This window comes from Paenibacillus terricola (assembly GCF_014779765.1).
Taxonomy (GTDB): Bacteria; Bacillota; Bacilli; order Paenibacillales; family Paenibacillaceae; genus Paenibacillus_T; species Paenibacillus_T terricola.
Window position 1 is genome coordinate 57,672 of record NZ_JACXZA010000004.1, and the last position, 57,671, is coordinate 115,342.

A 57,671-nucleotide genomic window follows, 5' to 3' on the forward strand; every position below is an offset into this window, starting at 1 on the left:
GGTCGTGTGGTTGGCATCAACAGTATGAAGATTGCGGATATCGGTGTTGAAGGGGTTGGCTTTGCCATTCCGATCGATAACGCGAAGCCGATTATCGACAGCCTGATCAAGTATGGCGTTGTGAAGCGTCCTTACCTGGGCGTATACACGTTGGATCTGGATCAATATCTGGCGCAGCAAGCGTTGACGAAACCGAAGGATAACATGGATGTTCCGAATACGGGCGTTGATGGCAGCAGCGTTGAGCCTAATGCGGGCGTTGACGGGGACACAGATAGCAGCTCGCTGAGTGATGCTGTGGACGATACAGGCATCATTATTCCGGACGAGGTGAAGGATGGCGTCATTGTGCTGGAGGCGGTTGGTCCATCGCAGGAAGCGGGTCTGAAGTTCAATGACCTGATCACGAAGCTTGATAAGACGCCGATTGGCAGCACGATGGAGCTTCGCAAATATTTGTACGAACATAAGAAGATCGGTGACACGATCGAAATTACGTATTATCGCGATGGCGAGAAGCAGACGGTGAAGCTGCAGCTGTCGGAGAAGAGTAAGGACGACGATTAGGATTAAATAGAGAGCGGGCGCCGAGATGGCGTCCGTTTTTATGCGTAGAAAAAAGCCGAGGGGGACCTGTGAGAATGGGGTCCCCTTCGGCTTTGTGCGCTGTATAGCAAGTTGAGTGGATACCGGCAGGTTATTATTGCAGCTTGAAGCGGGAAAGTGTTTCCCGCAGATCGTCGGCCGTGCGGGCGAGTGCCTCGGAGCTGGACGAGATCTCCTCCATCGTTGCAAGCTGCTCCTCAGTGGAAGCAGAGTTGTGCTGGCAAGCTGCGGCCACTTCGTGACTGGCATTCGATACGGCTTCGGTAATCTGAACGAGCTGGCGGCTTGCTGCGGCAAGCTCCATCGTAATCGTTGCTGCCATCTGTGCTTGTTGATCGACGTCGGCAACGTTGTGCTCGATGGCGAGAAACAGCTTGTTCATTTGCTCCGTCTTCTCGAGTCCTTGCTCTGTCTGCTCGGCTACGGTGAGCATGGAATCAACGGCATTGCCGGTATGATTGACGACCTCATGAATGAGCTCGCCGATCTGATTCGCGGATTGGCCTGATTGCTCGGCGAGCTTGCGGATTTCCTGTGCGACGACAGCGAACCCGCGGCCCTGTTCGCCTGCACGCGCTGCCTCGATGGAAGCGTTGAGGGCGAGCAGATTCGTTCTTGTGGCCAGATCGGTAATGATGTCAGTGATGCTGTTAATCTGCTGCGAGCGGCTGCCAAGCGATTGCACGACAGAGGACGTATGCTGAACGTTCGCGCGCATCTCAGCCATTGCCTGCACCATATCTTGTACGGCTGCTGAGCCCGAGGTGGATGCTTCGAGCGCGGATTGTGCGCTTGCACGCATACGGTCGCTGCTGCCTGAAACTTCGCTAATGCCGTCCGCGATTTCATTGATCGCTTGCGTTGCTTCGGTCATCTGCTGCTGCTCGGTCTCGGCGCTCGCCGCGATCTCTTGAGTCGATGCGACAATCAGCTCCGTTGCACGTGTCGTCTGTTCGGCGCTTGCGCTCAATTGATTCGAAGACGAAGCAACATGGAGCGCCGTATCCATCGCTTGCGATAGAATCGAGCGAAGCTTGGCTGTCATTCGATTGAACGAGCCTGCCAACTCTCCGATCTCATCGCGCGAGCGGACTTCGAGGTTCTGACTGAGATCCCCGTTGCCATCGGCGATTTCCGCCAGTTGTCGGTTGATTATGCGGATAGGACGAGTGATGAAGACGTTCAATAGAATCATGATCAATACCACGACGATCATGGCGCTAAGCGGAAGCGCGCCCGTAATGATCGTTTGTTGATTGGCTGCTTGGGTACGATTTCTTTTGTCAGCCGCGATCTCAAGCTCGAGCTTATTTACAGCCGCTACAACGACTTCGTCCAGCTTCTTGCGGGACGTACGCTCTTCGTTGAAATGAAGGGAATAGGCACCATCATGATCACCGCTGTCGAGGTGGGCGAACACCTTGTCGCTCGATTCGGTGTAAATAGTGAAGTAGGATTTGATTTGCTTCAGCTTCGCATGATCGTCGGCATCGAGAGTCGGATTCGCATCGATTCGTTGCAGGACCGTTAGAACCTCTTGGCCCTTCTCAGCGATCTCTTCGCGGTATTGCTTGTCACCCTGAAGCAGGTAGGCGCGCTCATCATTAGACATGCCAGCCAGCCTGTACTGCAGCAGGTGCAGATCTGTATCGTAATCAGCGTCTTGCAGCATTTCGTCATAAGCGCGTTCGGAACGCTGCGTATGCAGATAGCTTGTTGCTGCCATCGTAATCATTAAGGCGATGACGATTGCGAAAGCGGTGATGAGTTTGTACGAAATTTTCATGCAGGGAAAGCCTCCAGTTGACTTGAAATTCTAGTGGGTTAGCGGCGGTGATTGTCCATAAGACGTTGGTAGTAACGTTTATATATGTCGGCAGGAGAAGGCGAGAAGATTAGCGCAGTGGCGCGGTTTTTGAGACTTTTTTCAGATGAAGATTGCATAATAGAAGCATGAAGTGGAATTGGTGTGGAAGATAGAGGATGGGCAGTAAATGTGAGGATGCGGTGTCGTGGAATTGGAGCTTCATACGGTGTTTCTGTGGACGAGCAAGGGCTGCCCTCTAGGATGAGGTGCAGCCCTTCTTCACATTAATTATTTGCTCGATTGCTCAAGCTCAGCGATCTGAATTTGGTATTGCGCCATAAGCTCGCTTAACGCGTTTTTGATTTTATCAGTGTCTTTGGTCTCGGCAGCCTTGGCGAGTGCAATCTCTGCCTTCACGAATGTTAGATCGGAGTCATTGCTCTGAATCGTTACGGTGCCAGCTTCATGAGCAATGAACGTCGCAGCAGCTGCTGGCTTTGCTTCAACGGCTTCGATGCGGTTTAACGCAACAGTGGCATCTGCCTCGTCCAAGACTGCAATGCTGACAGGCTGGAGGGTTGGCACAGGGGCCGGCTCGGTTGCTCTAACTACTCCTACTTCAGATATCTGGGCTGGCTTAGCAACATCGGTAATAGGAGTTCCCTTCTCCGAACTGGTTACTTCTACAGCTTCTACAAGTGTGGGCGCGACAGGCACAGGGACGGTGGAGACGGGTGAATACGTATAGGTCGCGACAGTGGAATGCTTTTGTACCAGCGTATCGTACTTTTCCAGAGCAGTCTTCCAGTCCTCAACCGTATCAGATGCGTATCTCTCGGCCAGCTCGACTGGTGAAGTGAAACTCATGATGACAGGAGCGGGAGCGGCTTGCGTGGTCGAACGAGTTGATGCTGTTATTTCGACCGCGCTTACGGGTGCTGCTGACACGGCGTTAAGCTCGTTCACTGCTACTGGTGCTGGCTGGATTTCGGATACGGCGATGAGCTTAGGTGCTTCGGCCGCAGCGCTGCTGCTTGTGTTTGCACCGTCTGCGTTCGTTACAGAAGGGAAGGCAACAGCGGACAGCAGGAAGGTGGAGAGGGCGAAGCGGCTGATTAGAACTTTGCTTTTCATAAGGGAATGCACTCCATTCATGTTTGGGTGATTGTCTTGTCTTGCGCTATAGTTTCACTTTATCGAACAAGGATGGCAGCCCGTTGGTGACTTTGTGGAAAAACGATGGCAGAAGCTACTTCGTGCCCGCCTGCTTGTTATACTTGAAGAAGCGTAAGAAGTAAGGTCGGTTAGAGGGCTGGAGGGACTGCGTATTATGATCGCTAGCGAATATTGCATTGCCGTCGTCGATGATGACGTGAATATAAGGGAATTGGTTGAGATTTACCTGCAGCGTGAAGGATTCCGCACGATTGGACTCGGCAGCGGAGAGGAAGCGTGGGAGCTGTGGAAGACAAGTCCGCCGGATCTATGGGTGCTCGATATTATGCTGCCAGGCATTGATGGCTATGAGCTGTGCCGCCGCATACGGACTGAAGCAGAAGTGCCGATTATGATGATTTCCGCGCGGGATACAGAAGTGGACAAAATCCTTGGCATCGAGCTTGGCGGAGACGATTACTTAGTGAAGCCGTTCAGTCCACGTGAGCTGGTGGCGCGAATCAAACGGCAGCTTCAGCGTTGGTATGGCAGCACTCGTCGTTCAGATGGACAGGTATCGGAGCGGGAAGAAGAGCAGGCTGCCGGGCAGACGAGCCGTATTGAGCTTAATGAGCTGGAGCTGATATCGGAGGAGCGGCGCGTGTTCTGGTCAGGCGAGGAGATCGACATGACGTATAAGGAGTTCGAGATGCTGAAAGTGCTGGCTGAGCACCCGAATCGGGCGTTCACGCGAGGGGAGCTGCTGACTCTCGTATGGGGCGACGACTATTACGGGAGCGATCGTGCGGTGGATCATCTGATCAAGCGCATCCGGAAGAAGATCGAGCATCTGCCTGTTGAGGCCGTATGGGGTCATGGCTATCGGATGAGAAGCGAAGGGAGCGCGGTCTAACTATGAAGCTCGTCCATCAAATCAATCTGGCGTTCGGCGCAGCGCTCATCGCGGTATTGGCGGTGACCGGCGTGCTCATCCACTATGTGCTGCTCGATCATTTCATCGGGACGCAGAAGGCGGATATGAAATCATATGGCAGCGTGCTTGCTGCAACGATGAGCAGTAAGGAGACCACGACTGTGGGCGGAACGAATACGGGGACGGCAGTTACGGGGAGTAAACAGGATTCGTCGACAGGGAAGGATACGTCTGCTGCGGTTGAGGGACAAGCCGCGGAGAAACCAGGGGCTTCATTGGATACGAGTGAGGCGCAGGAGGTTACGAGGGATCGGGTAACAGTGACTGCCGATGCGGTGCCGTCGAGTGCGCCTGAGCTTGTTGCTAGTACGCAAGTAACCGTCCCTTCACCAGCTGCTGCAATTGAGGTCATCCTTACGGACAAAGATGGAAACGTGCTGCGAAATGATACAACGCAAGAAGCGAAGGTATTTGAAGCAGATACGGTCAACAAGGGGACTGCAACACTGACGACTGCGGCTTCGGAGCTGGCTAGCGCGGAGCAGATGCAGAAACTGTGGACCGGCAACAATTCCAACTACCTATATGAGGTCAATGCACTGCCGCAAGGGACATTAACCTTAGTAACGCCGATGAGCAAAATCAAAGAGATCGAGATGGCGCTGCTGAGACGGCTGCTTATTATTTTCATCATTTGCGGCTTGTTCATTCTCTTGTTGAGTCATCTGATCACGCGGAAGCTGATTACGCCGCTGATGCGGCTGAAGGATGAGCTGAGTAAAATCAAAGCGCGTCAATTCTCCTCGGTGAACCTCGTGCAGACAGGCGGAGAGATCGGGGCAGTGGCGCAGACGGTATATGAAATGGCAGGCGAGTTGGATCGATCGAGCCGGGTCCAGAAGCAATTTTTTCAGAATGCGTCCCATGAATTGAAGTCGCCCTTAATGTCGATCGTCGGCTATTCCGAGGGGATACGGGATGGTGTGTTCGAGGGAGAGGCGATGCGCAGAGGGTTGGACATAATCATCGGGGAGAGCGGTCGTCTGAAGAAAATCGTCACCGAGATGACGCTGCTGGCGAAACTTGACGGAGAAGAAGACATCTATCACCCTGCGCCAGTGGAGCTGATGGAGCTCTTGACGGAGACAGTGGAGCGCGTGAATCCGACGGCTGTGAAGCGCGGGGTTACGGTGCATGTTGAAGAGGGCGGAATTAGTGAACTGATCGTTCATGCGGACCGAGATAAATTGCTGCAGGCGCTGCTTAATGTGGCTACGAATGCGGTGAGGCATGCGGATACAGAAGTGCGGATTCAGGTGCTTATGCGAGATGGACAGGTTAAAGTGGAAGTGCTGGATGACGGGCAGGGAATTGAGGAAGGGCTGCTGCCTTATCTATTCCATCGATTCGTGAAGGGTAAGGATGGAGAGACGGGACTTGGCCTTGCGATTGCGAGGGCAATTGTGGAGCGGTGCGGCGGATTTATTACGGCTGGCAATCGGAGCGAAGGCGGTGCAGTTGTTGCGATTGGGCTGCCTCGCGCGCCGGTCGTTTGAAAATACGTCAATAGGATGGTTGTTGGGGCTGTGCTTACGGTATAATAGGAGATGGACTTTACAGAAGAGATCGGAGCAATGAACCTATGTACTGTGTTTGCAAAGAGCATGTAGAACTCGCACTCGATAAATTTGTTGATGAATATGAAGATGCACCCGATATGGTGAACCTGAAGGACACGGAGTTCTCGGACTGGGACCCGCCGCGCCAATGCGATATGTGTGAGAACCCCGCCGAATTCCTGGTGGTGTAGCCGATGTTGATACAGTTAGCGACGATTGGGAAGCTGAAGGAGAAGTATCTCGTCCAAGGCATTGCCGAGTACGCGAAGCGTCTCGGGCCGTATGTGAAGCTGCAGCTAACGGAGGTGCCGGACGAGAAAGCGCCGGAAACGATGAGCGCGGCCGAAGAAGCGCAGGTGCGCGATCGCGAAGGCGAGCGCCTGCTCGCGCAGATTAAGCCAGATGCGCATGTGATCGCACTCGCGCTAGACGGCGAGCTGTGGTCCAGCGAGGACCTCGCTGTGCAGCTCGACAAGTTAGCCACGTACGGCAAGAGCCACGTGGCTTTTGTTATTGGCGGCAGCACCGGCCTCTCCCCGGCCGTGCTGCGCCGCGCCCAGCAGAAGCTGAGCTTCGGGCGCATGACGCTGCCGCACCAGTTGATGCGGCTGGTGCTGATCGAGCAGGTGTACCGGGCGGTGAAGATTAATCGGGGGGAACCGTATCATAAGTAGGGCGGGATTTTTATTGCGAAGAGCCAGTTTTCTGCCTTCCTAATATCCAATAACTATTTGAGCTATTGCAGTTCGAAATAGGGTAAAATGGTACAGACTATAGGGAATGAGGACTGAAACCATGGATAAAGATGAAGTGATATTGACGCAAGAGGGCTTGGAGCAGATTGAGGAAGAGCTCCGCGAGCTCAAGACGGTCAAGCGTAAGGAGTTAGCGGAGCGGTTGAAAGTGGCGATCAGTTATGGCGATCTTAAAGAAAACAGTGAGTACCATTCTGCCAAGGACGATCAGGCGCACATGGAAACCCGAATTTTGGCCCTGGAGCGGACATTAAAGCGGGCACGAGTCGTGAATGCGGACAGTGTGGACTTGAATGAAGTCAGCGTAGGTTCTTATGTGGTATTGAATGATATTGAATTCGCCGAGAGGATCGAATACCGTATTGTCGGTCCGGCTGAAGCCAATGTAGCGGAGAACAAAATTTCTTACGAAAGCCCACTCGGAAAGGGTCTTTTGGGTAAAAAGGTAGGGGATACAATTAACGTAGAAGCGCCAATGGGCACCCTTCAATATGAACTGCTCGAAATTAAAATTTGAAAAGCGTCTCATTTCATGATGGTACTTTTTTCAATGTGTGATTTTTTTATTAACGTAAATGTTCGTGTTGGAATATCTATCTGGATCCCAGATTTTAAAAGCTGATAGGGCTTCGTACTTAGAGATTAGTTTAGTTTCATGTGAAGGCACCCGGTTGGGTGCCTTTTAACGAGGTCAGCCATCGTGCCGAATGGTACGCACGGATTCTTCGTTATCAGTCATCATCATCGTTCCGAGGCTGATGGCCGATACTTCAAGTCCTTCGTTTCCTAGTTTTTTTTGCAACATAGGATTCCCTCATTTCTGGCCTTAGGATCGTACGAACATGAGCCCATTCTAATTGATCCCCATTGAGGCAACCACACAACGCTTATACTAGTAAAAATATTAACAGTCAGCATCCTGATCCTTTGTAACCGGCAGACTTACGCAAGGATTTCGAAGTCTTTGGTCGAACCGCGAAACTCTTGAACATCCCGCATCGGTGGCCGGCCATACATACGGGCATATTCACGGCTAAATTGGGATGGGCTTTCGTAGCCGACGCGGAACGCCGCATCAGAGGCTAGGAGGGATTCCGTCAACATTAACCGCCGGGCTTCTTGCAAACGCACCGTTTTCTGGTATTGCAATGGGCTCATCGCCGTGACGCGCTTGAAATGCTTATGAAGCGCCGATGTGCTCATGTTCACGGATTTTGCGAGTTGGCTGATCACAAGCGGGCGGTCATATTGCTGATTGATGAATCGGATTGCTTGAGCGATGTTATAGGAATGGCTGCCGTTGGTTGCAAATTGATAAAGGAGCGCACCTTGTTCGCCCTGAAGCATTCGATACAGAACTTCGCGGATGATAAGCGGCGCTAGAACTGGAATGTCCTCAGGTGCGTCGAGCAGTTGCATGAGCCGCATGATGGCTTCGAGCAATACAGGAGAAGTTTGGTTTATGGTAATACCTCGGCCGGTTTCTGTTTCCACGGAAGCCGGCCGTTTCATTTGTTCTACGACCTCCAGGATGAAGGCGGCGTCGAAGCTCAGTTTCAAACTTAAATAGGGAATCTCGGGTGAGGCTTCTACTATTCTGCCCATGATCGGTAATTCAACAGAGGTGACTAAGTATGTCGAAGGATCGTACCGATAGGTTTCACCAGCCAGCGTGGCCGTCTTAGCACCCTGCGCCACAACGCAAATGGATGGTTGGTAGACGGATTCCAGCGGTTCCGACAAATGAGTGGCATGCATCAGGGATAAATTAGGAACGGCCGTCCGATACGTTCCGCCATTGGGGGCATGGCGACGTATTAGAAGTGCCAATTGCTGCAAGGCGTGTTCCATACGCTGCGATTCGTCCATTGTCTGTATAGGCCATCCTTTCTAGAAAGGTTGATCTTTTACTTTAATTATAGGGAGACGGAAGAGAATTAGGCAAGGATCGAACAGGAATGGTCTAACGGCATGATACAATTTCTTACTATAATGAATCTGCAAGGTCTGGCGAATGATCGATAGATCCAAAACATGATAAAGGAGAGGAAAGAAATGAGCTTGAATGGAAAAGTCGCGATCGTCACCGGGGCGTCGCGAGGCATAGGTCGGCAAGTGGCCATCCAATTAGCGCGATCCGGAGCGAAGGTGACTGTCAATTATTCCTCGAGCCGGGGCAAAGCGGACGAGGTTGTAAAGACGATTGAGCAATTTGGAGGCCAAGCGGTGGCGATCCAAGCCGACGTGAGCAAGGTGAGTGAAGTTGAAGTGTTGTTCTCGGAAACGCTAGAGCGTTTCGGGCGTGTGGACATACTGGTCAACAATGCTGGTATCATGGAAAACCATGCGATTGCGGACGTGTCGGAAGAGATTTTCGATCGGCATTTCGCGCTCAACGTGAAAGGGACTTATTTTGCTTGCCAACAAGCGATGAAACATATGGCGCAAGGCGGAACCATCATCAACTTCTCGACGTCCGTCTCGGGTGCCATGCTCCCAACGTATAGCGTATATGCCGCAACGAAAGGGGCGGTCGAGCAGTTGACACGACAATTGGCCAAGGAATTTGGTCCCAAGGACATTGTCATCAATTGCATCGCACCTGGGCAAGTGGCAACCGATTTGTTCCTGAATGGCAAATCGCCGGAGTTGGTCGATTCGTTCCGTCGGATGAACGCGTTCGGACGGCTCGGCGAACCGGAGGACATCGTAAATGCGCTCGAGTTGCTCGTTAGCGACAAAGCCCGTTGGATAACGGGACAGACGATTCGCGTAAATGGCGGGTTTAATTAAATATTGCGGAAGCTGGATCTGAGAAAGGAGGGATGAACGGATTGGCGGTTTGTCTCTCTTTTGTCGTGCTATCAGAGCAAGAAAAGGATGACCGAAAACTTGCCGTAAAGACAGCGCGGAGAACCGTACCACAAGTAACGATAAGTTTCTGTTGTACCGTATTACGTTTCAAGGGGGCAGTCAATGAACAAAACAGATCGTTTGTTGGCCATCGTGCTGGAGCTGCAGGGCAGGAAAGTGGTACGTGCCGAAGATTTGGCAGCACTATTTGAAACCAGCGTGAGGACCATCTATCGCGACATTCAGGCGCTAAGCGAAGCAGGCGTTCCGATTACAGGCACTACAGGCACAGGGTATTCCTTAATGGAGGGATATTTTCTGCCTCCAATCCGTTTTACAATAGAGGAAGCTGTGACCTTGCTTATAGGAACGGAATTTATCGAGCAACGATTTGATGATGATTATCGTGATAGAGCCAATGTTGCTAGGAGGAAAATCGAAGCCACTCTATCAGACAGTGTTCGCAGCGAGACCTCCCGTATTCGCAAGTCGCTGCGATTGCTCGCTCCTGGCAAACAGGTTGCTCCGTCAAACGAAAGGGAAAATCTCGATAAGATCCGCCGAGCTCTGTTAGATGGGCGAAAGATCAGATTTCATTATTCAAAAAGAATTACGGATCCCACGGGGGGCCGCCATAGCGAACGTACCGCCGCTCCTTATGGCCTTGTACTCGTTGAAGGGTCGTGGATGCTTGTTGCCCAGTGTGATCTACGCCAAGACATCCGCCATTTCCGTTTGTCCCGAATGGCTGAACTTATCGAACTAGACGAACGATTCGAACTTCCGGCGCATTTTGACTTAAGGGAGTATACCCCTTTAGACGATCGCCACTTGCGAGTCTGCCTTCGATTTGACCATGACATTGCAGATAAGGTGAAGGAATCGAACTATCATTACATAGAGGATATGAAAGGCCATCAAGATGGATTGGATGTGGTCTTACGTGTCCGGCTGCTGGATGAAGTGCTGCAATGGGTGCTTGGCTGGGGAGCGGGGGTAATCGTGTTGGAACCCGAATCATTCCGAAATCGGATTCGTGAGGAAGCCCAAAAAATTCTAAAACGCTACTGACATAACGTTGTCAGTAGCGTTTTTTATAATGGGACATGTAAATGTAAAGGCGATAGGGAAGTAACAAGTATGTTTTGCAACGGCTGTGGGACACAGCCAAATCTATGATTACAGGAAGGATGATATCTTGTGAATTTCGCTTCTGTACGCATCATTACTGACGACGTGGATCGTCTCGTCGAGTTCTATGAGAAAGTCATGGGCGTTTCGGCGGAACGACCCGCGCCCGTATTTGCCGAACTCGTTGTGCCATCATTCACCCTTGCAATCGGCCACTCCCAGACGACGCAGCTATTCGGTGCCGATTCCGCAGTGGCGGCCAATAATCGCACTGTCATTATTGAGTTTCGCGTGGACGATGTCGAGGCCGAATATGTGCGCTTGAAGCCGTTGGTCGATAATTGGGTACAGGAGCCGACCACGATGCCGTGGGGGAACCGTTCCATGCTGTTCCGCGATCCCGATGGCAACCTTCTTAACTTCTTCGAGCCGGTGACCGAGGATGCGATTAAACGGTTTAGAGGTAGACATTGAAGGGCAGTAAAGGATGGCCTTGAAACCTGCCGCTACGGGTACGTTAGGGGAGTGTTGGATGTTGTTCAAAAGCGAAATGCAGTTGCTGCGTGAGTTCCGAGCCCTTCGGCGGCTTGCTCGGCAGGCCCTAGTGCATTAGTGCACGGAACGAGGAACTTATAAACCACGCAAAGCGGGCAGTCCTTGATAGGACTGCCTGCTTTGCGACGCAATGCGAACGCAGCGCATGTACAGCCGGCATATGCGGAAGATTAGGTTCGGATGCACTCGGATAGATCAGTTTATTTCAGCCGCAAGCCGCCGTCCACTTCGAGAACCGTTCCCGTTACAAAGGTATTGTCGACCAGATAGGCGATGGCCTTGGCAATATCATCGGGTGCACCAACCCGACCGACCGGCGTATTGTCGGCATAGCCGCTAAACGCTGCCTCGCGCTGCTCAGCCGGCAGCCAATTCCACCAGGCTGTATTGACGACACCTGGTGAAACGGCATTGACGCGCAGCGGCGCAAGCTCGAGCGCAAGATTGGGCACCATCGCTTCCAGCGCTGCGTTGATGGCGGCTAGGCCGGAAGTCCCCGGCGAAACGCTACGGGCGGAGATGGCAGTAATGAACGTAATGGAGCCGTTCGCGCTGATCGTGTTCAAGCTCAGCTGGGCTGCCGTGAGCTGCGGCCAGAACTTGGCCTCGAAGCCGCCGCGCAGATCATCCAGTGCGAGCTCGCGGAAATTCCCAGCTCCCTTGGCGCCGGAGACGGATATAATGAGATGATCGAATGCGCCTTGGCGTTCGTAGAATGTTGTGACCGCTTCAGGAGAGCTCGCATCGAGACACTCGCCCGAAGCGTTGCCTTCGAGCTGCCGAAGCGCTTCTTCAAGCTTGGCGCTGTCACGCCCCGTAATGACGACCTCGGCTCCTCCTGCTGAAAGCATCTGTGCTGATGCAAGCCCCATACCGGATGTGCCGCCCATAATAATGATGCGTTGCCCTTGAATCCCTTTTCCCATGTCCATTTCCTCCTATATGAACCGATTGATTTGTTTGCTTGTTTGAATTATAATACGTAACGTAACGTAATGTAAATAGGAATTTTGAAATATTTTCCTGGGGGTATTATTTATGGATAGACATCAAGTCAAACCGGCACCCGGCCGTCCAAGAAGTCAGCAAGCGATGGAGGCGGTGTTAACGGCAGTGCACCGGCTGCTGCAGACGACGGCCTACAAGGAGCTTACAATGGAAGGCATCGCCAAGGCGGCGGGCGTTGGCAAACCCACGTTATACCGATGGTGGCCAAACATCGCCTCCATCGTCATGGATGTGATGAAGCAGCAAGCCCATCATGACATTGGGGCTCCGGATACAGGCTCGCTTGAATCGGACTTGCTCCTCTACATCGGCGATACTTGCCGCTCGCTGACACAGGGCGCCGGTGCGATCATGCGCAGCTTGATGGCGGAAGCCCAGTTCGACGACGGCTTCGCGCAGATATTCCGCGAGTCATTCATCTCCTCTCGCAGGGCAACGCTCATCGCTCTTCTGCAGCGCGGCGCCGCAAGAGGCGAGCTGCAGAAGGACGCCGATCTGGAGCTGCTCGCTGACCTCTGTTACGGGCCGATCTGGTACCGACTGCTGAACGGGCATGCGTCACTCGACGAGGCGTTCGTGCAGGCCATTACGGCTCATATTATTATGCGAGGCTGATGCTGTTGGAGCAGGAATGAGGATTACTATGATACGTTCATTACCGTTGCCCCGGATGCCCCTCAGAGACGGGAACGAGGCCTTCGGACAAGAAAAACGGAATAACAAAGCCGGGCATCGAGTTTGAGTTAATCGAGACGCAAATTTTATAGGCCAGATACTTTTTCTATTGGTCCAGATCAATACTTATATTTCATCGTGAACCAATTACATCGGCAGTCAAGATTTCATTATGGCAATGACCTGCGGCAGAGGCCCTATAGTTTACTACGTATGAAAATAGTCGAACCGCCTGCTCCTACCTTTTAGTGAATATTTTGCAATACAAAGTTGACTCCATTTGCATAGAAATTTGAATATTGCGGAATGAAGGTGGTTCTGGGGAAGGAGGGATGAACCGATTGGCGGGTTGTCTCTCCTTTTTCGTGCTATCAAAGTAACAGAACGTAAAGAAAGGCCATCTCACTACAAGATGGCCCGGAATTTACCGTCACAAAATAGCTTATGTTTAACGTCAAAATTCCGAATCCTTATCTTTTAACCACAGGCACCCAAAATTCGCCGTAGAAAGTACCGTCACCGTTATCTTTACGATAAGTCGCATTGGGACCGCCGATGTATGCATAATCCGTGATTTGGGACAAAACCTCGCCAAAGGCAAGGTAAGTCAGCTGGTCAAACAAAACGTCCCTCTCCCCGTTTCCTGCGACCACGATGTACTCGCTCTCTGGAAACTCGATGATGCGCGTTGCGTCAACCACTGATTTCCCAGCCTCTACCGCGAAATAATTCCACGGTTTGCCTTGATAAACCTCGTTGACCGACCATTCGCGATCGTCTTTTGCAGCATCTTTGAGCTTGTCAAAACGTCCATCGGCCTTGAGTCCGCCCCAAAACTCGGCTTTTTCCTTTTGCAAAGCGGGCATGTCTTGAAAGTTGGATCGGATCGAGAACCCATAAGCGGTCAATGTGAATGATTTTTTGTGTTCAATCGTGTAATCTGTCATGCGAGTCCTCCTTTTATCCGAGAGATTAGTCCTCGACTTTTTTTGCTCGAAGCCACATTTCGCCGTAAAATCCGCCATTCTCAGCTGCTTTAACGAATGTTGCGTTACCCGGACCGACGTATTTGTAGTCTGTGATTTGCTGCAGCAAACCGCCGAAAACTTTGCCTGTGATTTCGTCAGCGAGACTGTCTTTGTCAGCGCCTGTGCCAGGCACGACGATGTAGTCGCCAGCGAGGAAATTAAGGACGACCGCGCCTTCCACGTCGAACTCGCCCATTACGCCGAAGCCACGCCAAGCCTTGCCGCTGAGGTTGTAGTTGATTTGATATTCTTGCCCGTCGGCGAGCGCGAGAAGTTCAGCAAGTTTGCCGTTTTCAGTGATTTCAGCTTTTTTCGCTGCAGTTTTTGCCGCATTGCCTGCCCAATCGTTGTAGTCTTCAAGCGTAACACCAAAAGCAGTCATTTTGTAGTTTTCCGAGATGGTTTGAATGGAGTAGTTAGTCATTTTATTCGCTCCTTTGAGGGTTTATCTTACAAATTTGATTCTATTGGCCAAATGTATCAAAAAATGATACTATTTATGGACCATGACAAAAACAGAACGAATTAACCTAATTATGCGCTATATCAATAACCGCGCGCATTTTACGATTGCCGAGATTCAGCGGGAGTTCAAGATTTCCCGCGCGACGGCGATTCGCGACATTAACGAGATTCAGGCGATGGGTTTTCCGCTGACGACTGAGCTTGGGCGCGGCGGCGGCTACTATGTCTTGCAAAATCAATATCTGCCCGCTGTCCGCTTCACGCCGGAAGAGCTGAAAGCGATTTTTATAAGCTTTATCGCCTCGAAAAATTCACAGCTGCCTTATCTTCAAAACCGCCGCTCTATCACTGAAAAACTTATTGGCATCGCGTCGCAAACCCAGCAAGACGAGCTGATCGAGCTGAATCATATCGTGCTTTTTGAGAATACGAACCCTGCCAATCCGAATCTTCTGGAGCTCGATGATGCGGCTCCTCCGGAGCTTAACCAACTGATTTCGCTTGCTGTGCGGGATAAGCACCTGCGCTTGACTTATGAGTTGAGTCCTGGCTGGCCGCAGTTGATGGACGTTTTTTTGCTGCATATTTTCAACTCGAACGCTCAGTGGCTGGCGGAGGTTTATGATTTTGATACGGATGAATTTCGTTATTTGCCTGTTGAGATGCTGCGGGACTCGGCGATTTCCGAGAAGAAGATGAAATGGTCTGAGCAAGAGATTCTGAATAAAAAGCGGCTTCGCGCACGGGAGTCCAATCTTGTCGTGAAGCTGGATGCGACCGGGATTCTGCGCTTTAAGCGTATGCACCCGCCGGGGATTATTTTGTCTCTTACCGGGATGTTCCAGTCGAGCGGGACTTTTCATGTTCAACTGGATGTATTCGATGTTGAGGCGCTGGCTTATTATGCGGATTGGCTTTTATTTCTGGGAAAAGGGGCCGAGTATGTGCGGATTCCTGATGAACTGCGCATGATTTTGGAAGAGCGTTTAGCAGAATTAAAATTTCCTTGAATTCGGAGTAAGTCTGCCGTCCGTTCTCGTTTAGACCTCAGGCGTAGTGGGTTAACCGCTTTAAGTCGGAATGAGAACTCACCCCGGAGACCGTTACGGCTTCCCATCCCCTTCCAGTAAAGTGAGAGTATCAGCTCACCGGAAGGGAAGGGATACTATGCAAGGTTATAACGACCATGGGATTGCGCGTAAGCTGCGATTGTTTGAAAAGGAGAAAAGTCTTGTTCTGACGGGTCTTCTCGGATTTGTTCTGGCGGCATTGTGCGGCGTATGGACTCTGATCAACGGAGGAGAAGTTACTCCGGACGGCGACGTCTCGAAGGCGTTTTCCTTCAACGCGGCCCTGGGCATGTTTATTCTGTCGACAGCGGCGATCATGCCGTTCTCTGCGCTGGGGGAGAGAAGCCGATCTTGGTTCCGAAGGGTCTATATCGGTCTCGCCATGTATTCCTATGGAGCGGAGACGATTCAGAACTTCCGCGGCGTTAATCCGAGATTCGTGGAGAGCGACTCCGCTTTCGACCAGACGGTCGGCAATATCTTTACGTTCGTCGCGTTGTTTCTCGTACTGTTTTATCTGTTCCTGGGAATTCAGTTCTTTCGAGCGAAGGCTTATCGTCTCCGGCCTGAGTTGACGTTAGGCATTCGTTACGCGATGATCGCCGTCGTCATCTCGTTCGCGGCCGGCGTCTGGATCTCAGCCAATCAAGGCCGGTACACCGGCGTGGATGGAAACATTATATGGCTGCACGGACTCGGCTTCCATGCACTCCAGGCGGTGCCGCTAGTCGCTCTACTCGCGGAGCGCATCAACGCGAAGGCTTCTGCGCGGCACGCATTGATTCATACAGCCGGAATCGCGTTTCTGCTAGGTCTCATCGCAATCGGTTGGCAGACGAATAACGGTCACTCGATCATGGAGTGGTCGCTGCTTCCTCTCGCCGCCGGTCTATGCTTTCTGATCTCGCTGGCTGCCGGAGCGGTGGCGCTTCGCAAAGCCGTTCTCGTGCATCGATCGACGACGTTTCGATACTGAAGCGCACCCCTTATAGTGGGCATTGAAAAAGACATCCTGTCGGAGAAGATGGTACATGTGTATTGGAGGCAGCGGCGGCGGCTTTCTCATCAACAAGGTTGATTGCGATAGATATTCTTGACCCAATGGATAATGAAACAGACTAGCGTATTCACACGCTAGTCTGTTTTGGCTTGTTCATTATTTTCTAACTTGAGCTGCCTTCGCTCGACATGGGCTTTTCCCCATTGATGTAAAGTCTCCAGAATCGGGGACAGGCTCTTGCCGTATTCCGTAATGGAGTATTCCACTTTCGGCGGGATCTGCGGGTAAATGACTCGGCTAACGAGTTCTTCCTCTTCCAATTCGCGCAGATGGAGCGTAAGCATTCTTTGCGTAATATCGGGTATCAGTCTTCTTAGCTCATTGAACCGCAGAGGTTCGCCTTGAAGCAAATGATAAAGAATAATCGGCTTCCACTTGCCGACGATCGAATCGAGCGCCGCAACGAATTGACATTGGGCGGGTTTTTCCTGCATACGTAGGCCTCCGTTACAGTACCTTTTTTCATACTATACCACATTATTGTGCCTACTTTAAATAAGTAAGTCCATATTATATGATCAGTACAGGAAGCGTAACTAATCCAATTACAGAAAGGGAGTTTTGATTTATGACAACTGTACTGTACATCACCGCCCATCCCCTTGATCCTCAGGAATCTATTAGCCTTGCGGTAGGCAAAGAATTTATTGAAGCGTACCGTGAAGCGAATCCGACAGATGAAGTTGTTCATTTGGATCTGTATAAAGAGAATATTCCGCAATTCGATGCAGATGTCTTGCGTGGTTGGGAGAAGCTTAGATCGGGTTCGTCATTCGATCAACTGTCCGAAGCCGAGCAATCCAAAGTAACTCGCCTTGACGCGATTGTCGATCAATACGTGGCTGCCGATAAGTACGTGTATGTTTCCCCCATGTGGAATTTCTCGATCCCGCCGGTTTTGAAAGCATACACGGATACGACTTCAATTCCGGGCAAGACGTTCAAATACACCAAGGATGGTCCTGTAGGTCTGTTGTCCGGCAAGAAAGCCTTGCACATTCAAGCTAGCGGTTCCGTTTACTCGGAAGGTCCTCTTGCTGAAATTGAAATGGGATACAGCTATTTGAAAAAAATTCTGGGTTTCTACGGCATTCAATCTACGGAGGCTATCTTCGCTGAGGGAACGGCATCATCAGAGCGAGCTCCAGCCATTAAAGAAGAGGCAATCGCACATGCTAAGGAAGTAGCCAAACGTTTCTAATAAGGGGTAATTATAAAAAGCATGTTGAAGTTTTTCAATAGGCCGAGGGCGCTCAAAAGAGCGCCCTGTTCTGTTTAAAAAGAAGATGATAAAGCCTAATACATTATTGGACTTGGATGACGATTTTGCCGCGCGCACGGCGGCTTTCGCTTCTTATATGGGCCTTGGCTGTTTCCTCCAAGGGAAATACGGAATCGATTGCGATTTTTATCTTACCGTTGTTAACCAGTTGGGCCAATTCCGCTAAATTAGAGGTTGTAACTGGCGCAAACTGAACCTCCTGAACCGTAATCGACGCTTTGGTTGCTTTTTCAGATGCGTATCGTCCCCATGCGGTCGGTATGAGACATCCCCCCGGCTTGAGCGTGTCTAGCAGCCAGTCTCCCTTATCGCCGCCAACCGTATCGAGCACAATATCTACGCTCCGTCCGATGCCGGCCGGCAAGTCGGTTGTGTAGTCTACGAACGCGTCGACCCCTAATTCGTGCAGGAACGACTCCTTGTGGGGGGAAGCTGTTCCGATTACGCTAGCCCCTTTCCATCGAGCCAATTGCACAGCTATGTGACCGATACCTCCGGCCGCGCCGTTAATCAATAGGGTCTGGCCCGCCTCTAGTTTGCCTTGTTCGAAGAGCGAATGCCAAGCAGCGACTCCGGACTGTGGTAAAGCCGACGCCTCTATGAAATCAATCGATCGGGGCTTCAGTGCTAACTGATCGAACGGAACGGTCACATATTCCGCGCAACCTCCGCTGTTGGCAGTCATTCCAAAGACTTTGTCGCCAGGACGCAAATTGATCACGCTGTCGCCCACACTTTCGACGACTCCCGATACATCCCAACCCGGGATATAAGGAAGTTCGAACCGATCCCCTGCAAAGCCCGACCGGATCTGCCAATCGCCCGGATTTACGCCGACGGCATGAACGCGTACAAGCACTTCTCTTTCGCTGGTTTTCGGTACAGGTAACTCTTCTAAGCGAAGCACTTCGGGCCCTCCGTGATTGTGGAAGCGAATCGCTTTCATTGTACGGGGCAATTCCATCATTAGGTTTACCTCCTTTATTTCTGTTGCAATGAACAACTGCCGTTCACTAGAATAATAAGGAAACTGGTTTTCAGGAAACAACGGACAATGTGACTTGCGCGTAGGATATACGACAATAAGGCCATTTTGTCGGATGGACAGAGCAGCGGCTTCCAATGATAACAAGGAGCGGGTGAGAGCGATGCAAAGAGTCGGGAACGGCAAGGATAGACGGCATAGCCGTTCACAACGGTTATTGAAGCAGTCATTCGCCGAGCTCATGCGTGAAAAGGGATTTACCGCGATGACGGTCAAAGATATTGCCGATCGGGCGGATGTGAACAGGGGAACGTTCTATGAGCATTTTCCGGACAAATTCGCACTGCTTGAGCAGTCCATCCGTGACAAATTCATTCAACTGTTGGAGCGGGAGATCCCGCCCGATTATGGCTGGCACCCGGAGCATATACGCGTATTGGTTCAAACGGTGCTTGAGCATGTTCGAACGTTATATGGCCGATGCAGTCCAATCGACACCGTCAATCCGCTATTTGAGTATTCGGTTCGTGACGAGCTTGCAAACCTGCTGCGGCGATGGCTCGGGCAATTTCGTGCAGATCGGCCTGACTGGCCAGTCTCTGTCGATACGATGGCGCTCATGACGAGTTGGTCGATCTTTGGGGCAGCGGTAGCTTGGAGCAAAGGTTATGAGGAAATAAGCGTAACGGAAATGACCGATCGCATACTAACCGTGCTGACAGAAGGCACTGTCCGATTTGCGGGTGACCCTTCTGCCGACCAGATTCGATGAGTATACAGATGTGGAATCTGACCAGTATTGAAGTTTTTTCGAAGGTATGTCGATTTAGATGTATGCCGTTCGTTAATTAAATAGAGGCACAATCGTTGCTTCAATTTAACGTCAAAGGGGAAATACACAATGAAATTCCTTTGTTTGGGTTACTTGGACTCGGCGAGAATGGACGCTCGTCCCAAGGAGGAGATTGACGCGGTTATGAATCAGTGTCCGCCACACCTGGATGAACTTTACAATAGCGGTCAATTGATTATCGATGCAGGTCTTGCCCCTGAAACGAAATGTTTAAGGCAGGCGAATGGGAAGGTGAAGGTTACGGACGGTCCTTTTACAGAAGCGAAGGAGATGATTGGCAGCGCTTTTCTCATAGAAGCACGGGACATGGAAGAAGCGATCCAGATAGCTTCTTTGCATCCGGCCGTACAGATTGGCGCGGGAGAGCAGTTTGGATGGGGTATTGAGATCCGACCGATCCATTACTTCAAGAAGGAAGAATAGGAACACTTGCGGTGTAATAAGAAAAAGGTGATCTTATGATATGCTCCCTGTGCGATAGACAGGTGAAATAATAAAGCCTGTATCCATGGGGGGCAAGCCACCGCAAAGGATGGCCATAAACTCGTTGCTGATCATGATACTGTTATGAGAATACTAATGAATGTTCTAACGGATCTGTGGGATGTTGGCTCACTTTTGCTCGTTAGCGTAATACTTGATTATGAAATTTTGAAATTCTCGCGCCGCCTCAGACAGATATCTCGTTTCATTCCATGATATGAAAAAGGTATGTTTGTTATCCGAGTCTTGGATAGGAAGCAAGGAATATTGCGTTACTTCATTCCATTTGCAACCTGGGATGAATGCAACCCCTAGACCTGTTCGTACTAGGCCGTGCAAAGCGGCGGGCTCATCCACCTCACAAATAATGGTCCTCTGAATTCCCGTTCTGCGACTGATCTCGTCATTGACCTGGCGAAACGGATGTCCGATCTTATATTCAATGAACGGTTCGTCTGCTGCCTGCTCCAATGTAATGCTGCTCTGATTCTCCAATCGGTGCCCGCATGGCACGGCTAGGAAGATCTCTGTCTGCAGTACGGAGCATTCTCGAATGCCTGGCTTGCGAATAGCTATTGGTCCAAACCCGAAATCTGTAATACCCTGCTCCAGGAGCTCACCAATACTATGAGTCTCGGTAGGTGCAATCTGATTAATGCGGAAACTGACATGTGGAAACTTCTCGCGAAAAGCCGCTACAGCAGGCGAGAGACAGCTTAATGTATTCGTAGCGATGCTGACCGTTCCCCGTTCTAGTCCAGCCATCTCCACTACTTCCTTCTTTCCTTCTTCCAGTAGGGATAAGGCCAATTCGACTTTGGATAAAAAGGTTCTGCCGTATGCGTTAAGACGAATTTGCCTGTTCACGCGATCAAACAGCGGGACGCCTAGATCCTCCTCTAGTCTGGAAATCATCCTGCTGAGAGCAGGTTGTGCGATATGAAGTTGTTCAGCCGCCTTGGTCATATGCTCCAATCTGGCAACCGTACGGAAATATTTCAATTGCAGAAGCTCCAATGGATACGCCTCTTTTCCATATAACGAATGTAATGAATGGATGGGTAAATCGTTATCATCCTATATTATCCTTTATGCGTATTCGATTGTAAAATAAGGGCTAATTAAAGACTTTACAACTTTAGGGTGGGAATATGGAGGATGATCCTATGGAGATATACGGTGAGGAAATAAGGCCGTTTTCTATCGAGATTCCGCAAGGTGAGCTCGACGACCTTGTGGACCGGCTAGCCCGAACTCGTTGGCCGGATGAATTGTCGGAAGAAGGTTGGAATTACGGAGTGCCGCTCGACTATCTCAGGAGGCTGGCGGACTATTGGCGCATCTCGTACGATTGGCGTAAACATGAAGCTTGGTTAAACAGCTTTCCGCAATATACATTAACGATCGATGGGGCGAACATTCATTTCCTGCATGTTCTGTCTCCGGAGCGGGATGCGCTGCCGCTTATTCTTACCCACGGCTGGCCGGGCTCGATCGTTGAATTCCTCGACATGATTGGACCGCTTGTCGACCCGAGGTCTCATGGCGGAGATCCGGCCGACGCCTTTCATTTGGTTATCCCGTCGATCCCAGGCTTCGGCTTCTCAGGTCCTACCCAGGAGTCGGGATGGGACGTAAGAAGGGTTGCCCGGGCTTGGGCGGAGCTCATGAGACGGCTAGGATACACAAGATACGGCGCCCAAGGCGGCGATTGGGGGGCGTTCATTTCCAGGGCATTGGCCGAAGTGGATCACGAGCATATGTGCGGCGTGCATCTGAACTTCCTGCATACGATTCCAGCCGACGATTTCGATCCGAAAGAACTGGCCCAGGGGGAGCGAGACAGGCTTGAGAGGTCTCGACAGCACCGGTCCGCTCCCGCGGGGTATATGAGACTGCAGGCGACCCGGCCGCAAACGTTGTCCTATGCGCTCACGGACTCCCCGGTTGGACAGCTGGCATGGATCGTTGAAAAGTTCTGGGAGTGGACCGACCCGGCTTGTCGGGTGGATGACGATCGAATGCTAACTAACGTGATGCTGTATTGGTTAACCGGCACCGCGGGATCGTCCGCTCGGCTGTACTACGAGAATTTCAAATCGAAAGGCGTATTGGGCTCGTGCCCTGTCCCTATGGGCGTGGCGGTGCTTCCTTACGAGCAAGCTTTGCCTGTGCGTTCTCTAGCGGAGGGCGAACACTCCGTCGTTCACTGGACCGAATTTGACCAGGGGGGTCATTTTGCCGCTATGGAAGTTCCCGATCTAATGGTTCAAGACTTGCGGGTCTTCTTTAAACGATTTCGAAGGTAGTCGGAGTTGGAGCCGCATTGCTGATCGCAATTGGTCTCAGCTGAAATGTTAATAAACCTTATTTACCTTCTGTACATCCGCTATAATATGTTCCACATACTCTACGCGAATACCATCGGGGTGTTCCACTAACATGTTCCAACCTGTTGGCACCTTTTGGGGCATTTCCAATACTTTTGAGCCCTCGGCCAGAAGGCGATCTTTAATTTCGTGAATATCCGTTACTAAAAAAGTAGCTCGTGTAGCTTCAAAAGGTTTTCTAGCTTCCGGCGTTCCCGCAATAATTAAAGTATGAGCAACGACAGCCAGTTCTAGCTCTTTCTCATCATAGGAAAACCGATTGGAGCAATTTTGATCATAGAGCGACTCGTAAAAGCGTATGGTTGTATCCAATTCATCTTGTTCACCGTAAACGCGAATTAATGTGTGTAAAATCTTCATTATTTTTCTCTCCTCTGTTGTTAAGTTGGGATGTTCGAACAACTGAAAAACGGCGGCTTGGGCAAAATATATGTAGATTCTCTTATTCATATGCTTGGGCATTGAATGGAAGGGAAGGGGGAGGCATAGTGACTGAGGAAGAAGTGTTAACTGGCGGAAATGTTAATCACATTGTACGTAGGGATAATACAGTTCTTCGCCCTACTGGTTATTGGAGCTCGTCTGTTCATGAGCTGCTTAAACATCTAGAGAAGAAAGGCTTCGAGGGAGCACCAAGATTTCTCGGAATCGATGACTCTGATCGTGAAATATTAACATTCATCTCAGGAGAAGTTCCAGGAAACGATTATCCTGAACTTGAACCCTATATGTGGTCGGACGAAACGCTTGTGAATTTAGCACGTCTTTTACGCCGATTTCATGATGCGACTGAAGGATCGACGCTCATATCGAAGGGCAATTGGCAGCTTAGTTACGTAGATGATCGCGAGCATGAAGTAATATGTCATAATGACGCTGCGCTGTACAATGTAGTCTTCCAACAGGGGACTCCAGTGGCGCTGATTGATTTTGACATGGCTGGACCCGGTCCGCGTATGTGGGATATTGCGTACTCTCTTTATACATCGGTTCCGCTTGCGAGCTTCTCGCCAGACCATTCCACGGGAAGAACGGTAGAGTACCAAGCGGATTTGCACGCTTCAGAGCGTCGTCGACGAATTCAATTGTTTTTCGAATCGTATGGAACGCCTGTCCCTAGTGAACTGTGCAAGTGGATTGTTCAAAGATTGACTGCAATGTGCGATACGCTCCGAAAGGGCGCTGAGGAAGGAAAGCCTGCTTTTCAAAAAATGGTTGATGACGGACACTTGGCGCACTATGAGAGGGAGATTCGATTTGTAACCGATCATTTCAATGATTGGATATAGGATTATGAATTATGACATTCGAAACATAGTGAGATTGCTGAAAGGGCCACCCTGCCAAGGATGGCCCTAAAGCTTATCGTTATTGGGAGCCCGAATTAGATCAAGTTTTTCGTTGACTGATACATCTTGTCGGTAATTCATAACTTTGGCCGCGGGCAAACGGCTTTACTAATCACCCTATTCGAAAAGGCACCCGACCGGGTGCCTTTGAATTTCGCGCTATGGACAAGGGAGTTCTAAGCGTTCTCTAAGCCGTGTTTGCTCGCAATTCGCTCGCTCTGGTTGGGCTGGCCTTTACCCTCCGTAATCAAACTGCGCAGGCTGCCGTTGATATAGGTGCCCCAGGAGTCCGAGCAAACGCTGTAGCATTCATACGAGGGGACTAGACCTACGTGCGTAAAGCGAACCTCCGTCTGGTCGCCATTCTTGGCGATTTCGAAGACAATGTCGGTATCCTTCCATTCGCTCTTATCCGCTACGAAGTTGAAGTAGTTGTCTGTAATATGCCAACGAACCTTCTCACCAGGTATAAGCTCGGTGATTTGAATGGTGCAGCGGTGAATGTCTTGGTAGTGGTGCTTAAACTCGCCAAGTTCGTCGGTTCTGCCTTCAAGTTCTTCCGACCACCAACCGCGGGCGTTATTGATAGCGGCGAAGACTTCTTCGGGACTTTGATCTACGGTAAAAGAAGTACTGTAGTTCGGATTCATTCAGCAAACACCTTCCCAATATTTGTTAACTTCACTAGTGAGTATAGACCATTCACTTGCAATATGCAAGTACAATTAATTGCAAAATGCAAGCACAAAGCGTATAATCTTGCTTATGAAAAAGCGAGAATCCACAGTTTGTCCAATCGTATATGCGCTCGACATATGGGGGGATCCATGGAGCCTCGTCATCCTTCGTGACGTCCTTATCCATAACAAGCGGCATTACCGCGAGTTTCTTGCTTCACGCGAGCGCATCGCAACTAATATTCTGAGCGCACGGCTCTTATCTCTCGTCGAAGCAGGCCTGCTCGTCAAGATAGAAGGAGATTCGAACCGCGCACAAACGATGTACCGGCCAACGCAAAAGGCGCTTGACCTGTTTCCGGTCGTTTTTGCCATTATGCACTGGGGCCTGAAATACAATCCCAATACCGATATGTCTATTCCGATCATGCAAGAATTAAAAACAAACGAAGAGGGGCTGGAGCAGCGCCTTTTGCAGAATTTCGATGATGTTACATCGTAGAAAATCGCGTTGCAATTCCAGTACGTTTTAGCCCAGGGGCACTCTAATGAGTGCCTTTGTTTTATTTCTAATTCATTTTCATTCATTTAATAAGGTGTGGAGCTTGATGAAAAATGAAAGTATATTAACGGATGACTAAACAGGTATTAAGGAAGGTGAGGCAAGAATGCAACAGCCTATGAAAGAATCTTTTTTCCAACAACCGACCCTGGAATTAGCGCAGTCTCTCCTTGGGATGCTGCTGGTGAATGAAACCGAATCGGGTCCCGTCTCGGGTTGGATTGTTGAGACCGAAGCATACTTAGGGCCGAATGACCGAGCGGCACACAGCTTCAACAACCGTAGGACGCGGAGAACGGAGGTTATGTTCGGACCTGCTGGACGGGCCTACACGCATTTGATCCATACGCACTGTCTTATAAACGTGGTAAGCGGGGGGATAGGTGAGCCGCAAAGTGTTTTAATTCGGGCACTTGAACCTTGCGCAGGAATAGAAAGGATGTACAAGCGCCGCGGAAGCGTAAAGAAGGAGCAAGAGCTGACGAACGGACCGGGTAAGTTGACCAAAGCTCTTGGGATTGGCATGGAGTTCTATGGTGTAAGTTTATTCGAACGACCATTATTTATCGCCGCCGGCAGAGAGGTGGCAGCGGTGGCGGTCGGGCCAAGAGTTGGAATTGATAATACGGGAGAAGCCAAGGATTATCCCTATCGTTTCTGGCATGAAGGCAATCCGTTCGTATCGAAGGGTTAGCTCCCTATGATTGAAACAAACGGAAGAGAGTCGGGAGCAGCATTTTCGGGTAAAGCATATTAATCCTGTCCTGAAGGGTTCTGATGGTATTATCCCGAATATATCAAGAAATTGAAAAGGGTTTGAGGAGGAGTTCCCAATGTTGAAAAACTATCGGTTGATCAAATCAGACAAGCACGTTCTGAGTCGCTTCGACCCGAACGAGACGGGCGGCTTTGCGAGCAAGGAAGATATTCAAGACGAGTTTGAACAGATGGAACGGAAGCTTCGCAAACTGCAGGACAAGTTGTTTGCCTCGAAGACGAATGGCGTGCTCATTTTGTTCCAGGGGATGGATTGCAGCGGTAAGGACGGGGTCATTAAGAAAGTACTGTCCAATCTGAATCCACAAGGCTTTCGAGCGGAAAGCTTCAAGAAGCCGACTCCTGAAGAGTCTGCCCATGACTTCTTGTGGAGAACGCATAAGGTTGTCCCGGCCAAAGGGTATATTACCGCGTTTAACCGATCCTACTATGAGGATGTGCTGATTACCCGAGTTCATGGCACGATTCAGGACGAGGAAGCAGCAACTCGGATGAAGAATATTCGGCATTTCGAGAAACTGCTTACGAACAGCGGCGTGTTGCTAATCAAAATTTTCTTACATATTTCGCCCGAATTTCAGCTCGAGAAAATTCGTGAACGTCTGACGGATCCGGAGAAGTACTGGAAGTTCGATCCGAGTGATCTGGCTGAGCGGCGTTACTGGGACTCATACGTTGATGCCTATGAAGATGCCTTTCGTCACACGGCAACCAAACACTCCCCGTGGCACATCGTCCCGGCTAATGAGCGATGGTTCCGCGACTACTTGGTGCTCCGTATTATTTTAAATGCAATGGAGAGTCTGGACCTTAATTATCCGGAACCGGACATCGACACACGGAAACTTCTGGAGCAGTTTCAGTCCGACAACTCGCTGCCTCAATGAATCATGTTTAGCATGCTATGAAACGATTCCTATTCCAATAGAGAAGGGCACCGATTCGGGTGCCCTTCGATTTCGTTCTATAGTTGATACGCTGAACTGTAGATAGTTGATACAAAGGATGTTTCATTGTTTGAACACAAAAAACAAATTTATCGCTCTACCCGAATCGTAATCAGATAGCCATCCGGGTCGGCAACGATCATGCCCTCCGTACCGTCGTCCAGTTCCCCAGGATAACGGACAAAGGTCATGCCAGTCTCGCGGAGCTCCCGGTAGGCTTGATCGAACTGGTCAGTCAAGAGCTGGATACGGGATTGGGCTTCTTTGCGATGGAATTTACTCTCGAATTGCATCACCTCACCCACAGCAGACGCTCCGAAAGCTTGCGTATAGGTTTGCAGCGCCGCCCATTTATCCTTGACGTGCAGGCAAGTGCGATGCAGTTGCGGCTTGATGGGATGATAAGGATTAAGGCCAGCTGCACTGCTCATCTTGAAAGATGAACTGCATACGAACAGCTGATGCCCATCCTTATCGGCGACAATGAAGAAATCCATCTGCACTCCACCTTCATCGAGCGCGTATACGACCTCCCAATTCTGCCTCTTCAATTCAGCGAAGGTAAGACGAATGTCAGGCACAGCAATCGCTAGAACAGGGCGCCAATCAATATGGACAAGGCTGAGCCTTCTGTCCATAAGCACAATACTTCGCCCGTCCTGAAGCGGAAATACGCCGACTGGACTGTCGACCATCTCCGGATGCAGCGGCATTCCGAGCAGCCGACTATAAAATTGCAGCGATGCTTTCAAATCGCTGCACAGGACAAGCACCGCAAGCAATGTCGGCCGCTCGGGGACGAGCTGCTTCGGCTTCGCCCTGTACCCGCCGAATGAATAAAACGGACTGCTCGGAATATGTACGATGGGCTGCTGCTCTTGCATAATAATACTGCTCCTCAACAAAGCCACAGCGTTAATTTCAGCCTCTTTAATCTTCCTCAATAATTCAACTGCCGCGGCAGCAGTGCTAGGCTCATAAGGATCTCCTCCGTTCGGGAAAGGGAACACCTCACCTAGCTGCTTGTACAGGACAGCGATTTGTTGATAATGCTGCCCAGCTCCCTGGAAAGTTTCAAACCACCTCTCATACCCAGCGAATCGTTCGTCGGACTGCCAAACGGCCGACAACTCCAGCCAGAAGTCCGCTGCTTGCTTCCTTAGCCAGCCGTAAACGAACAAAGAAGAGGCATTGCCAAGCGGATCAATCGCTCCTGTTCGAAATGCCTCCATCCAGGCGTCGTAAGCGGCGATACCGTTTATGCAAGGCAGGAATGTAGGATCCAGGCCGTCCGCATGCCGAATGATGCGTTCAACAAGTCGTTTGACTGCAAGCACCGGTTCATGCGTCTCAAGCTCAGTATCGATGACATAGGCGTATAGCTGTCGTGTTACCCTTAACTCGAATGTGGGGTCAAGCTTCGTCCCGACGGTGTAAAGGAAGCTGTAAGGAATTTCAGCCGTATTCATGGAATCCACCGCGAACAATTGCTGCGCCTGATCATCATAGCCATAGATGAGCGAGAATTCATGTTGAATGCCGTTGCTCAGCAGAGCGGGTATGCCGCGATCCACCGATTGCCGGATCATGTTTAGCGCAAACATAAACTTTTCCGTCTTATGTTTGCTTGCGGGCGCATGTTTAAAATGCTGGTAATCTGTATATCTGGAATGGAAGCCCATATTCAGTAAACCGTTTGTAATATGCGTGTCCCAATCGAAAAATTCAAGCCCTCCGGGACCGATCCTCGGTGCAAGATTAAGAAGGAACGCATAACCGCTAAAACCGATGACATGCGCTATTGAAAACGGTTTGCCACCACTCCTGAGCGCGTAATAGAGGCTTACCGGAAAAGACAGCTCAGGGTGAATGAGCGGACCATCCCCAAAACTCGGTTTCGGCAACATCGCTTTCTTGTAGCCGGTCTGATCCAAATAAGCCCGGATTTGCGTGCGAATATCAACTTCTATTTTTTGCTCGTGCAGCTTCTTGCGAATGCGGGAAATCGTCTTATGCACGTTGTTGACGTTCGTATCGAATGCGACTGCTATCTCATCCGGCGTCAGCTGCTCGTAGAAAAACTTTTCGAAAATTTGTTTCTCTTTCGGTCCGAGCACGCGAATGAAATCAGACATCGTATCTGCCAGTTGAAGATCGAACGCATGGCCAGGCACAGCGGAGTGGAGGGAGGAAGAAGCCCGTTTCGAGTAATGGAAGAGTACTGTGTCGAGATGGCTCCAGTCGATATCTTCTTCATGGCCTGTACGTTGCAGGCTCGTAAAAGGCTGCTCCTTGCCGTAAGGGCCGCCACGCCGCAATTTCATCATCGCCTGATTGCGCACGATTTTTTGCAGCCAGGGCAAGAACTTTGTCATATCGGAAATCGTGCCTAGTTTCAGGAACGCATTAATGAGTGCTTCTTGAACGACATCCTCGGCTAGATGGGGATCGCTGACGATCCGGTTCGCCCATGAGAACGCTTTGTCGCGCTGTCTGGCCAACAATTCATTGAAAGCTTCTTTATCGCCCTGTCGGGCTCGCTCAGTCAACTCCAGTTCTGTCCGTTCCATGAATGATCCGCCTATAATCGTATTTGTAATATGGCCAAGTATACAGTTCGTTTTAATCCCAGAATAATCCTTTAAAAAATTATTTTTCGTACATGTCAGGATCAGTAGGCACCTCGGCATCTTATAGAGTGAACCCATATTTGTAGTAGAGGAGCTGTTATTTTGACTTCCAACGAAACGATTAAAAGAGGCGAATTTGGACTAACGTTCCCAGTACGTCTAGTATCCGATGTAAGAAAGTCTCAGGAATGGTATCGCAATGTGCTGCAATGCCACGACATTAGCGGTTATGGACATGCAACGCGTGGAGACGGGGGAGGCATGGGACTCATTGTCATTACTGCCGCATCATCGGAAGATATTCACCCGAATGCAGTCGCACAGAAGCATACGGATGAACCAGCGGAAGCGGCAAGTCAGGAATATGGCTGGGATTCCTTGGTTGAGGTCGCGTGGGATAACCTCACTTATATCATCGAGGAAGTACGCAAAAGAGGTGGTAAAATTACAGTAGAGCCTTATGAATATGCGCACGGAGGTAGGCTCTATAAGAAAGCGCATATTGCCGATTATGATGGATACAACATCGTATTGAGCGCTAACCGGTTGCAGACGGAGGAACCGACCTCGCACCAACCGGAAGATAAGTTCATTAAGACGGTTCAAGTACGCCTTGTTTCCGATTTGAAGAAGTCACTGGACTGGTACAAGCACGTGCTGGGATGCGACGAGGTGACTGACTCCGGGTACGCAAGGCGGGGAGATCTGGAGGCGCCGTATCCTGTAATGGAAGTAATTTTACAGCAGGCTGTATCACCGCAAGATGTACATCCCAATGCCATGTCTGCTAAAGTTAGAGACGTTGAGGGTTTATGGGAAGGCCCTGATTACCCGTGGGATACTTTCATTCATGTTTCTTGGGAGGATGTTTCGCTTATCGTAGAAGAGGTACGGGCTAAAGGCGGTACGATCGGAATGGAACCGACGGAAAGCTATAATGAGGGATGGGTCTTTCTCGATGCGCTTATTACCGACCCGGACGGGTACAGCATTATTCTTGGAGGCATGAGAAGGAGCGAGGAAGCTTAAAGAGATGGACAACATGAAAGCGTCAATGCTTGATGATGCACACAATGTTCATTATCTATTTAAATAGGCGATATTCCCCAACTTAATTACACTCAAAGCCATCCCTCAAAGGATGGCTTTAAATATTGCCATATGGTGATTTTCATGTCACACGCAGCCAGGTTCGTTAGTTATATAGGCGTAACTAGCATCGGAAGGGGGGGACTGCAGCATGAATATCGGGGAAATTATAAGCCGGGTCAAACAAGGAGATTGTAATGCTTTCGAGCCAATCATTCACGCGTATCAACAGAAATTGTTTACGTATTGCTACTATTTGTTAGGAAATCGGCAGGAGGCGGAGGATGCAGTACAGGAAGTCTTGATTAAAGCCTATCAGAACTTGCATTTGTATCAGATCGATCAATCTTTCCTGGCCTGGCTCTACAAAATTGCGGGGAATCATTGCTTCACGCTATTAAATCGTCAGAAGAAGTGGAACTCGTTGCTTCCCAAGTTTTGGCGCCAATCTCATGAACCAAGTGCAGAGGAAGCGGTATCGAAGCGAGTGGACAATAATTTCGATGACCTATTGAGAGGTTTAACTGCTGAAGAGAGACAAATTATCATTTTGCACACCATTGTAGGATATACGCTCGATGAGATTGCCGAAAATCTTGAAATAAAGGCGGGGACAGTCCGTAAACGATTCGAACGGATCCGTAAGAAGCTTAGATCAACATCTACTGACTGGGAGGGCACCAATTATGAGAAAACCGTCCGAGTTTAAAGGATTAAGAGAAGAATTGGACGGCATGATATTGCCGACGATTGATGTTAGCGGTGCAGTCATGGAACGGATTCGGGCCATGTCCAATGGGAGCGAGGCAACTGACAACACACAGCGTTACATAAAGCGTCGGCCCAAGGCAGTGTGGGTCATGGCGACTGCCTTATTCTTTGTGTTCTCGGCAGCAGTCTCTGCTTCCGTTCTCCCGCTGAACTGGAATGGTGAAAGGATCACAATTGAAGATGACGGGGGCAAGAACGCAATAATTGACGCCTTCAAGGAGCTTATATTCGGGCAAGAGCCAACTTACAAAGAAACGATTGAAGATGTATTGAACAATCATACAAATGCCAAGGAAGTCATGGACTTGGACGGGGCGATAAAACAGTTTCCTTTTACAATCCTAAGACCGGCTCCTCTCGAAGCCCAGCTAATTCGTTCAAACGGAGTTCTGATGAATTCGATTCTTCAGGAAAATGGTGAAGATGCCCGTATTATCGGTTATATCCCCGTCTTCTACGATATTTATGATCTAGCTAACAATCGCTGGGCGATTGTGTCCCAAAAGCTAGACCAAGAGGCCACTGACCTAATTGCGGGTAGAGTGACCAGTGGTTCTTCGACCTATATTGGCAAGTGGGAGCAAGTGCAGATTAATGATCAACTGATGGCGATGTACAAAGAGTATTCAAGGGAGAACACGTTATTGATGAAATATAAAAATGAGCGGTCTCAGGTTATCGAGCTGAAAGTTACGGGAACCGGCGAGAGGGATGAATTAATCAAGCTGGCAAAGGCTTATACAGGTTTATGAGTTCAGCTTGAATCCAGATCTTACGCTTATTAAACAAATTAGGGCCATCCCGCAAAGGATGGCCCTGCTTGCCGTTACAGATAGCACGAGGAACACTATTCGGTCGAACGGTCTAACAGTTTGGGCAAGCACACGATTAACCTCTTCATTTGCTTACCGCAATTTTTAATGCCTCCCTGCGCCCCAAACGATTCGTCCCAATAACCCCTGCGATTATCAGTGCAGAGCCGATCAGATGATATACCGTCACTTCTTCACCGAGGAACATTGCTCCCGCTGCCATGGATACGATCGTAGAGAGATTAGCGAACACGCTCATCCTCGACGCTTCCATCTTGGACAGGATGTAGATGGACATCAACGCCGTACCCAGCGACGATATTACGCCCAAGTAGAGGATGGATGAGATAAAGGTGCCGCTGGCAAGAGGCGCAAAAAATGAATGGAGCGTGCCGTCGATGGCATGCTGGGTGAATGTAATGACCAGAAAAACGACGAATCCAATTCCCAATATCAAATAAGCAATTTCGGCCGGGCTGAATTGCTTCAATAGCGGGCGGGCCAGAACGGTATAGCCGGCAAAAGCAACACATGTCAGCAATAACAAGGTGATTCCCGTCAGATTCGATAGATCGATGCTGCTGCCTTTCATTACGAAGATAAACACGACGCCGAATACCGACAGAAGAATGGATAGTTTCTGTAAGACGGTAGTCCTTTCTTTCAGGTACATAGAGGCGAGGATCATCGTAACGACAGGGGTGAATGCGTACAGTATGCCTCCCTCCGCCGAGGTGGCATGCTTCAGACCAAATGCTTGTAGAGTGAAGAAACCAAGCGGATACGTGATGGCCAGCAACAACACTTTATACACAGGTTTACCGCGGTATGCGAGCTTGACCCAGCCGAACGCCACCGGGATGGACATGGCCAAGAACGAAGCGGCGAAACGGAAGGTCAACGTGTCGAGCGGATTGGCGTAATCGAGTGCAATTTTGGCAAATAAAAAGGATATTCCAAGGATGACCGCATTAACCACGGCGAAGACATAGGCAAGCTTTGAATTAGATGAAATCATGATTGCTTCGACCCCCTAACTACGGCAATGTGTTCGCGAACATTGCGTCCGTTGATTTGAGGATAGGGCAACCGCATCAATCGAACAACGGCATTTTATAATGACTGTATCGGTACAGTTAGTTGGAGTGTCATATTAAGAGCGGGAAAATAAATGTTATGATAAATACAGGCGGGAGGGGGATCATGTGAAGAAATACTTCTCAATACTATCGGATATGGAGCGCAAGATTCGGGAGGGGACGTACCTTCCTGGTCAGAAGCTGCCTTCCGTTCGCAGTGCCGCAGCCTCCTACGAGTGCAGCATCAGCACAATCATTCGGGCATACTTGGAGCTGGAAAAGCGCCACGCCATCTATTCGGTTCCGCAAAGCGGATTCTTTGTTGTTGAGAAGCCGGGAGATTGGCGCGACAATAGGGAAGACACAATGATCAATTTCGCTACGGTAATGCCCGATTTGGACGCCTTCCCCTATCTTGATTTTCAGCATTGTTTGAATAAAGCAATCGATATCTATAAGTACGACCTATTTACCTATGGCGATCCGCATGGGTTGGAGTCCTTCCGCCACACGCTTGTGTCCCACTTAGCCGGTGACCAAGTGTTTGCTAAAGCCAAGCAGATAATCGTCACTTCTGGTGCGCAGCAGGCACTGCAAATTCTGGCCAAAATGCCGTTCCCGAACGGTAAAACAGCGATTCTAGTGGAGCAACCGAGTTACGACATTTATTTGCGGTTCCTGGAGACGGAACGCATACCGGTCTATGGCATTGCGCGTACGGCGGCAGGAATTGATCTGAATGAATTGGAGCAGTGGTTCAGAAGCGGCGACATCAAGTTCTTCTACACGATGTCAAGGTACCATAACCCGCTTGGCACCTCATATCGTGCGGCAGAGAGGAAAGCAATTGCAAGGTTAGCCGGCAAGTACGACGTATATGTCGTAGAGGACGATTATATGGCCGACTTGGGCACGGAGCGGCAATTCGACCCGATCTATGCTTACGATGTAAGTTCGTACGTCATCTATGTAAAGAGCTTCTCCAAGATCATCTTCCCAGGCTTAAGGGTAGGGGCCGTTGTGTTGCCGCAGCGCCTGCTGGATACCTTCCATGCCTACAAAATATATCCCGATACATCGCTTCTGTCTCAGGCGGCGCTTGAGGTGTATATCAAGAACGGAATGTACGAACGACACAAGCACGCAATAAGCAGCCTATATGCGTCGCGTATGCGAGTGTTGAATGAGTCGGTCGAACGATACAATGAAGCGGGGTTGCTTGAAGTGCCTCGAATAGGCTCAGGCATCTATACGCAGTTCAAAATGAAATCGACGGTCAATATGGAGCAACTTATCAAGCGGCTCGCCAAGAGGAATATCAACGTCGTGTCTGGAAAAGCATTTTACTCTTCGGATTATTTGAAGCGGGAGAAGTTTCTACGGATAAGCATCTCCCAGACGCAACCGGAGCAGATTGATGCGGGAATTAAGGCGATCGTTGAAGAAGTAAGACAGGCACACAGGTGGTTATAGTGAAATTCAACAGGTTCTTCAACAAGTAAGGCCGGGATTTCCGCTATGGGTTCCCGGCCTTACTTGTTATTGCCTATATTGCGTTGTTAGCCTTGATGTCCCTAACGGCGTTCGATCTCAGGAAACCATGGAATGAATCTATTGGTTTCTTTTTTGTATTGTTGGTAAGCCGGATTATGTGCATAACGCCGATCCAGGAAAGGCACTCCAGAAACTTTGACTAACAAAAGGTTGATCAACAGGGAGCTGATTAATGCACCCCAGCCTCCAGGAATAGGGAGAATAATGATCGAGATTCCCCACCACATAACGGCTTCGCCAAAGTAATTAGGGTGACGGGTATAGCGCCATAAACCGGTGGTCAGCACTTCTTCATTATTCCGGCGGTTCTTCTTAAAGCGCCGCAGCTGCCAATCGCCGATGGATTGGAACATGAATCCGACAATCCATACAATCAGTCCCAAATAAGCGGCTAGATCAAGGGATGGGTTCTTTCCGGCATTAACGCAAATGATAGGGTAGGAGAGCAGCAGCATGATAAGTCCCTGCAGCATGAAAACGCGGAAAAAGGCGATAAGCGCCGCGCGTCTACCCCATTGTCTGCGAAAGTCGGCATAGCGGTAATCTTCTCCTCTACCTAGCGAACGAATGAATAGATAGACCGCTAAGCGAATACCCCATATACACACCAAGGCTGTGACAAGCAATCTTGTACCATCCATTCCTTCTTGGTAACCGAATGTCGTTAATGCGATAATAACAAACCCTAAGCCCCAGCCGATATCTACAATCGAGTTATCTCTCTTGAATTGCGCCGCTATGTATAATATGACCATAAAGATAAAAACGGCGGCTCCACTGATCCCATACAAGGCCAGCATCTACGCATTCCTCCTCGTATTATCGTTGCTGAGCATCATGGCTACGCTCACTGCTCCCTTTCCTGCATGCAGCCCGATGACGGGCGATACGCTCGTGATGTATTGAGGTCTTCGCCCGGTTATCCTCATCATTTCTTCAGAGCAATATTCGCTGTCGGCCTCGGCCCCAGCATGAAGGATTACATAGCTCTGGATTGGATTGCGGCGATGGATGCGAGCCACCATTCGCAGCATTTTGCTAAGATTGGATCGTCGATAAAAGGTTTTGCCATACAGGATCGATTGACCTGCGTGGTTGACCGACACAATGGGCTTCATATCGAGCCAACTTGCGATTTTTCCTTGAAGCGGGCTTACCCTTCCCCCTCTAATCATGTGCTTCAACGTGGGGACGCTCACTAGAATTTCTGATCGAGGTATAGATGATTTCAGCAATTCAAGCACCTGATCAATCGGCTTTCCTGCTTTAACTGCCTCTGCGGCGCGATGAACAATCAACCCATAAGCGCCAGACAACGTTCGTGAATCGATTACATGTATTCTGGTTGAATCAACCCGTTCGGCCGCTTGTCGGCATGTATCGTAAGTGCCGCTAAGCGGCTTGGAAAGATGAATGGAAATAATGTGCTGATAATGAGTCAATAGCCGTTCGTAGAGCAGAACGATGGTTTCTTGTGCGGGCTGCGATGTCGTTGGCAGTTCTTCAGTCCGCTCAAGCTTGTCGTAAAAGGTACCCAATTGAAGCGTTACTTTATCTAGGTAGGTTGAGCGTTCGAACTGCAGGTGCAGAGGAACCCTATGAATTTGATAGTCGTCCAGCCAGCTCTCGGGAATATCACACGCGGAGTCAATTACAAGGGCAATGGATGATTGGCGGTTGTAGATCATGTCTTGCTGCCGCTTCATGTCTTCAACCTTCTGATAGACGATCCAGCCGTGATCCTGAATCGCTTCGGCAACCCGTTCGGGAACGTCGGTATGAATATGAATTTTACCCTGGTTACCGTCGCCTACGGCTACAATCGAGTTTCCCATAGCTGCTATACGATTCTTAATCTCTTTCAGATCAGTACGGATATCGAGCATAAACTCGACACAATAACGATATTCGAGATCAACAAGATTATGGGATGAGCTATCAGCGTCAGCAGAAGGCTGAACGGCAGGTTGCGTATCCTGGTCGACGTATTGATCGATTACCAACGTATCGTTACTTAATGAAGAGATAAAGCCCTGCAAGAAATGAACAAAGCCTTTGGCGCCGGCATCGACCACATTGTTTTTGCGCAGCACCTCCATCTGATGCTTCGTATTCTCAAGGGAAACGCATACCCCGGCGAACGAGCGGCGGAGCAGATCCGGAATGCTCTCTGTTAAGGGGACCGCGGCTCTAAGAACCTCAACCCAGTCGTTCATGACGGACAGCACGGTTCCTTCCCTCGGATCCTGCACCGAACGTCTTGATGCGTCCGCGGATTGCGCACACATTTCGATAAATTGCGGGCGTTGCAGTTCCAAGCGAGCCGACATATAACTGCACATTGATATAATGAACTGCGAGAAAATCATGCCGGAGTTTCCGCGGGAGCCTCTTAGGCAAGCCCGTCTGACTTTATCAAGCACCTCGGCGGAAGCGTCGCTCGGTTTAGTCTCACGCAGAATCATCCGCATTAAGTGCGCCAAATTGCTTCCCGTATCCCCATCGGGGACAGGGAAGACATTGATGGCGTTCAGCTCTTGTTCTCTTGCGATTATTTCATTGGCTCCGGCCAGTATCATACGATGCAACGTAAGATGATTCAGCATGTGCATGTCTACCCTCCTGTTGAGAATTCGGAATTAGGCTCGGCTTCCCGAATAGATAACCTTGGAATAGCTCATATCCCTGTTGTTTGAGCCATTCAAAGTCTTCTCTTGATTCAATGCCTTCAGCAAGCGGTACCGATCCGATTCGCAAGGCTGTCTGAAGGAAAAGCTCCGCGGTTCGCTGCTTCGGCTCATCTCCGGCTACCCCTTGAACATACTTTCGATCAAGCTTCATATAATGGGGTTTCAATTCTGCCAGCACTTCCACCGTGCTGAAGCCCTCGCCAACATCGTCAAGCGCATAATGAAACCCCTTATTTTTATAAAACGTCAAAATATGCTTCAAGTGCTCCAGGTCCTCCGTCTTTTCTGTTTCGACAACCTCGAAAACAAACAAAGAAGGGTCGATATTTAATCTCGCGGCTAATTCGACCGTCGATTTGAGGCAGAATTCGGGTGAATAAATCGACGTCGGAATAAAGTTAATAAACGTCTTCGTTCGAAGCGGGACTGCCGCTTGGACGGCCTGCAATCTGCACAGGCGGTCAAGCGCATACAGCCGGCCCCGTGCCCTGGCTGCGGTAAAGACCTCATTCGGATAGAGCAGGGAACCATTATCGTCAACAAATCTGGCGAGCGCTTCATAGGCATGGACACGCTCCTGCGCATCGACTATTATCTGGAAGTGAATCGCAACGCGTTGCTCCGCGATTAATTTGTCAACCCACTTCGTTTCAAGTACAGCGGCAAGCTCGTGCATCGGTTTCCATGGCCCTTCCGGAAGTCGAAACCAGATCCCCTCGATATCCATATGATGGCTGCAAAAGTCTGCTAGCTCCCGCGCGCCGATCTCGTCAATTGTTACCGTTTCATCCTCCGTTTGCTGCAGCAATGCGTTTCTGAACCGCACATGTCCAGTCGCTTCGCGCAACAAATTCCGGTTAAATGCACCTTCGGCCTTAATTTCAATTAAAAGCTCATTTAATCTGCAACCTCGACAGCTCATCGATTCTCCCCCTGATCTGGACGGCTTTGATGCTTATTTCAGAATCAGCTTGATTTCATTCGCCTTCCGGTCGAGCCGATGGGCGGCTTCCTCGATTCCTTGGAATTCCCCTAAGGCGTGCTGAAGCCGTCTCTGGCTTTCGGCGGCAACGAGCCGGGAGCTTTGGGTGCTTATCCCGACCTCCCGGATGCGTGCCTCGATTGCTCCCACGTATTCGCTTGCCTCTCTGGTTGCTTGTTCGACTTGAGCGGCCAGCTTACGAACCTCTTGCGCCACTACCGCGAACCCGCGTCCATGCTCCTTTGCGTGGGCAGCCTCTATTGCAGCGTTAAGGGCAAGAAGATTTGTCTGAGCGGCAACTTCTTTGATCGATTGTACGATTCCGCGAATGGAAGCGGACTGTCTTTCCAGTTGAAGAAGAACAGCCGTATTATTCTCGGAGCCTGCTACGACGTTGTCAACGGCTTCCTCGACTTCTCTGCTGCTCGCCATACCTTCCTGCGTGCGTTCGAGCAGCTCCGTGGACATCTGCAAAAGGTCTTCCGTCAAATGGGCAGCCGCTTGTTCTCTTTCATCGATATCCGTTGCTATCTTCAATATTCCGGAAGGTTTGTTCTGCTCATCGAGAATCGGCATATAAGTCGCTTCAAGCCAGATGAGTCGACCGTTTTTTCGAACCCTTTGTATCTTGTTTTGGAACGTCTTTCCCTGACGCAGGCCTTCCCAGAACTCACGATATTGAGGACTGTTTCGAAACTCGGGCGTACAGAGCGAGGCATGGAGCATTCCTTTCATTTCCGAGCGTTGATACCCCATGGTCCGAGCGAACTTATCGTTGACATCATGCACGCATCCCGCCATATCAAACTCAATGATGGCCAAGGAGTCTGTGATGGCCGCCATCACAGCATTGAGCCGCTTAACGTCTTGCGAATCTGTCGAAGGGGTCGCATGTATAAGATTCATCTGAATGAGCTCCTCAATTATGTATAGACTTTCGGGTATAATTGTACAAAATCTATACATAATAAGCAAGAGATCTATAAAACGAGGCAGGATTGAAAAATTTTCGGTTGAAACCTCCTCATTTTGTATCGATTATGTATAATTGCATTGGGGAGGGAATTTATATATGTATAGCATGAAAAGGGCATCCGATCTGCTGGGCATACCTGTGGTGACGATTCGTGCTTGGGAGAACCGATACGGGGTCATTTCTCCAAGTCGAACAGTCGGGGGACACCGCCTATTAAGCGAAGTGGATCTGTCCAGGCTGCGCTTCCTTAAGGATCAAATTGAACAGAATGGTTTGAAAATTAGCGAAGCAGTGGAATTACTGCAGCAAAGCGAGTCCACCCCTCCGAAGCATTCCGCCGAACAAGAACCGACAGACCGGAAATTCGATGGTTTAGTCGATAAGCTATATATGGATTTAATCCGGTTCGATTCCACGCAAGCGGATCATACGATAGATCTGGCATTTGCCTTATACGATTTCGAGGAAACGTTCCGACATATTATCGTTCCTGTTCTATACCGGGTTGGTGCGGAGTGGGAGGCTGGAAACATCAGTGTGCCGCAGGAGCATTTCGCTTCGGAAACGATTATGAGGCGGTTGTCATCCTTGTTTCGAGTTTTCCCCGTCAATCCCAATTTGCCTGTAGTGGCGGCCTTTTGTCCGGAAGGGGAACGCCACCATCTCGGACTTATGTCGTTTAGCCTCTTCTTGCGCAAACGCGGAGTCAATGTGTTGTATTTGGGGCCGGATACCCCGCTGAAGGATTTGGACGGCATTATCGAAAGTCAGCATGTTTCATTCATTGCGGCTTCCGTTACGGATCGCCGTTATGTGGACAAGCTTATGGAGTGGATTAAGTCGGCCTCGCAGAATTATCCCCGATTGCGGTTTCTGCTTGGAGGAGCGGCTTTCAATCGAGTGGAATGGCGTGTCGTGCAAGATAACGTGCGTTATCTGTCCTCCGATCAATGGGAGGATTGGTATCATGCATAAGTGATGTCTCACTTCTGGTGACACAGGCATTGCCTGTATCGCTCATGGTAATGGCTAGAGCGGCATACTCCGAAATTTTGTCAAAGCAAAAGGCCGGGAATCCCGCTATGGGATCCCGGCCTAACGTTTATTGCCTATATTGCGGTGTTGGTCTTGATGTCCCAACCGCCGCTTTGGGTCGTTGACGGCTTGCCTTTCGCATCATAGCTCGTGTACGTCCACTTGATTTGACCGAATTGTAATGAAATCGTTTCGTCGGTGTCATTGAAGTCGTAACTAGAAACCAGTATGTCATTAAACTCGAAAGTTAGAAACGGCAGCCTCTCACCGCCGACTAACGTCCTGGTAAATACAATTTTGCCCTTCGGTATATGCTTCCCTTTGAGCGCTGCCAGCAGGATTGAAATAGAGGAGGCATCGAAAAGTTTATTGATCTCGAAGCTATCGAAATGAGATTTGCCAGCGCCGGAGCCGGCACCGAAGCCAGTGTAATCGCCGGAGAGTTGGAATGCAACAGAGGTGAGACCGATCCACTTCTCATAGTTCTTGTTTGTAACCTCGCCCGTAATGCCATCCAACTGCATGAATACGTCGTAACCTTTGTCAGTTGCGGAAGCGGAGGCGGGCACCACGCTAAGCGTTAAGGCGAACACTAAAGCGGCAAGAATGGATAAAAGCGATTTTCTCAAATGGATCAGCACTCCCTGTCTATTTGTTGATACGTTACGTATCATTTGAATCTAGTATACGCTATGCAAAAGCAGACAACAAGTAGCCATATACAAATGAATAGATACCGAATATACTTATTATATATTGATACAATATGTATCCAGCGGATGATAAGGAGAGTAGATGCACTTGAGAAGATTTGTTGTGTCCGTGTTTGCCGCCTGCCTGCTAGCCCTGACCTTTAGTGTAATTCCCGCTGCCGCGGCGGATCTCAATGGCCATCTATTTCTGCGATTAGACGGAATTGCCGGCGAGGCAAAGTCCAAACCATATGATAAGTGGATTGATCTTACGTCCATCGCGTATGAAATATCCGGAAACCAAACCACGTTTGATCCAAGCCATGCTGCCGGTAAAATCGGGTTTGATAGCTTTGTCATAAGTAAAGGTTTCGACTCGTCATCTATTCCAATCATGCTGAGCGGGCTTCAAGGGACCCACATCCCTAAGGGCAAGCTTGTATTCACTCGTCCATACAAGGGTCAGGATTACGCCTATCTAACGCTTGAATTTGATAGCATAACGGTAAGCAGCTATAGCTTCGAGGATACAGAGGAATCTATTGCGCTGCTTTTCAAAAAAATAAAATGGACTTACATACCCTTTGACTCAAAGGGTGCTCCTGCAACTCCGATTCAGGGCGGGTGGGATTTAACCAAGGGTACGGAAACCGAAACTGCGGCAGACGCAGTGGCGCCTGTGACGAAGAGCACCTTCACGCCAGTGGTTGCACCGCCCAAGAACAATGTAACGGCCCTCAAGGTCACGATTACCGCAACGGATGATAACTCTGGTGTGAATAGGACGGAGTATCGAATTAATGGCGGTGAATGGGTGATATATACCGCTGCCTTCACCGTTCAGGCGGCCACGTGCCATACGTTGGAATGGCGCAGCATCGACAACGCAGGCAATGTGGAGAAAACATGGTTTGCCGATTTCGATAAAGGAACTCCGCCCAAGCAAATCTAGTTACAAGGGGAGGCAGGTTGACCATGGGAAAAGAAATGATGGAATCGGAAGCAGTAAATGCGAATAAAAAGTTTTGGGTAATTCCAAAGCTTGAGGTATTGGAAATTAAGCATACGAACGCAGAAGAATGGGAATTCGTAGAATCGCCCGAAGGCTTCTGGAAGCGGCAGTTAGCGATAAGTTAAGGAAAGATAAAAAGCCGATGCCTATCGATGGCACGGCTTTTTCTTCAATTCGGCTTTAACGTCTCGTTTCTGAGTTCGCTAATAGGCCGAATTAAAAAGGAGGAAAAAACACGGATTTTGTCGAAATATATGCTTAACAGTAAAGACATAACAAACTTATAGGAGACTGCTATGTTTTCTCGATTGATGTATCATGTTGTTTTACCTTTATACATAGGGTTTGTGGTTGTCGCTTCCTTCTCTATGGGCAAACAACTTAATAGTTTCCTACTTATCGCATTAGGAATCATGTTCACAGTCAGCATTATAGGGGAGAAGGCTTTCTCAAACTGGCCGATGCGGATAACGATTGCTCAGGTTGTTCTATTGCTGTGCTTTCATGAAGTCAGCCAGTTGAACTGGTGTTTTACGATTTACATCATTCTACTGACGAAGGTACTATACCAACACGTTCGAGGGACCATCAAAGCAGTGCTTCTCGGCTTCGGACTTATTTCTCTATATACGATTATTCGTGCCTCTTATACTTCTTTTAGTACCTATAGCTTGCTCGCCTCTACTTCGGATTTTCTAACTTCACTTGCGGTAGTACTGATTATCCAGTACATCGTTGAGATGGAGCGTCAGAAGAACGCGCTGAAGGAAGCAATGAAAAGGGAAGAGATGATGTTCGAGCATGAGAAAATGCGGGTGGTGGGGGAACTGGCGGCAGGCCTTGCGCATGAAATCAGAAATCCGCTTGCATCTCTTCGAGGGTTCCTGCAGCATTCGAAGCAGCGTCAGCACAACATTGAGCCTTGGTATGATCTCATGATGGATGAAATCAGCCGTATGAACAAGCTGACCGTGGAATTCCTGCAGTTTTCTAAGCCAGATCCCTCTTCATACCGCATACACTCTCTGCATGAATGCTTGCAAAAGGTTGTGTATCTGACGGGACCGAAGGTGAGCGATCTGGGACTGCGACTCGTGTACGTTGATAATAAGTCGGATATGAAGGTTCGGATCGATATGAGCAAGATGGTGCAAGTATTCGTAAACATCTTGAATAACGCGCTTGAATCGATGGCTGGGATCGGTAGCGGTACCGTTACGCTGAGGCTATCACAAGAAGGCCCCAGAGTAGTTGTTGAAGTGCAAGACACGGGAGAGGGAATACGGGCACAGGACATGAAGCAAATCTTTAACCCGTTTTTTACGACGAAAGTGGAGGGAACGGGCCTGGGACTTCCGATTTGTAAGAAAATCGTTCAGGACCACGGCGGAGAGATCGAGGTTTCCAGCAGTCCGGGGCTAGGGACAACCTTCTCCGTCTCGCTTCCGGCTGTAAGCGACTAGGGTACTACACAGTAAAATGATTCTGGTCATAGATAGAATGACAACGCTCAAATCGTTCTTTTCACGGCGGCGTACTACTTTCGTATGACTACAAACTCCTATCATACTCTCTACAATGTTTAGTGGAGCTGAATGATAGGAGTTTTTGTTATGCGCTAAGACAATCAGAAAGGAGATTAATATGAAGATAGTAATTAGTCGTTTGTTGATCGCTGTTATGATTTTCACGCTATTTGGAGGCACCGGCGCAGAGGCTGCTGGAATTCAAGGCGAGTCGTCCCTTGGTGGCAGCCGTGAAGCATTGTCAAAAGTAAAAGCATTCGCAGGAAACGGCAGCTTTGACGATTGGGATGGACCGGCGTCAGAGGCGTCTTTTCGTATGCCGCAAGGACTCACAGTCTTGAAAGATGGTTCTGTTCTTGTAGCAGACACCCGCAATCATCTCATCCGTCAAGTTAAGAACGGAGAGGTTTCTACTTATGCGGGCTTCATGCTTGACGCTGAAGACAACGTAGATCCTGAGGGGGCTTGGCACGATGGCGCTAAGGAAGCCGCAGCATTCAACGGTCCTACGGGCATGGATTCCGATCTGGAAGGCAATATATACATAGCAGATACCGAGAATCATCGGATACGCAAAATAGCGAAAGACGGAATGGTATCAACGGTTGCCGGAGATGGCATTATTGGAGATGAAGACGGCACAGGTGCGGGAGCCAGATTCCACAATCCTCAGGATGTGGCTGTTGCTGCTGACGGAACCTTGTATGTCGCGGATACGTTGAATCACTTGATTCGGCGGATAACGCCGGATGGACAGGTCACTACGCTTAACGCTCCATCTAACCGCGTTGTTGAGGTTGAAGCCGGCTACGTCGTTCCTGCAGGGGATTATGCAGACGGAGAGTTGTCGACATCGAAGTTTAACGAGCCAACCAGCATTGCAATCGACAACAAGGGTAACTTATATGTCAGTGATACAGGCAATCAAGTGATTCGATATATTGACTTAGCCTGGGGTACGGTTACAACGGTGGCGGGCTTGTCCCCAGGAGATAAGCCCGTGTATGCGAATGGCGAACTGTATGCCGAGGGTGGTTACGCGGATGGGGTTAGTTCGGAGGCACGCTTTCTGTTTCCTAAAGGGATCGCCGTAACAGCGGAGAATGGACTGGTTATTGCGGACAGTTTGAACCACACGATTCGGTATCTTCTAGATGGACATGTGAGCACAATTGCCGGCGTACCTGCGCAGCTTGGTCATGTAGATGGCATTAACGGCCACAATCTGCTCCACAATCCGACCGATGTAGCGATTCTGCCTGATGGCGACGTGCTGATTGCGGACAGTTATAACAATAAAATCGGTGAGCTTGACTATTACCAGCTTCCCATCAATCTGCCCCACAATGATCAGGTGAAAGTCGTGGTCGATGATTCGGTTATCAACTTTGACGCGCAACCGGAGATCGTGAAGGGACGCACGATGGTGCCTGTGCGGGCCTTAAGCGAAAAGATGGGTTATAAGGTTGGATTTGACGATAACCAGGATAACATTGAGTTAACGAAGGGCAAGGTAAGCATCAGGCTGCAAATTGGGAATCAGGTGGTTTCGATCAAGAATGCCGCAGCGGGTGTGGAAGAGCAGCGAGTGATTGATGCAGCGCCTTATACGAAGAATGGCCGTACCTATGTTCCGGTCAGGTTCTTTAGTGAGGCATTCGGAACAGATGTACAATGGGATCCGAACACGAGAACAGTTATTTTGCGGGAAATCACGGAAGCCGTTGATAAGCTGCCTGTAGCAGATGGCAAGTCGCGTACGGTGGTTCTTGAACAGATTAAAGGAACAGTCTGGATCACTCCGGCGGGCGGTTCATTGACTTATCGGGCCTATAACGGTATGGCTCTTCATCAAGGCGATCATATTCGCACAGAGAAGAATACGAGCACGATATTAAGAACGGTCGATCGCGGAGATGAAGTTACGATTAGCGACAGCTCCGAGCTGTACATCTCAAGTTTAAGTGAAACATCCGTTACCAAGCACACGGGCTTCATGTTATGGAGCGGGCTGGTTTCGGCCAATGTGTCCCCGCTGGTAAATGCCAAGGATACCTTCAATATCTTGACGCCGACGGCTGTGAGCCATGTTCGCGGCACGAACTTCATGGTCGGCGTTGATCCGGCGACGGGGATATCGACTCTATTTGTAAACAGCGGATTGGTTCAGGCAAGCGGCAGCGGATCCAGTCAGAATCCAGCCTTCGTATATCCTGCGCAGCAGCTGAACTTTTCACCAGAAACCGATCCGAATGCGGCAAACTTGCCTACTATGGTTGATCTGTCCGATCTCGTTAAGCAAGCTTCGCCTGCTGTCATTGAGGCCCTGCTAGCAGCTAAACAGAAGATAGATCAGGAAAATGCGGAGATGCTGGAGCGAATGAGGAATGAAGAATCCGGCTCTATCCTTGGCGGAAATCCAAGTGCCTTGTCTCCAGAAGACCTGGATCGATACCAGAACAATTTGAATAATCTGCTTGCTAATATTCTGAAGCAGGCTCGTGATCAGAATGTAATAGAACCGAGTAGATTGCAGGCACTTATCGATGAGGCTAATAAGCAATTGGGCACAAAGATCGATCTGAATAATGTCCCGCCGCTTCAATTGTCGGATGAGGAGAAGCAGCAGCAGGACAAACAGAAGCAGTTGGAGGAAGAGCTAAAGAGACGGTTAGAGGAGCAAAATAAGCAGCGTGAACTGGCGGCACAAAGTCAATCCTTGATCGATAAGTTGAAAGCGGAAAGAGAACGGCTCGAGCTGGAGAACAAGAAGAAGCAGGAAGAATTGGCCAAGCGGGCGGAAGAGTTGTATAAGCAATCCCTTGCGAATGCCGCTAGGCAACAATTCGAGGAGCAGCAAAAAGCGCTGGAGCTGAAGAGGCAGCAGCAGGAGCAAGAACAGAAGCCGCAGGTGCCATCACCGATACCATCGCCGGCGCCAGAACCAAAACCAGAACCAAAACCAGAACCAAAACCAGAACCAGAACCAAAACCAGAGCCAAAACCAGAACCAAAACCAGAGCCAACACCAAGCAATGCTGCTCCTGAGGTAGTTAAGCCATTATCGGATCAAATGGTAAACGCTGATGGTCGGATTGAAATCGATATGAGCGGGGTTTTCCGTGATGCAGATGGCGATGCTTTAACGCTCACAGCCCTTTCGAGTGATTCGGCAGTTGCAGAGGTAGCCGTGGATGGAACTTATCTACGCATTACGCCAACGGGTAACGGTTCTTCGGAGATTCGTATTACGGCCAACGATGGTCGGGGCGGATCGACGGATACCTCTTTCCGTCTCGGGTTGTATCGGCAGATACAAGAGCTGAGGGCCGAGGTCATGTCCGATTTCATTGAGCTCTATTGGAATGAGTATGAGATGGAGGGGATCAACTATCTCGTCTATATGAATGATGAGTTAGTCGAATCCACTTCAACCAATCATGTTTCGCTTACGGGTCTAAAGCCGGATACGGTTTATGATCTGCGTGTAATCGCAGTTAATTCTGATGAGGCGATTGAGGCGTTCGCCGACTATTCGGTAACGACACGACCTCTTGATTCGCAGCCTATAGAGGAGATTCCGTCAGATTGACGAAGAGGCTAACCATATATGTGATGTGCTAGCATCGTGCTAGCGGTTTAAAGGGCACCCCATAAGGTGCCCTTTCATTTTATCCGACAGGACTCAACTTTCATTAAATAACGGAGCCCGCCAATTCATTCAATTCGGACTGCAATTGCTGTTGGAGTTCTTCTACGATCGAGAAATCAGTTGCGGCAACATAGAAGGCCTTAATTTGAGAATCGATGGCTTCGGCTTCCGCCAGATAAGAGGTGGCCGCTTTCATCTTGGCCGAATAGCGTCCTCTGATATCGGCTATTTCAGCTGCATAGGCTTCATCTGTCCCGGCAGGTATGGTGAGCGTATACATATCCAGAATTTCATCCCCGTCCCGATCAGGGAAGTATTCATGCGGGGCCGTGCTATCGAAGATAGCTGTTCGGAGTTCCGGGAATATCAACATATCCAGGCTGTTCGGATCAAAGCCGCAATGGAATACTTCCACTTCGATTCCTTTCTGTTCGGCAGCGGCGGCAAGCTTCTTCAGCATTGTCGACTTGCCGGACCCCGGCCTTCCTTTGATGAAGATCCGTCGGTCCAACTGAGCAGTCAGGCTTTGGATAAAATCGAATGCGCCCTTCGGCGTCGCGGCCCCGAAGAATAAGTGACGCCCAGCGGTCGGGTTCACCCTTTCATGGCCAGTGAATAATTGTTCAATCAGATCCTGCTTGATCTGGTCGGCCTTCGTGAAGTCCATGCTTTCGATATAATATCGTTCCCATTCATCGTGAATCCGCAATGCCGTTAAGAACGTTTCATAGGTTTGCGAATAAGCATTAGCAAGCTTACCTCTAAGATCTTCAATCGTCTTGGAATGTTCCGGTACGACAAGACTGTAATTAAGCGCTTTCCCGAAATGGATATATTCGATTTCATCGGCCTCGTTCTCGGAAATCCCATCATAGACTCGACCATCGATAATACCGACCTTCGATTCCGTTAGAATAATACCGTCCAGTTCGTCGGGACGGAGAGGCGAATGAAAGCATTGCACATGCCGTCCTTTAGCCAGTTGGCTATCCGCCAAGTTGCGAATGACTGTAGACTTACCCGTACCCTGGGGGCCGGTAAGCACGAATATTTTGTTCAGCCCATCGAAGGCCGACTTATGCAAGAAATGAGCTCCGTGCGCGGTATTGCCGCGAACAAAGTAGTGGGACGATTTTTCCGCCAATCTGAAACACTCCTTTGTGCCTATTCCGATCCAGCAAGCTTACAGGGATCTCGATCAGAATAAGCATGTATGGGATAAATGCCTATATATCTGTATATTCCGTATCTTAAAAAGTGGTGTTTGCATTCTCGCATTGTTGTTCATAAATCGCAGGAGTCTTTTCCAAAACCATTAGCGCTTGAACTTTAACTATTCATTCCGCAACCTTGTTGGCTCGCCATTTCAATATCCGTCAATCTATGGCATAGTGTTGGAAACCCATAGGCATTCCACTCTTCGAGTGGGGTGCCTTCTTCTATATCTGAAGATGGAAGAAGGCCGATCGTTGACGGTACAGCTGGAAGATCTACAGCGGGACCCGGTAACCGGCGAGCTTATACATGTCGACTTTCAGCTCGTTCAGACAGACGCATGAAGTAAAGGTCATCTCTCGGGATAACGAGCTTCTCATAACCGTGTCCAAGCCTTAATGATATGGGAGCCGCTCCATCAGTGGAGTGAGCCAGGTTTAAGAAAAGGGGGGCTTTTCCGTACATAGGAAAAGTTACTTTAATCTAAGTTCTCTGAAAGAGGAGCTGTATATTCGAACACTTCGGCTACTGCGCACGGCTATATTCTCCATCGTTGGCGTCCAGCTGGCGCTTGCCGTTAGGCGGTTCACTAAACCTCTAATTGTTACCAATTAATAACTGAATTATAATTTAAGATACTGAATGGGATCGGCATCGGAATAGGAGAGTGACACTTTCTGAAATATATCGAAGTGGGTTTCGGAAACACATGGGTAGTCAGAACGGAAACGGAGTTCGATGATGGAACGGAGATCGAGCAGAAGGGCATCATTAAGCCAATCGTTTTTCATTCATTTTATTTAAGAATATGGATTGGGAAGACGGTTTTCATCTGGAATTCCAAAGACGGGTTTAAGAAAATGTCTAAACCCCGGCGCACGTTCAAGCTAATTGTGGGGCTGGCAAGCTATCTACCGAAAACCGAGGCATGATGTTGGCATGTAATGCTGAACGAATGATAAGGAAGGGCCATCCTAAGGGTGGCCCTTAAAAAAACCTGGAGTCAAGCACGCGTATTTGCAAGACTTCGACGGTTGTACCACTGTATTAAGCACGATGCGCACTTTGAATAAAATCTCATGCATTACAGAAGGGGCTCACGGAGCGGTTCTGCTCGTGAAATCCGCACAAAACTCGTGTTCGTAAATCGCATTAATCCTATCCAAAATGCTCCGCGCTTGATCTTTATATTTTAATTCCGCAGCCTGACCTTTCAATAAAAACACGCCGGTTTCATTCCGGTGCTGCCCGAGGGCGCCTTCATACAGCCTGCTAGCGCCATGGGTTGGCGGAGAGAAGAATAATTTCATCAACAGGGCAACTACTAGAGGCAATCCGGATTTCTTCCCTTTCCTTAGCGTGTTGTTGCCGCCCGGGTCAACGCTGCGAATCTTGATATCATCCTTGGCAAGCTGCGGCGCGATGGCATGGGTCCATAACGAGAGCGCTAACTTGGAGGCAGCATAAGGACCAATCAGCTTGCGGAAGGTTGTGGGGCGCTCCAGGCTTTCGATAGTAAACTCTTTCGTAAATTTTAGGGCTGAAGATGAAGTGTTGATTACCGTTTTAAAACGGCCGTTCTGTATGAGCCCCTTCAATTCCATCAGAATGATATACGGAACGACAGTCATCAGCTCATAGTGATACTCGCGTCCCTGCTTCGAATAATGGAGCTCGGAGAAGGACCTTCCGGCGTTATTGAACAAAATATCAATCCGCCGCTCCTTGCTTTTGATTGCTTCCAAAGCCCGTCTCAATGCGGCATAGTCGGCAAGATCATCCACTTTATAAATGCGAAGCCATCCCCGCTGAACGGCTTCTTGGATCTCCTTATCGTCCGACGGAAAGTCGGAACGGTTCAATGCAACCACTTGCCAGTTGTCCGACAGCAATTTGCGGGTTAATGCCAACCCGATTCCTGCGCTTGCACCCGTAATTACGGCGATATTGTCACGTTGTCCTTTATTCATTTCAAGTTCCCTCCTAATAATGGATTTCACTCCTGATAAAGCTCACTCTATAACTTGAAGTCGACTCCAAGTCAAGACTGAGATTCCAGGTTTTGTCCAGAAGAAAAGGGACTTGACTTGGAGCCAGCACCAAGATGTATAATGCACAAAAAATGGGTTCCGGGAGGGGACAGGATGATGGAAGAGCGGACGTTCTCGATCAAACAAACCGCCACGCAAACTGGCATTACTGAAGATACGATTCGTTATTATGAGAAGATCGCGCTGCTCCCCCGCGCTGAAAGAAAGGATAACGGACATCGCATCTATCGGCAGGAAGACATCGATACGATCCAACTGATATCTTGTCTGAAGAAGACGGGGATGCCGCTGGATGAAATGCGACCTTTTCTGTCAGTATCCACTGATGCTGATCCCGCGGAGTATCCCGAACTGGTGGGGCTCTTAAAGAGCCATCGGGAGAATATCGTCAGCCAAATCGCTTCTCTTCAGCAGGTGGTCGATTTCATCGACATGAAGTTGGAGAAAGGAAAGTACCGGCGGGACTGCTCGGACGAAACGCGGGACGACGCGTCCGACCACAAGGTCTCAACGGTTCAGATGAATTATTTTCCCTTATCAACTGGAAAATCCGGAGTATAATTAGGTAAGTATTGATCTTAACAAAATAGCACTTAAAGTTAGGGCCATCCCGTAAAGGATGGTCTTCTTGCTCTTTCAGCCAATACGTTGAACCGTACTGCATTGGTAAGTCTTTGTCTGAATGGGCATAATGGGTTCATTAAAAGTGACACGAAGGAGCGCATACTCGGAATATGGATCATCCTTTTATAATCTTGCCTGAAGAACAAGCACCCGAGGGCACGGAGCGTTGTGAACTTTGCGAACTATCCAAGCAGCGGACTCGTGTCATATGGGGTGAAGGAAATCCGAAAGCCTCGATTATGCTGATTCTAGATAATCCCGGTGCCCGAGAGGATCGGCAGGGAATTTCAGGAAACGCCGATCAGCTTCACCTATCACCCGCTTGCAGTAAGAAGACGGCCTAACTTACTAAAGTTTTTCGTAGAGGATTTGAAAGCCTTGAAAGAGAAGTGGGAGGAGATCAACGACTATGAGGGGGACGTACTAGCAACGCGTTAGTGTTAGTGGTTATTTAAGGGCGCCCGACGACCGGGTGCCCTTTGCTATAAGCTGCAGTTTACGCTCTGCGCATGCGCGTAGAGGTGAACTGCAGCTTATTTGTGTTACCGTACAAGCCGTTGATTGGTGAGGAGCAATACGTCTCGTAGGCTGGACGCTGCATACAGTCATCGATTAAGATTTATTTAGGTAGGTTAATAAGTCGGTCTTACTAACCGAAATTATTATTATATTCTGAAATATCGACATTCCGGAACGAAAAATATAACTAAGATAGGTGTGCATGATCATCAGCAGAGACAAGATTTTAAGGGACTATATGACGCACCCACCTATAGATCTTGCTGCATTCATTGAACTGTCCGTTATACTGGCAGGGATGGTCTATCGTGAACATCAACAGAATAGGGTAATCGGCTATCTTAGCCCTGATCATATCAGCATTCAGCGGCAGGAGAAGACAGCGCGTATATCCGGGAATGCGGAAGGTCATGCAGCGTACCGTTCTCCTGAGCAATTCGGCCGGTTCAACCTTGTGCCGAGCGGACGCAGCGATCTGTATGCATTAGGCGTTATTTGCTATGAACTGTTAACCGGGCAATTGCCTTTTTACCCTGACTATGAAGAAGACTGGAGCACCGTACATATCCGTAAGGTACCCCAACCGATATCCGATATTCGGCCGGAAGTGGACGAAACACTGCAAGCCGTATTGATGAAGCTGTTGGCTAAATCGCCTGTGGACCGTTATCAAAGTGCGTACGGACTGCTTGAAGATCTGCTGTTATATCAGAGGATGTTAGCCAGCGGCGGAACGTTGGCGCCATTCCAAGTGGGCCGGTTGGATACAATCCGTACGCTTTCATTGTCCCACTGCTGGTACGGGCGAAGTGCCGCCGTTATGCAGATGGAGGCAGGGCTTGAGCAGGCCTTTCAAGGCTTGAACGCCTTTCGCTGGGTGATAGGCGAGGCGGGAATTGGTAAAACGACGCTCGTCAACAAGCTTGAGCAGCGTGTCGTTCAGCGTGGAGGCAAGATGATAGTCGTGCAAGCGGAACCTTCAGGGCGGTCCGTACGCTGCGGGTTGCTCCTACGGGTGCTGCAGCAATGGACTCATCAGCTGTGGAGCGAGCCATCCGATGTCATTACGCAGCTGAAGAACAATCTGCAGGCGAAGTTTAATCGCGAAGCGTGGGCTGTCATCGTCTCCTGCTGGCCAGAAGCCAAGCTGTTGTTAGACAGCGACGATACGGAAGCGGCATCCGTTCTGGGCGATGTGAAGGTCTGGGATCAGTTTGAAGAACTGCTGCCGGACCTCATTCGCTGCATGGCCGAATGCAAGCCTCCGCTCGTTGTGTTTGTGGACAATCTGCATTGGGCCGACGATGGCACGCAAACGGTAATTCGTGCACTGGCATCAGCAGGGAAGACATCGGGGTTGCTCCTGATCGGAGCTTGCCAGATGGAGGAGGACGACGATTCCACTCGGGACGGAATGAATTCCAATCAAGTGGCGGATGTGACTTGGCTAACGGAGAGATGCCGTGCGAATCCAGAGGAACAAGTGGCGCTCCTGCCGCTGGATAATGACGATGTGAAGCAGCTAGTCTCCGATGCTCTGCATGAGAATTCGGCTCGCATTCGATTGTTGGCGCGGTCTGTCCGCGATCAGACCGGTGGAAATCCTCGATCGATTCGCCTTTTGCTGGAAGGCTGGCTGCAGGAGAAACGGCTTAGCTTTGATGAGACGCGACGTCAGTGGGTGTGGGACTCAGAGGTAGTCCGGTTAATAAGCAGGTCAGAAGCAAATCTCCACCTGTTGGGGACAACCCTATCCAAGCTTCAGGGAGATCGGAAGGAGTTCTTGGCAATGGCCGCCGCGATCGGTCCGATCTTTCGTTTGTCAAACTTGGCTGAAGCGTGTGGCAGGACACAAGATGCTGCATTCCGCTGGCTTGAAGAGGCGGAAGCAGAAGGCATTATTTATCGGGAATACGACACGGGGCAGGACAATGAGCACGATCCCATTTATCTGTTCGTCCACGAATCCATTCATCAAATGGCATATGCTCTTGATTCAGCGGGCAATATGCGCCGGCATCGTACTATTGGACAACTGCTGCAGCGTTATGCCTCAGAGTCGGGCAGCGATATGCCGCATGCGGCGATCGATCATCTGAATCTGGCTGTGCCGGTTTTATCGGAGACAGAGATGAAGCAGCTAATGGAGCATAATCTTCAGGCGGGTCAAGAGGCCTTGGCATGCGGTCGTTATGCGCGGGGGAAGTATTATGCGGAGAGCGGGCTTCAGCTTTCAACAGCAGGTACAGGCGGAGAAACAGGGGCGCTTGACCTAAATACCGAGCTGCAATTGGTATTGGTATGGGCAGAGTATATGGACGGCCATGTTGAACGAGCGAAAGATCGGCTAGTGGAATTGAACAAAGACAGCGGACGATTGAGCCGAGCGGAACGCATAAACATATGGGCGCCCTTAATCCAATTCCATGCATTCGCGGACAATGCGGGGGCGATTCAATATGGGCAAGAGGCGCTGGCAGCATACGGCTGGAAGCTTCGGGAGAAGAGCTCCCTCTTGTCGATCGCCAAAGAAGTGATGCAGACTGGGGTTCTCTTATATCGCAAACGCGACAAACCGCTTCCTGTCGCCGACCCTCTTGATAAGGAATATGCGGAATTATGCAGGCTGCTGGAGCTGTTGTTCTTCCCGCTGTTAGTTCATGATGGGCGAGCGCTGCTGGAGTTGTATGCCCGATTCATTCGTTATGGGCTGGATAAAGGGGCGAACGAGTCGCTGGCCATCATCATCGGCGGATATGAGCTCATTCTGCAACGAATATTTCCAAGCTTGGTTCAGTCGGTCCCGATTGCTGAGCGTATGTTTCTGCAAATCGGCGATACCACGACGCTTAGGAATCGGCACTTGCTCACTTTCCTAAGCGGAATGTCCAAGCAGATAGATAAGCCGCTGGAAGCGTTCGCCACGATTTTTAATGCAATGCGCCAAGGACTGGAGTCCGGTGATAAAGACTTCGCTAATCTGGTTCTAATGATTTGCATGTTAGGTAACAACGGGAACTTGAACGCCTTGCAAGAGCTGCTCGAATACTTTGAGGACAATATGCGGCAGAATGCCGATGACAAGACGCTGGAGATGGTGATGCTCACGGCTGGTTATGTAGCGGCGCTGCAAGACGAATCTCGGACGGACAGCTTTGTTGCAATTCCGCAGACTCGATCCGGTGGCGATCCGGAGCAGCAAGATGAGGACAACTACAGCTGCGGCTGTCGTCTGGAGGCGGCCTACATATCGGGCAAATACCGAGAGGCGCTGTATTGGGCGAAGCGGGGACGAGCGAATGAGCTGCCATTGGATTGGATACGAATCCGTAAGCAACGCGTATTCGAGACGCTGGCATTATCGGCGTTATTCTTCGAGACGAATGAAGAAGAACGCAAGCGGATTCGGAAGGCTATACGTACACAGTTACGCAAAATGAAGAGCTGGCGTGGATTTATGGGACATGCTTCCTCCGCTTATCTGTTGGTGAAGGCAGAGGAGGAACGAACGAACGGAGACTTGATGGAGGCTGTGCGAGGCTATATAGCTGCAATCGGGCGGGCGAGGTCCGAGAAATATGTGCTGATGGAAGCGATAGCTTGCGAACGGCTTGCTACCTATTATCAAGATGACGCACTCAGTCGATCCGGGGCAGCGATTACGATGATGGATGCTTGTGCCGCCTATGCGGATTGGGGCATCACATCCAAAGTAACGCAGATTAGAAGTCGGTATGCCGAAATGCTTCACCCGATCTCCCAACGTTATGAGGGGCCGGTTCTGGAGGGGCAAATCGAAGACAAGCATGCTAGAATCGAAATGTCTCGTCGGCAGAAAGGTCCCGTGGATGACGTGGCTTCGCAGAATGAAGCGGAATATGAGCTTGTGAGACGGCTCGTTAATGGGATCGGTGGCACTAAGGATGCTGCTGATTGGACAACGAAGCTCTTGGAAGCTGCCCTTCGACAAGCAGGTGCTGATCGGGGGCTCGTGCTGAAGTGTCTGGATGATGGTTTCAGCATCGAAGCAGACCGATCGGACCGAGTAGAGAAGGGGGCGACGTCTGGATTGTATGCAGAGAGCGTCCTGCGACATACGGTAATGACTGGGGAACCGCTTGTTCTTCATGATGCGTCTCGAAGCTTCTGGGTGAAAGATACCTACATTGCAACTGGAGAGCTAAGATCGATCCTGTGCATGCCGATAGCGGTTCCTGGAGATCGCGCTTCGTATTTGCTTTACTTAGAAAATCGGCAGATGCCAGGCGTGTTCTTGGAGCGGGACATACAGGTACTGGATCTTCTGGCGACGCGGATTATTTACCTTCACATGTTGGAGGCAGAAGCTGCGGCAGCATCCATGCAGGATGCTGCGACCGATATCGTGTCGTCCGCGCTAGGCTCCGCTCAACAGGAGTTGACTGAACCGCTGACTGAACGGGAAGTAGAGATTGTGACAGCAATGGCGGAGGGCATGTCCAACAGAGAAATTGCCGACCGGTTCGGTATTGCGGAGACAACGGTCAAGACGCATACATCCCGAATTATCGGCAAGCTGGGCGTCAAACGACGCGGTCAGGCCGTTGTCAGGGCCAAGGAGCTGCAATTGATCAAATAACATAAAATGCTCGTCCCTACGTTCTTAAATGAGCGCAGCGACTGAGCATTTTCCTTTTTAATCCGTATGGTAGCTGGCCAACATGGCACGCGCTTTCTCGGGATCGCCATTCAAGGGGTGGTTTCGCTGTGTGTAGTGACATTAATTTGTAGTCAACTCCGCACTGTGTTTAAATACTGTCAGTGAGTCTTATCGATAAAAGGAGGTTGTTAACGTTGAACCATTTGCTGCTTGCCGACGATGATCCGAATATTAGAGCGTTGGTGCGTTATGTGATGACCCGTGAAGGATATAGCGTACATGAGGCTCAAGATGGGGCCGAGGCGGTCAAGGTAATGGAACGCTCGCCGATTGATATGGCGATCATTGATGTGATGATGCCGCATATGGACGGGTTTGAATTATGCGAGCATATTCGGCAGCATTACGATATCCCGATTATTTTGCTCACAGCCAGAGATCAGTTGTCGGATAAAGAACAAGGTTATCTGATGGGAACGGATGACTATGTGACGAAGCCTTTCGAGCCGGAAGAGCTGCTGTTCCGCGTGAAGGCGTTGTTCCGCCGCTACAAACGAGCTGCGGATGACATGATTCGGATGCATCGTATTACCATTGACCGCAAGAACGTTGAAGTGAGCGACGGACAATCCATTATTTTGCTGCCGATGAAGGAATTTGAGCTGTTGGCTCAGTTGGCGCAGTACCCGGGTCGTCTCTTTTCCCGCGATGAGTTGATTCGCCTTGTATGGGGTCAGGACTATGAAGGGGACGAGAATACCGTTAACGTGCATATTAACAGGCTGCGTCAGCGTTTTGCTGATTACGCGGATGACTTCATGATCCAGACGGTGCGGGGAATCGGCTACAAGATCGTGGTGAAGGACTGATGAAGAGCCTATACTATCGCGTGTTTCTGATCACTTTGGCCGTCATCTTCGCCAGTAGTGTGCTGGGGTTCCTCGCTTCGAACATTTACTACCATGTGAAGCTCAAACCCTATAACGATGAGAAACTCGTTGCCATTGCTGAGCACATGCAGAACTATATTGAATCTGATCCTGCGGGTATGGAGAGTTATCTTCGCAACGCAGCCGAGCTAGGATACGAGATCTATG

The 57,671-nt window shown here is 49.7% G+C and carries 54 protein-coding genes and 2 pseudogenes (2 of these 56 cut by a window edge); 35 read left to right on the top strand and 21 right to left on the bottom strand.

What is annotated here, in order from left to right; translation table 11 throughout:
• On the top strand, positions 1 to 567 hold the end of the coding sequence (locus tag H8B09_RS16360) for a S1C family serine protease (protein WP_191204632.1). It extends 828 nt beyond the left edge of the window; 567 of the gene's 1,395 nt are visible here — the last part of the coding sequence; its start codon lies beyond the left edge, outside the window; its stop codon occupies positions 565 to 567.
• Positions 568 to 700: 133 nt separating this feature from the next.
• Here the strand turns inward: H8B09_RS16360 and H8B09_RS16365 are convergent, their stop codons facing one another.
• Both H8B09_RS16365 and H8B09_RS16370 read right to left on the bottom strand, forming a co-directional pair.
• Positions 701 to 2,392 carry a methyl-accepting chemotaxis protein gene (locus tag H8B09_RS16365; protein ID WP_191204633.1) on the bottom strand — a complete coding sequence of 564 codons (1,692 nt, stop codon included), beginning with the start codon at positions 2,390 to 2,392 and terminating at the stop codon, positions 701 to 703.
• 309 nt (positions 2,393 to 2,701) lie between these two features.
• The gene (locus tag H8B09_RS16370; protein ID WP_191204634.1) at positions 2,702 to 3,547 is read right to left on the bottom strand and encodes a hypothetical protein; all 846 of its coding nucleotides are present in this window, start codon (positions 3,545 to 3,547) and stop codon (positions 2,702 to 2,704) included.
• 196 nt (positions 3,548 to 3,743) lie between these two features.
• Between H8B09_RS16370 and H8B09_RS16375 the strand changes: the two genes are divergently transcribed.
• The 5 genes from H8B09_RS16375 to greA all read left to right on the top strand — a co-directional run bounded on the left by H8B09_RS16375 (position 3,744) and on the right by greA (position 7,393).
• Positions 3,744 to 4,481: a response regulator transcription factor gene (locus H8B09_RS16375; RefSeq protein WP_191204635.1), complete on the top strand. Its 738-nt coding sequence runs from the start codon at positions 3,744 to 3,746 to the stop codon at positions 4,479 to 4,481.
• Between the two features lie 2 nt (positions 4,482 to 4,483).
• A complete protein-coding gene (locus tag H8B09_RS16380) occupies positions 4,484 to 6,058 on the top strand; it encodes a sensor histidine kinase (protein WP_191205138.1) in 1,575 nt (524 codons plus the stop codon).
• An 86-nt stretch (positions 6,059 to 6,144) separates the two neighbouring features.
• Positions 6,145 to 6,312 (top strand): CxxH/CxxC protein, encoded by a 168-nt coding sequence (locus H8B09_RS16385; RefSeq protein ID WP_191204636.1) that lies wholly within the window; start codon positions 6,145 to 6,147, stop codon positions 6,310 to 6,312.
• Positions 6,313 to 6,315: 3 nt separating this feature from the next.
• Entirely contained in the window at positions 6,316 to 6,795 is a 480-nt protein-coding gene (gene rlmH, locus H8B09_RS16390; protein WP_191204637.1) for a 23S rRNA (pseudouridine(1915)-N(3))-methyltransferase RlmH, read from the top strand.
• A 121-nt stretch (positions 6,796 to 6,916) separates the two neighbouring features.
• A complete protein-coding gene (gene greA / locus H8B09_RS16395) occupies positions 6,917 to 7,393 on the top strand; it encodes a transcription elongation factor GreA (protein ID WP_191204638.1) in 477 nt (158 codons plus the stop codon).
• A 425-nt stretch (positions 7,394 to 7,818) separates the two neighbouring features.
• Here the strand turns inward: greA and H8B09_RS16400 are convergent, their stop codons facing one another.
• Complete coding sequence (locus tag H8B09_RS16400; protein WP_191204639.1) at positions 7,819 to 8,745, bottom strand: AraC family transcriptional regulator; 927 nt, start codon at positions 8,743 to 8,745, stop codon at positions 7,819 to 7,821.
• Positions 8,746 to 8,931: 186 nt separating this feature from the next.
• Here H8B09_RS16400 and H8B09_RS16405 point away from each other — a divergent pair, with 186 nt between their 5' ends.
• From H8B09_RS16405 to H8B09_RS16415, 3 genes are all read left to right on the top strand, one after another.
• Positions 8,932 to 9,669 carry an SDR family oxidoreductase gene (locus H8B09_RS16405; protein WP_191204640.1) on the top strand — a complete coding sequence of 246 codons (738 nt, stop codon included), beginning with the start codon at positions 8,932 to 8,934 and terminating at the stop codon, positions 9,667 to 9,669.
• 183 nt (positions 9,670 to 9,852) lie between these two features.
• Positions 9,853 to 10,800, top strand: coding sequence for a helix-turn-helix transcriptional regulator (locus H8B09_RS16410; RefSeq protein ID WP_191204641.1), 948 nt, complete (start codon positions 9,853 to 9,855; stop codon positions 10,798 to 10,800).
• A gap of 129 nt (positions 10,801 to 10,929) precedes the next feature.
• Complete coding sequence (locus H8B09_RS16415) at positions 10,930 to 11,334, top strand: VOC family protein (RefSeq protein WP_191204642.1); 405 nt, start codon at positions 10,930 to 10,932, stop codon at positions 11,332 to 11,334.
• A gap of 281 nt (positions 11,335 to 11,615) precedes the next feature.
• Here H8B09_RS16415 and H8B09_RS16420 read toward each other — a convergent pair whose 3' ends face one another.
• Complete coding sequence (locus H8B09_RS16420; RefSeq protein ID WP_191204643.1) at positions 11,616 to 12,341, bottom strand: SDR family oxidoreductase; 726 nt, start codon at positions 12,339 to 12,341, stop codon at positions 11,616 to 11,618.
• Between the two features lie 112 nt (positions 12,342 to 12,453).
• On the opposite strand from H8B09_RS16420, the gene H8B09_RS16425 reads away from it, so the two are divergent.
• Together H8B09_RS16425 and H8B09_RS16430 are read left to right on the top strand one after the other, a co-directional pair.
• Entirely contained in the window at positions 12,454 to 13,038 is a 585-nt protein-coding gene (locus H8B09_RS16425; protein WP_191204644.1) for a TetR/AcrR family transcriptional regulator, read from the top strand.
• A 153-nt stretch (positions 13,039 to 13,191) separates the two neighbouring features.
• Positions 13,192 to 13,347, top strand: a pseudogene (locus H8B09_RS16430) (L-dopachrome tautomerase-related protein); the annotation flags it as partial.
• Between the two features lie 221 nt (positions 13,348 to 13,568).
• Here the strand turns inward: H8B09_RS16430 and H8B09_RS16435 are convergent.
• A complete protein-coding gene (locus H8B09_RS16435; RefSeq protein WP_191204645.1) occupies positions 13,569 to 14,045 on the bottom strand; it encodes a GyrI-like domain-containing protein in 477 nt (158 codons plus the stop codon).
• A 25-nt stretch (positions 14,046 to 14,070) separates the two neighbouring features.
• Entirely contained in the window at positions 14,071 to 14,550 is a 480-nt protein-coding gene (locus H8B09_RS16440; RefSeq protein WP_191204646.1) for a hypothetical protein, read from the bottom strand.
• Positions 14,551 to 14,632: 82 nt separating this feature from the next.
• Between H8B09_RS16440 and H8B09_RS16445 the strand changes: the two genes are divergently transcribed.
• Positions 14,633 to 15,601, top strand: a complete 969-nt coding sequence (locus tag H8B09_RS16445) for a helix-turn-helix transcriptional regulator (protein WP_224753686.1) — start codon at positions 14,633 to 14,635, stop codon at positions 15,599 to 15,601.
• A gap of 157 nt (positions 15,602 to 15,758) precedes the next feature.
• A complete protein-coding gene (locus tag H8B09_RS16450) occupies positions 15,759 to 16,637 on the top strand; it encodes a hypothetical protein (protein ID WP_191204648.1) in 879 nt (292 codons plus the stop codon).
• Between the two features lie 158 nt (positions 16,638 to 16,795).
• On the opposite strand, the gene H8B09_RS16455 is transcribed toward H8B09_RS16450, so the two are convergent.
• Complete coding sequence (locus H8B09_RS16455; RefSeq protein WP_191204649.1) at positions 16,796 to 17,155, bottom strand: winged helix-turn-helix transcriptional regulator; 360 nt, start codon at positions 17,153 to 17,155, stop codon at positions 16,796 to 16,798.
• A 134-nt stretch (positions 17,156 to 17,289) separates the two neighbouring features.
• Between H8B09_RS16455 and H8B09_RS16460 the strand changes: the two genes are divergently transcribed.
• Entirely contained in the window at positions 17,290 to 17,922 is a 633-nt protein-coding gene (locus H8B09_RS16460; RefSeq protein ID WP_191204650.1) for an FMN-dependent NADH-azoreductase, read from the top strand.
• Positions 17,923 to 18,025: 103 nt separating this feature from the next.
• Here the strand turns inward: H8B09_RS16460 and H8B09_RS16465 are convergent, their stop codons facing one another.
• Positions 18,026 to 18,970 carry an NADP-dependent oxidoreductase gene (locus tag H8B09_RS16465; protein WP_224753687.1) on the bottom strand — a complete coding sequence of 315 codons (945 nt, stop codon included), beginning with the start codon at positions 18,968 to 18,970 and terminating at the stop codon, positions 18,026 to 18,028.
• Positions 18,971 to 19,151: 181 nt separating this feature from the next.
• On the opposite strand from H8B09_RS16465, the gene H8B09_RS16470 reads away from it, so the two are divergent.
• Together H8B09_RS16470 and H8B09_RS16475 are read left to right on the top strand one after the other, a co-directional pair.
• Entirely contained in the window at positions 19,152 to 19,760 is a 609-nt protein-coding gene (locus H8B09_RS16470; protein WP_191204651.1) for a TetR/AcrR family transcriptional regulator, read from the top strand.
• Between the two features lie 129 nt (positions 19,761 to 19,889).
• Positions 19,890 to 20,264, top strand: coding sequence for a YciI family protein (locus H8B09_RS16475; RefSeq protein WP_191204652.1), 375 nt, complete (start codon positions 19,890 to 19,892; stop codon positions 20,262 to 20,264).
• A 189-nt stretch (positions 20,265 to 20,453) separates the two neighbouring features.
• On the opposite strand, the gene H8B09_RS16480 is transcribed toward H8B09_RS16475, so the two are convergent.
• Entirely contained in the window at positions 20,454 to 21,341 is an 888-nt protein-coding gene (locus H8B09_RS16480) for a LysR family transcriptional regulator (RefSeq protein WP_191204653.1), read from the bottom strand.
• A 149-nt stretch (positions 21,342 to 21,490) separates the two neighbouring features.
• Here H8B09_RS16480 and H8B09_RS16485 point away from each other — a divergent pair, with 149 nt between their 5' ends.
• Positions 21,491 to 22,633 carry an epoxide hydrolase family protein gene (locus tag H8B09_RS16485; RefSeq protein WP_191204654.1) on the top strand — a complete coding sequence of 381 codons (1,143 nt, stop codon included), beginning with the start codon at positions 21,491 to 21,493 and terminating at the stop codon, positions 22,631 to 22,633.
• A 48-nt stretch (positions 22,634 to 22,681) separates the two neighbouring features.
• Here the strand turns inward: H8B09_RS16485 and H8B09_RS16490 are convergent, their stop codons facing one another.
• A complete protein-coding gene (locus tag H8B09_RS16490; protein ID WP_191204655.1) occupies positions 22,682 to 23,074 on the bottom strand; it encodes a VOC family protein in 393 nt (130 codons plus the stop codon).
• A gap of 128 nt (positions 23,075 to 23,202) precedes the next feature.
• Here H8B09_RS16490 and H8B09_RS16495 point away from each other — a divergent pair, with 128 nt between their 5' ends.
• On the top strand, positions 23,203 to 24,003 hold the full coding sequence (locus tag H8B09_RS16495) for a phosphotransferase (protein WP_318152644.1): 801 nt from the start codon (positions 23,203 to 23,205) through the stop codon (positions 24,001 to 24,003).
• Positions 24,004 to 24,239: 236 nt separating this feature from the next.
• Here the strand turns inward: H8B09_RS16495 and H8B09_RS16500 are convergent, their stop codons facing one another.
• Complete coding sequence (locus H8B09_RS16500; RefSeq protein WP_191204656.1) at positions 24,240 to 24,713, bottom strand: SRPBCC family protein; 474 nt, start codon at positions 24,711 to 24,713, stop codon at positions 24,240 to 24,242.
• Between the two features lie 115 nt (positions 24,714 to 24,828).
• Between H8B09_RS16500 and H8B09_RS16505 the strand changes: the two genes are divergently transcribed.
• From H8B09_RS16505 to H8B09_RS16515, 3 genes are all read left to right on the top strand, one after another.
• Positions 24,829 to 25,242, top strand: a complete 414-nt coding sequence (locus tag H8B09_RS16505; RefSeq protein WP_191204657.1) for a winged helix-turn-helix transcriptional regulator — start codon at positions 24,829 to 24,831, stop codon at positions 25,240 to 25,242.
• A 166-nt stretch (positions 25,243 to 25,408) separates the two neighbouring features.
• Positions 25,409 to 25,996: a DNA-3-methyladenine glycosylase gene (locus H8B09_RS16510; protein ID WP_191204658.1), complete on the top strand. Its 588-nt coding sequence runs from the start codon at positions 25,409 to 25,411 to the stop codon at positions 25,994 to 25,996.
• Positions 25,997 to 26,135: 139 nt separating this feature from the next.
• Positions 26,136 to 26,966 (top strand): PPK2 family polyphosphate kinase, encoded by an 831-nt coding sequence (locus H8B09_RS16515; RefSeq protein ID WP_191204659.1) that lies wholly within the window; start codon positions 26,136 to 26,138, stop codon positions 26,964 to 26,966.
• 149 nt (positions 26,967 to 27,115) lie between these two features.
• On the opposite strand, the gene H8B09_RS16520 is transcribed toward H8B09_RS16515, so the two are convergent.
• On the bottom strand, positions 27,116 to 29,596 hold the full coding sequence (locus H8B09_RS16520) for a sigma-70 family RNA polymerase sigma factor (protein ID WP_191204660.1): 2,481 nt from the start codon (positions 29,594 to 29,596) through the stop codon (positions 27,116 to 27,118).
• Between the two features lie 162 nt (positions 29,597 to 29,758).
• On the opposite strand from H8B09_RS16520, the gene H8B09_RS16525 reads away from it, so the two are divergent.
• The 3 genes from H8B09_RS16525 (at position 29,759) to H8B09_RS16535 (ending at position 32,268) form a co-directional block, all read left to right on the top strand.
• Entirely contained in the window at positions 29,759 to 30,685 is a 927-nt protein-coding gene (locus H8B09_RS16525) for a VOC family protein (protein ID WP_191204661.1), read from the top strand.
• Between the two features lie 211 nt (positions 30,686 to 30,896).
• The gene (locus tag H8B09_RS16530) at positions 30,897 to 31,454 is read left to right on the top strand and encodes an RNA polymerase sigma factor (RefSeq protein WP_191204662.1); all 558 of its coding nucleotides are present in this window, start codon (positions 30,897 to 30,899) and stop codon (positions 31,452 to 31,454) included.
• Positions 31,432 to 32,268, top strand: a complete 837-nt coding sequence (locus H8B09_RS16535) for a hypothetical protein (protein WP_191204663.1) — start codon at positions 31,432 to 31,434, stop codon at positions 32,266 to 32,268. Before H8B09_RS16530 ends, H8B09_RS16535 begins: the two co-directional genes overlap by 23 nt.
• A gap of 145 nt (positions 32,269 to 32,413) precedes the next feature.
• Here H8B09_RS16535 and H8B09_RS16540 read toward each other — a convergent pair whose 3' ends face one another.
• Positions 32,414 to 33,346 (bottom strand): DMT family transporter, encoded by a 933-nt coding sequence (locus tag H8B09_RS16540; RefSeq protein ID WP_191204664.1) that lies wholly within the window; start codon positions 33,344 to 33,346, stop codon positions 32,414 to 32,416.
• 187 nt (positions 33,347 to 33,533) lie between these two features.
• On the opposite strand from H8B09_RS16540, the gene H8B09_RS16545 reads away from it, so the two are divergent.
• Entirely contained in the window at positions 33,534 to 34,880 is a 1,347-nt protein-coding gene (locus H8B09_RS16545; protein ID WP_191204665.1) for an aminotransferase-like domain-containing protein, read from the top strand.
• Between the two features lie 101 nt (positions 34,881 to 34,981).
• On the opposite strand, the gene H8B09_RS16550 is transcribed toward H8B09_RS16545, so the two are convergent.
• The 5 genes and pseudogenes from H8B09_RS16550 to H8B09_RS31390 form a co-directional block, all read right to left on the bottom strand.
• Positions 34,982 to 35,761: a DUF1295 domain-containing protein gene (locus H8B09_RS16550; RefSeq protein WP_191204666.1), complete on the bottom strand. Its 780-nt coding sequence runs from the start codon at positions 35,759 to 35,761 to the stop codon at positions 34,982 to 34,984.
• Positions 35,762 to 37,573 carry a DegV family protein gene (locus H8B09_RS16555; protein ID WP_191204667.1) on the bottom strand — a complete coding sequence of 604 codons (1,812 nt, stop codon included), beginning with the start codon at positions 37,571 to 37,573 and terminating at the stop codon, positions 35,762 to 35,764. It abuts the gene before it with no gap.
• Positions 37,518 to 38,573, bottom strand: coding sequence for an EAL domain-containing protein (locus tag H8B09_RS16560; RefSeq protein ID WP_191204668.1), 1,056 nt, complete (start codon positions 38,571 to 38,573; stop codon positions 37,518 to 37,520). The genes H8B09_RS16555 and H8B09_RS16560 overlap by 56 nt, the downstream gene beginning before the upstream one ends.
• A gap of 33 nt (positions 38,574 to 38,606) precedes the next feature.
• Positions 38,607 to 39,101, bottom strand: a complete 495-nt coding sequence (locus H8B09_RS31385) for a methyl-accepting chemotaxis protein (RefSeq protein WP_441343350.1) — start codon at positions 39,099 to 39,101, stop codon at positions 38,607 to 38,609.
• Positions 39,102 to 39,134: 33 nt separating this feature from the next.
• Positions 39,135 to 39,599 (bottom strand): annotated as a pseudogene (locus H8B09_RS31390) (PAS domain-containing protein); the annotation flags it as partial.
• Between the two features lie 106 nt (positions 39,600 to 39,705).
• Between H8B09_RS31390 and H8B09_RS16570 the strand changes: the two are divergent.
• Positions 39,706 to 40,584: a MerR family transcriptional regulator gene (locus tag H8B09_RS16570; protein ID WP_191204669.1), complete on the top strand. Its 879-nt coding sequence runs from the start codon at positions 39,706 to 39,708 to the stop codon at positions 40,582 to 40,584.
• A 134-nt stretch (positions 40,585 to 40,718) separates the two neighbouring features.
• On the opposite strand, the gene H8B09_RS16575 is transcribed toward H8B09_RS16570, so the two are convergent.
• Entirely contained in the window at positions 40,719 to 41,273 is a 555-nt protein-coding gene (locus H8B09_RS16575; RefSeq protein WP_191204670.1) for an Hcp family type VI secretion system effector, read from the bottom strand.
• 172 nt (positions 41,274 to 41,445) lie between these two features.
• Between H8B09_RS16575 and H8B09_RS16580 the strand changes: the two genes are divergently transcribed.
• The 4 genes from H8B09_RS16580 (at position 41,446) to H8B09_RS16595 (ending at position 47,466) form a co-directional block, all read left to right on the top strand.
• Positions 41,446 to 42,288, top strand: a complete 843-nt coding sequence (locus H8B09_RS16580; protein WP_191204671.1) for an Hcp family type VI secretion system effector — start codon at positions 41,446 to 41,448, stop codon at positions 42,286 to 42,288.
• Positions 42,289 to 42,311: 23 nt separating this feature from the next.
• Positions 42,312 to 42,473: a hypothetical protein gene (locus H8B09_RS16585; RefSeq protein ID WP_191204672.1), complete on the top strand. Its 162-nt coding sequence runs from the start codon at positions 42,312 to 42,314 to the stop codon at positions 42,471 to 42,473.
• Positions 42,474 to 42,761: 288 nt separating this feature from the next.
• The gene (locus tag H8B09_RS16590) at positions 42,762 to 43,811 is read left to right on the top strand and encodes a two-component system sensor histidine kinase NtrB (protein WP_224753689.1); all 1,050 of its coding nucleotides are present in this window, start codon (positions 42,762 to 42,764) and stop codon (positions 43,809 to 43,811) included.
• A 181-nt stretch (positions 43,812 to 43,992) separates the two neighbouring features.
• On the top strand, positions 43,993 to 47,466 hold the full coding sequence (locus H8B09_RS16595; RefSeq protein ID WP_191204674.1) for a stalk domain-containing protein: 3,474 nt from the start codon (positions 43,993 to 43,995) through the stop codon (positions 47,464 to 47,466).
• A 103-nt stretch (positions 47,467 to 47,569) separates the two neighbouring features.
• Here the strand turns inward: H8B09_RS16595 and H8B09_RS16600 are convergent, their stop codons facing one another.
• Positions 47,570 to 48,670, bottom strand: a complete 1,101-nt coding sequence (locus H8B09_RS16600) for a hypothetical protein (RefSeq protein WP_191204675.1) — start codon at positions 48,668 to 48,670, stop codon at positions 47,570 to 47,572.
• Between the two features lie 748 nt (positions 48,671 to 49,418).
• Here H8B09_RS16600 and H8B09_RS16605 point away from each other — a divergent pair.
• Positions 49,419 to 49,673 carry a DUF3977 family protein gene (locus tag H8B09_RS16605; RefSeq protein WP_191205142.1) on the top strand — a complete coding sequence of 85 codons (255 nt, stop codon included), beginning with the start codon at positions 49,419 to 49,421 and terminating at the stop codon, positions 49,671 to 49,673.
• Positions 49,674 to 49,838: 165 nt separating this feature from the next.
• On the opposite strand, the gene H8B09_RS16610 is transcribed toward H8B09_RS16605, so the two are convergent.
• On the bottom strand, positions 49,839 to 50,711 hold the full coding sequence (locus H8B09_RS16610; protein WP_191204676.1) for an SDR family NAD(P)-dependent oxidoreductase: 873 nt from the start codon (positions 50,709 to 50,711) through the stop codon (positions 49,839 to 49,841).
• A 174-nt stretch (positions 50,712 to 50,885) separates the two neighbouring features.
• On the opposite strand from H8B09_RS16610, the gene H8B09_RS16615 reads away from it, so the two are divergent.
• The 4 genes from H8B09_RS16615 to H8B09_RS16635 form a co-directional block, all read left to right on the top strand.
• A complete protein-coding gene (locus H8B09_RS16615; RefSeq protein ID WP_191204677.1) occupies positions 50,886 to 51,353 on the top strand; it encodes a MerR family transcriptional regulator in 468 nt (155 codons plus the stop codon).
• Positions 51,354 to 52,137: 784 nt separating this feature from the next.
• On the top strand, positions 52,138 to 56,553 hold the full coding sequence (locus H8B09_RS16625) for a helix-turn-helix transcriptional regulator (RefSeq protein WP_224753690.1): 4,416 nt from the start codon (positions 52,138 to 52,140) through the stop codon (positions 56,551 to 56,553).
• A gap of 215 nt (positions 56,554 to 56,768) precedes the next feature.
• Positions 56,769 to 57,443, top strand: coding sequence for a response regulator transcription factor (locus tag H8B09_RS16630; protein WP_191204679.1), 675 nt, complete (start codon positions 56,769 to 56,771; stop codon positions 57,441 to 57,443).
• A protein-coding gene (locus H8B09_RS16635; RefSeq protein WP_191204680.1) for a sensor histidine kinase crosses the window boundary here: on the top strand, positions 57,443 to 57,671 show its beginning. Its footprint extends 1,151 nt past the window's final position; only the first 229 of its 1,380 coding nucleotides appear in the window; its start codon is at positions 57,443 to 57,445; its stop codon lies beyond the right edge, outside the window. The genes H8B09_RS16630 and H8B09_RS16635 overlap by 1 nt, the downstream gene beginning before the upstream one ends.

Bases quoted from the DNA above. Each gene is read 5' to 3' on its own strand.
- H8B09_RS16365 (WP_191204633.1), bottom strand. From the start codon at position 2,392: ATGAAAATTTCGTACAAACTCATCACCGCTTTCGCAATCGTCATCGCC.
- H8B09_RS16370 (WP_191204634.1), bottom strand. From the start codon at position 3,547: ATGAAAAGCAAAGTTCTAATCAGCCGCTTCGCCCTCTCCACCTTCCTG.
- H8B09_RS16375 (WP_191204635.1), top strand. From the start codon at position 3,744: ATGATCGCTAGCGAATATTGCATTGCCGTCGTCGATGATGACGTGAAT.
- H8B09_RS16380 (WP_191205138.1), top strand. From the start codon at position 4,484: ATGAAGCTCGTCCATCAAATCAATCTGGCGTTCGGCGCAGCGCTCATC.
- H8B09_RS16385 (WP_191204636.1), top strand. From the start codon at position 6,145: ATGTACTGTGTTTGCAAAGAGCATGTAGAACTCGCACTCGATAAATTT.
- rlmH (WP_191204637.1), top strand. From the start codon at position 6,316: ATGTTGATACAGTTAGCGACGATTGGGAAGCTGAAGGAGAAGTATCTC.
- greA (WP_191204638.1), top strand. From the start codon at position 6,917: ATGGATAAAGATGAAGTGATATTGACGCAAGAGGGCTTGGAGCAGATT.
- H8B09_RS16400 (WP_191204639.1), bottom strand. From the start codon at position 8,745: ATGGACGAATCGCAGCGTATGGAACACGCCTTGCAGCAATTGGCACTT.
- H8B09_RS16405 (WP_191204640.1), top strand. From the start codon at position 8,932: ATGAGCTTGAATGGAAAAGTCGCGATCGTCACCGGGGCGTCGCGAGGC.
- H8B09_RS16410 (WP_191204641.1), top strand. From the start codon at position 9,853: ATGAACAAAACAGATCGTTTGTTGGCCATCGTGCTGGAGCTGCAGGGC.
- H8B09_RS16420 (WP_191204643.1), bottom strand. From the start codon at position 12,341: ATGGGAAAAGGGATTCAAGGGCAACGCATCATTATTATGGGCGGCACA.
- H8B09_RS16425 (WP_191204644.1), top strand. From the start codon at position 12,454: ATGGATAGACATCAAGTCAAACCGGCACCCGGCCGTCCAAGAAGTCAG.
- H8B09_RS16435 (WP_191204645.1), bottom strand. From the start codon at position 14,045: ATGACAGATTACACGATTGAACACAAAAAATCATTCACATTGACCGCT.
- H8B09_RS16440 (WP_191204646.1), bottom strand. From the start codon at position 14,550: ATGACTAACTACTCCATTCAAACCATCTCGGAAAACTACAAAATGACT.
- H8B09_RS16445 (WP_224753686.1), top strand. From the start codon at position 14,633: ATGACAAAAACAGAACGAATTAACCTAATTATGCGCTATATCAATAAC.
- H8B09_RS16450 (WP_191204648.1), top strand. From the start codon at position 15,759: ATGCAAGGTTATAACGACCATGGGATTGCGCGTAAGCTGCGATTGTTT.
- H8B09_RS16455 (WP_191204649.1), bottom strand. From the start codon at position 17,155: ATGCAGGAAAAACCCGCCCAATGTCAATTCGTTGCGGCGCTCGATTCG.
- H8B09_RS16460 (WP_191204650.1), top strand. From the start codon at position 17,290: ATGACAACTGTACTGTACATCACCGCCCATCCCCTTGATCCTCAGGAA.
- H8B09_RS16465 (WP_224753687.1), bottom strand. From the start codon at position 18,970: ATGATGGAATTGCCCCGTACAATGAAAGCGATTCGCTTCCACAATCAC.
- H8B09_RS16470 (WP_191204651.1), top strand. From the start codon at position 19,152: ATGCAAAGAGTCGGGAACGGCAAGGATAGACGGCATAGCCGTTCACAA.
- H8B09_RS16475 (WP_191204652.1), top strand. From the start codon at position 19,890: ATGAAATTCCTTTGTTTGGGTTACTTGGACTCGGCGAGAATGGACGCT.
- H8B09_RS16485 (WP_191204654.1), top strand. From the start codon at position 21,491: ATGGAGATATACGGTGAGGAAATAAGGCCGTTTTCTATCGAGATTCCG.
- H8B09_RS16490 (WP_191204655.1), bottom strand. From the start codon at position 23,074: ATGAAGATTTTACACACATTAATTCGCGTTTACGGTGAACAAGATGAA.
- H8B09_RS16500 (WP_191204656.1), bottom strand. From the start codon at position 24,713: ATGAATCCGAACTACAGTACTTCTTTTACCGTAGATCAAAGTCCCGAA.
- H8B09_RS16505 (WP_191204657.1), top strand. From the start codon at position 24,829: ATGAAAAAGCGAGAATCCACAGTTTGTCCAATCGTATATGCGCTCGAC.
- H8B09_RS16510 (WP_191204658.1), top strand. From the start codon at position 25,409: ATGCAACAGCCTATGAAAGAATCTTTTTTCCAACAACCGACCCTGGAA.
- H8B09_RS16515 (WP_191204659.1), top strand. From the start codon at position 26,136: ATGTTGAAAAACTATCGGTTGATCAAATCAGACAAGCACGTTCTGAGT.
- H8B09_RS16520 (WP_191204660.1), bottom strand. From the start codon at position 29,596: ATGGAACGGACAGAACTGGAGTTGACTGAGCGAGCCCGACAGGGCGAT.
- H8B09_RS16530 (WP_191204662.1), top strand. From the start codon at position 30,897: ATGAATATCGGGGAAATTATAAGCCGGGTCAAACAAGGAGATTGTAAT.
- H8B09_RS16535 (WP_191204663.1), top strand. From the start codon at position 31,432: ATGAGAAAACCGTCCGAGTTTAAAGGATTAAGAGAAGAATTGGACGGC.
- H8B09_RS16540 (WP_191204664.1), bottom strand. From the start codon at position 33,346: ATGATTTCATCTAATTCAAAGCTTGCCTATGTCTTCGCCGTGGTTAAT.
- H8B09_RS16550 (WP_191204666.1), bottom strand. From the start codon at position 35,761: ATGCTGGCCTTGTATGGGATCAGTGGAGCCGCCGTTTTTATCTTTATG.
- H8B09_RS16555 (WP_191204667.1), bottom strand. From the start codon at position 37,573: ATGCACATGCTGAATCATCTTACGTTGCATCGTATGATACTGGCCGGA.
- H8B09_RS16560 (WP_191204668.1), bottom strand. From the start codon at position 38,573: ATGAGCTGTCGAGGTTGCAGATTAAATGAGCTTTTAATTGAAATTAAG.
- H8B09_RS31385 (WP_441343350.1), bottom strand. From the start codon at position 39,101: ATGTCCACGGAGCTGCTCGAACGCACGCAGGAAGGTATGGCGAGCAGC.
- H8B09_RS16570 (WP_191204669.1), top strand. From the start codon at position 39,706: ATGTATAGCATGAAAAGGGCATCCGATCTGCTGGGCATACCTGTGGTG.
- H8B09_RS16585 (WP_191204672.1), top strand. From the start codon at position 42,312: ATGGGAAAAGAAATGATGGAATCGGAAGCAGTAAATGCGAATAAAAAG.
- H8B09_RS16590 (WP_224753689.1), top strand. From the start codon at position 42,762: ATGTTCACAGTCAGCATTATAGGGGAGAAGGCTTTCTCAAACTGGCCG.
- H8B09_RS16595 (WP_191204674.1), top strand. From the start codon at position 43,993: ATGAAGATAGTAATTAGTCGTTTGTTGATCGCTGTTATGATTTTCACG.
- H8B09_RS16610 (WP_191204676.1), bottom strand. From the start codon at position 50,711: ATGAATAAAGGACAACGTGACAATATCGCCGTAATTACGGGTGCAAGC.
- H8B09_RS16615 (WP_191204677.1), top strand. From the start codon at position 50,886: ATGATGGAAGAGCGGACGTTCTCGATCAAACAAACCGCCACGCAAACT.
- H8B09_RS16625 (WP_224753690.1), top strand. From the start codon at position 52,138: ATGATCATCAGCAGAGACAAGATTTTAAGGGACTATATGACGCACCCA.